At 54.3% G+C, this 55,928-nt stretch carries 57 protein-coding genes, 1 tRNA gene and 1 other RNA gene (2 of these 59 cut by a window edge); 9 read left to right on the top strand and 50 right to left on the bottom strand.

Features of this window, described 5'->3' with window-relative positions; translation table 11 throughout:
* The 13 genes from FGQ86_RS07135 to FGQ86_RS07075 all read right to left on the bottom strand — a co-directional run.
* Nucleotides 1–1,182, bottom strand: partial view of an aminotransferase class I/II-fold pyridoxal phosphate-dependent enzyme gene (locus tag FGQ86_RS07135; RefSeq protein ID WP_138303309.1) — the 5' portion only. Its footprint begins 27 nt before the window's first position; the window shows 1,182 of its 1,209 coding nt (coding positions 1–1,182); it begins with the start codon at nt 1,180–1,182; its stop codon lies beyond the left edge, outside the window.
* A 54-nt stretch (nt 1,183–1,236) separates the two neighbouring features.
* Nucleotides 1,237–2,250, bottom strand: coding sequence for an acyltransferase family protein (locus FGQ86_RS07130; protein WP_138303308.1), 1,014 nt, complete (start codon nt 2,248–2,250; stop codon nt 1,237–1,239).
* Nucleotides 2,251–2,272: 22 nt separating this feature from the next.
* On the bottom strand, nt 2,273–3,184 hold the full coding sequence (locus FGQ86_RS07125) for a 4-hydroxy-3-methylbut-2-enyl diphosphate reductase (protein ID WP_138303307.1): 912 nt from the start codon (nt 3,182–3,184) through the stop codon (nt 2,273–2,275).
* A gap of 205 nt (nt 3,185–3,389) precedes the next feature.
* Nucleotides 3,390–4,400, bottom strand: a complete 1,011-nt coding sequence (locus tag FGQ86_RS07120) for a GGGtGRT protein (protein WP_033125473.1) — start codon at nt 4,398–4,400, stop codon at nt 3,390–3,392.
* A gap of 49 nt (nt 4,401–4,449) precedes the next feature.
* Nucleotides 4,450–5,142 carry a nitrogen fixation protein NifU gene (locus tag FGQ86_RS07115; RefSeq protein WP_033125472.1) on the bottom strand — a complete coding sequence of 231 codons (693 nt, stop codon included), beginning with the start codon at nt 5,140–5,142 and terminating at the stop codon, nt 4,450–4,452.
* Between the two features lie 151 nt (nt 5,143–5,293).
* Nucleotides 5,294–7,477 carry a DNA topoisomerase III gene (locus FGQ86_RS07110; RefSeq protein ID WP_138303306.1) on the bottom strand — a complete coding sequence of 728 codons (2,184 nt, stop codon included), beginning with the start codon at nt 7,475–7,477 and terminating at the stop codon, nt 5,294–5,296.
* A 16-nt stretch (nt 7,478–7,493) separates the two neighbouring features.
* Nucleotides 7,494–8,951: a GNAT family N-acetyltransferase gene (locus FGQ86_RS07105; protein ID WP_138303305.1), complete on the bottom strand. Its 1,458-nt coding sequence runs from the start codon at nt 8,949–8,951 to the stop codon at nt 7,494–7,496.
* Between the two features lie 27 nt (nt 8,952–8,978).
* Nucleotides 8,979–10,244 carry a competence/damage-inducible protein A gene (locus tag FGQ86_RS07100; protein WP_033125469.1) on the bottom strand — a complete coding sequence of 422 codons (1,266 nt, stop codon included), beginning with the start codon at nt 10,242–10,244 and terminating at the stop codon, nt 8,979–8,981.
* A 1-nt stretch (nt 10,245) separates the two neighbouring features.
* Complete coding sequence (gene pgsA, locus FGQ86_RS07095; protein ID WP_033125468.1) at nt 10,246–10,788, bottom strand: CDP-diacylglycerol--glycerol-3-phosphate 3-phosphatidyltransferase; 543 nt, start codon at nt 10,786–10,788, stop codon at nt 10,246–10,248.
* Nucleotide 10,789: 1 nt separating this feature from the next.
* Nucleotides 10,790–12,112 carry a 30S ribosomal protein S12 methylthiotransferase RimO gene (gene rimO, locus FGQ86_RS07090; RefSeq protein ID WP_033125467.1) on the bottom strand — a complete coding sequence of 441 codons (1,323 nt, stop codon included), beginning with the start codon at nt 12,110–12,112 and terminating at the stop codon, nt 10,790–10,792.
* Between the two features lie 69 nt (nt 12,113–12,181).
* Nucleotides 12,182–12,424: a DNA-directed RNA polymerase subunit omega gene (gene rpoZ, locus FGQ86_RS07085; RefSeq protein ID WP_033125466.1), complete on the bottom strand. Its 243-nt coding sequence runs from the start codon at nt 12,422–12,424 to the stop codon at nt 12,182–12,184.
* 4 nt (nt 12,425–12,428) lie between these two features.
* On the bottom strand, nt 12,429–13,058 hold the full coding sequence (gene gmk / locus FGQ86_RS07080; RefSeq protein WP_033125585.1) for a guanylate kinase: 630 nt from the start codon (nt 13,056–13,058) through the stop codon (nt 12,429–12,431).
* Between the two features lie 43 nt (nt 13,059–13,101).
* Nucleotides 13,102–13,983, bottom strand: a complete 882-nt coding sequence (locus FGQ86_RS07075; RefSeq protein ID WP_033125465.1) for a YicC/YloC family endoribonuclease — start codon at nt 13,981–13,983, stop codon at nt 13,102–13,104.
* A 145-nt stretch (nt 13,984–14,128) separates the two neighbouring features.
* On the opposite strand from FGQ86_RS07075, the gene FGQ86_RS07070 reads away from it, so the two are divergent.
* Nucleotides 14,129–15,865: an NFACT RNA binding domain-containing protein gene (locus FGQ86_RS07070; protein WP_138303304.1), complete on the top strand. Its 1,737-nt coding sequence runs from the start codon at nt 14,129–14,131 to the stop codon at nt 15,863–15,865.
* Nucleotides 15,866–15,934: 69 nt separating this feature from the next.
* Here the strand turns inward: FGQ86_RS07070 and FGQ86_RS07065 are convergent, their stop codons facing one another.
* Nucleotides 15,935–17,224 (bottom strand): ATP-binding protein, encoded by a 1,290-nt coding sequence (locus tag FGQ86_RS07065; RefSeq protein ID WP_138303303.1) that lies wholly within the window; start codon nt 17,222–17,224, stop codon nt 15,935–15,937.
* A gap of 18 nt (nt 17,225–17,242) precedes the next feature.
* Nucleotides 17,243–18,373, bottom strand: coding sequence for a prephenate dehydratase (pheA, locus tag FGQ86_RS07060; protein WP_033125462.1), 1,131 nt, complete (start codon nt 18,371–18,373; stop codon nt 17,243–17,245).
* A 141-nt stretch (nt 18,374–18,514) separates the two neighbouring features.
* Here pheA and FGQ86_RS07055 point away from each other — a divergent pair, with 141 nt between their 5' ends.
* Genes FGQ86_RS07055 through FGQ86_RS07045 form a run of 3 tightly spaced genes read left to right on the top strand, consistent with a single transcriptional unit; the run spans nt 18,515 to nt 20,476 of the window.
* Nucleotides 18,515–19,051: a nitroreductase family protein gene (locus FGQ86_RS07055; RefSeq protein WP_033125461.1), complete on the top strand. Its 537-nt coding sequence runs from the start codon at nt 18,515–18,517 to the stop codon at nt 19,049–19,051.
* 49 nt (nt 19,052–19,100) lie between these two features.
* Nucleotides 19,101–20,018 (top strand): aspartate carbamoyltransferase, encoded by a 918-nt coding sequence (gene pyrB, locus FGQ86_RS07050; protein ID WP_033125460.1) that lies wholly within the window; start codon nt 19,101–19,103, stop codon nt 20,016–20,018.
* Nucleotides 20,019–20,029: 11 nt separating this feature from the next.
* Entirely contained in the window at nt 20,030–20,476 is a 447-nt protein-coding gene (locus FGQ86_RS07045) for an aspartate carbamoyltransferase regulatory subunit (protein WP_138303302.1), read from the top strand.
* Between the two features lie 91 nt (nt 20,477–20,567).
* On the opposite strand, the gene FGQ86_RS07040 is transcribed toward FGQ86_RS07045, so the two are convergent.
* Entirely contained in the window at nt 20,568–21,167 is a 600-nt protein-coding gene (locus tag FGQ86_RS07040; RefSeq protein WP_033125458.1) for a TetR/AcrR family transcriptional regulator, read from the bottom strand.
* 114 nt (nt 21,168–21,281) lie between these two features.
* Entirely contained in the window at nt 21,282–22,082 is an 801-nt protein-coding gene (proC, locus tag FGQ86_RS07035) for a pyrroline-5-carboxylate reductase (protein WP_347562488.1), read from the bottom strand.
* A gap of 161 nt (nt 22,083–22,243) precedes the next feature.
* Here proC and FGQ86_RS07030 point away from each other — a divergent pair, with 161 nt between their 5' ends.
* Nucleotides 22,244–22,912 (top strand): GntR family transcriptional regulator, encoded by a 669-nt coding sequence (locus tag FGQ86_RS07030; RefSeq protein WP_033125456.1) that lies wholly within the window; start codon nt 22,244–22,246, stop codon nt 22,910–22,912.
* A 6-nt stretch (nt 22,913–22,918) separates the two neighbouring features.
* Here FGQ86_RS07030 and FGQ86_RS07025 read toward each other — a convergent pair whose 3' ends face one another.
* The 14 genes from FGQ86_RS07025 to FGQ86_RS06960 form a co-directional block, all read right to left on the bottom strand.
* A complete protein-coding gene (locus FGQ86_RS07025; RefSeq protein ID WP_033125455.1) occupies nt 22,919–23,149 on the bottom strand; it encodes a M24 family metallopeptidase in 231 nt (76 codons plus the stop codon).
* On the bottom strand, nt 23,115–23,417 hold the full coding sequence (locus FGQ86_RS07020; RefSeq protein ID WP_347562487.1) for an immunoglobulin-like domain-containing protein: 303 nt from the start codon (nt 23,415–23,417) through the stop codon (nt 23,115–23,117). Before FGQ86_RS07020 ends, FGQ86_RS07025 begins: the two co-directional genes overlap by 35 nt.
* Before the next feature lie 233 nt (nt 23,418–23,650).
* On the bottom strand, nt 23,651–26,029 hold the full coding sequence (gene hypD, locus FGQ86_RS07015) for a trans-4-hydroxy-L-proline dehydratase (RefSeq protein WP_033125453.1): 2,379 nt from the start codon (nt 26,027–26,029) through the stop codon (nt 23,651–23,653).
* 4 nt (nt 26,030–26,033) lie between these two features.
* Nucleotides 26,034–26,942: a trans-4-hydroxy-L-proline dehydratase activase gene (locus FGQ86_RS07010; protein ID WP_033125452.1), complete on the bottom strand. Its 909-nt coding sequence runs from the start codon at nt 26,940–26,942 to the stop codon at nt 26,034–26,036.
* 295 nt (nt 26,943–27,237) lie between these two features.
* Nucleotides 27,238–27,587, bottom strand: an RNA gene (gene rnpB / locus FGQ86_RS07005) — RNase P RNA component class A.
* Between the two features lie 27 nt (nt 27,588–27,614).
* Nucleotides 27,615–28,100, bottom strand: a complete 486-nt coding sequence (gene rnhA, locus FGQ86_RS07000; RefSeq protein WP_033125451.1) for a ribonuclease HI — start codon at nt 28,098–28,100, stop codon at nt 27,615–27,617.
* A gap of 19 nt (nt 28,101–28,119) precedes the next feature.
* On the bottom strand, nt 28,120–28,839 hold the full coding sequence (locus tag FGQ86_RS06995) for an MBL fold metallo-hydrolase (protein ID WP_138303301.1): 720 nt from the start codon (nt 28,837–28,839) through the stop codon (nt 28,120–28,122).
* A gap of 7 nt (nt 28,840–28,846) precedes the next feature.
* A complete protein-coding gene (locus tag FGQ86_RS06990) occupies nt 28,847–29,323 on the bottom strand; it encodes a MogA/MoaB family molybdenum cofactor biosynthesis protein (protein WP_138303300.1) in 477 nt (158 codons plus the stop codon).
* Nucleotides 29,324–29,396: 73 nt separating this feature from the next.
* Nucleotides 29,397–29,723: a bifunctional adenosylcobinamide kinase/adenosylcobinamide-phosphate guanylyltransferase gene (locus FGQ86_RS06985; protein WP_052083991.1), complete on the bottom strand. Its 327-nt coding sequence runs from the start codon at nt 29,721–29,723 to the stop codon at nt 29,397–29,399.
* A gap of 3 nt (nt 29,724–29,726) precedes the next feature.
* Nucleotides 29,727–30,131, bottom strand: a complete 405-nt coding sequence (locus FGQ86_RS06980) for a bifunctional adenosylcobinamide kinase/adenosylcobinamide-phosphate guanylyltransferase (RefSeq protein ID WP_033125448.1) — start codon at nt 30,129–30,131, stop codon at nt 29,727–29,729.
* A gap of 29 nt (nt 30,132–30,160) precedes the next feature.
* Nucleotides 30,161–30,826, bottom strand: a complete 666-nt coding sequence (locus tag FGQ86_RS06975; RefSeq protein ID WP_033125447.1) for a UDP-N-acetylglucosamine pyrophosphorylase — start codon at nt 30,824–30,826, stop codon at nt 30,161–30,163.
* Entirely contained in the window at nt 30,823–32,943 is a 2,121-nt protein-coding gene (locus FGQ86_RS06970) for a DNA topoisomerase (RefSeq protein ID WP_138303299.1), read from the bottom strand. The genes FGQ86_RS06975 and FGQ86_RS06970 overlap by 4 nt, the downstream gene beginning before the upstream one ends.
* A gap of 10 nt (nt 32,944–32,953) precedes the next feature.
* Nucleotides 32,954–35,074, bottom strand: a complete 2,121-nt coding sequence (gene ppk1 / locus FGQ86_RS06965; protein WP_033125446.1) for a polyphosphate kinase 1 — start codon at nt 35,072–35,074, stop codon at nt 32,954–32,956.
* Nucleotides 35,075–35,189: 115 nt separating this feature from the next.
* Nucleotides 35,190–35,921: a Crp/Fnr family transcriptional regulator gene (locus tag FGQ86_RS06960; RefSeq protein ID WP_138303298.1), complete on the bottom strand. Its 732-nt coding sequence runs from the start codon at nt 35,919–35,921 to the stop codon at nt 35,190–35,192.
* Between the two features lie 104 nt (nt 35,922–36,025).
* Here FGQ86_RS06960 and FGQ86_RS06955 point away from each other — a divergent pair, with 104 nt between their 5' ends.
* Entirely contained in the window at nt 36,026–36,778 is a 753-nt protein-coding gene (locus FGQ86_RS06955) for a 4Fe-4S binding protein (RefSeq protein ID WP_138303297.1), read from the top strand.
* Nucleotides 36,779–36,909: 131 nt separating this feature from the next.
* On the opposite strand, the gene asd is transcribed toward FGQ86_RS06955, so the two are convergent.
* From asd to FGQ86_RS06935, 4 genes are all read right to left on the bottom strand, one after another.
* Nucleotides 36,910–37,995 (bottom strand): aspartate-semialdehyde dehydrogenase, encoded by a 1,086-nt coding sequence (gene asd / locus FGQ86_RS06950; RefSeq protein ID WP_138303296.1) that lies wholly within the window; start codon nt 37,993–37,995, stop codon nt 36,910–36,912.
* Nucleotides 37,996–38,023: 28 nt separating this feature from the next.
* Nucleotides 38,024–39,406, bottom strand: coding sequence for an argininosuccinate lyase (argH, locus tag FGQ86_RS06945; RefSeq protein WP_138303295.1), 1,383 nt, complete (start codon nt 39,404–39,406; stop codon nt 38,024–38,026).
* 94 nt (nt 39,407–39,500) lie between these two features.
* Nucleotides 39,501–40,136 carry an epoxyqueuosine reductase QueH gene (locus FGQ86_RS06940; protein WP_033125442.1) on the bottom strand — a complete coding sequence of 212 codons (636 nt, stop codon included), beginning with the start codon at nt 40,134–40,136 and terminating at the stop codon, nt 39,501–39,503.
* Between the two features lie 4 nt (nt 40,137–40,140).
* Nucleotides 40,141–41,109 carry an L-lactate dehydrogenase gene (locus FGQ86_RS06935; protein WP_033125441.1) on the bottom strand — a complete coding sequence of 323 codons (969 nt, stop codon included), beginning with the start codon at nt 41,107–41,109 and terminating at the stop codon, nt 40,141–40,143.
* A gap of 147 nt (nt 41,110–41,256) precedes the next feature.
* Between FGQ86_RS06935 and FGQ86_RS06930 the strand changes: the two genes are divergently transcribed.
* Complete coding sequence (locus FGQ86_RS06930; protein ID WP_033125440.1) at nt 41,257–42,024, top strand: ABC transporter ATP-binding protein; 768 nt, start codon at nt 41,257–41,259, stop codon at nt 42,022–42,024.
* On the top strand, nt 42,017–42,838 hold the full coding sequence (locus tag FGQ86_RS06925) for an ABC transporter permease (RefSeq protein WP_138303294.1): 822 nt from the start codon (nt 42,017–42,019) through the stop codon (nt 42,836–42,838). The genes FGQ86_RS06930 and FGQ86_RS06925 overlap by 8 nt, the downstream gene beginning before the upstream one ends.
* A gap of 66 nt (nt 42,839–42,904) precedes the next feature.
* On the opposite strand, the gene FGQ86_RS06920 is transcribed toward FGQ86_RS06925, so the two are convergent.
* Together FGQ86_RS06920 and FGQ86_RS06915 are read right to left on the bottom strand one after the other, a co-directional pair.
* Nucleotides 42,905–43,162 carry a hypothetical protein gene (locus FGQ86_RS06920; protein WP_033125438.1) on the bottom strand — a complete coding sequence of 86 codons (258 nt, stop codon included), beginning with the start codon at nt 43,160–43,162 and terminating at the stop codon, nt 42,905–42,907.
* A gap of 28 nt (nt 43,163–43,190) precedes the next feature.
* Entirely contained in the window at nt 43,191–43,991 is an 801-nt protein-coding gene (locus FGQ86_RS06915; RefSeq protein WP_138303293.1) for an MBL fold metallo-hydrolase, read from the bottom strand.
* Nucleotides 43,992–44,143: 152 nt separating this feature from the next.
* Here FGQ86_RS06915 and FGQ86_RS06910 point away from each other — a divergent pair, with 152 nt between their 5' ends.
* Nucleotides 44,144–44,638 carry an HD domain-containing protein gene (locus FGQ86_RS06910; protein ID WP_033125436.1) on the top strand — a complete coding sequence of 165 codons (495 nt, stop codon included), beginning with the start codon at nt 44,144–44,146 and terminating at the stop codon, nt 44,636–44,638.
* 56 nt (nt 44,639–44,694) lie between these two features.
* On the opposite strand, the gene FGQ86_RS06905 is transcribed toward FGQ86_RS06910, so the two are convergent.
* The 13 genes from FGQ86_RS06905 to FGQ86_RS06845 form a co-directional block, all read right to left on the bottom strand.
* Nucleotides 44,695–44,767: transfer RNA gene (locus FGQ86_RS06905), tRNA-Thr, on the bottom strand.
* 107 nt (nt 44,768–44,874) lie between these two features.
* On the bottom strand, nt 44,875–46,125 hold the full coding sequence (locus FGQ86_RS06900) for a metallophosphoesterase (protein ID WP_138303292.1): 1,251 nt from the start codon (nt 46,123–46,125) through the stop codon (nt 44,875–44,877).
* Nucleotides 46,086–47,927, bottom strand: a complete 1,842-nt coding sequence (locus FGQ86_RS06895; RefSeq protein WP_138303291.1) for a DUF975 family protein — start codon at nt 47,925–47,927, stop codon at nt 46,086–46,088. The genes FGQ86_RS06900 and FGQ86_RS06895 overlap by 40 nt, the downstream gene beginning before the upstream one ends.
* A gap of 58 nt (nt 47,928–47,985) precedes the next feature.
* Complete coding sequence (locus tag FGQ86_RS06890) at nt 47,986–48,858, bottom strand: mechanosensitive ion channel domain-containing protein (protein WP_052083989.1); 873 nt, start codon at nt 48,856–48,858, stop codon at nt 47,986–47,988.
* 45 nt (nt 48,859–48,903) lie between these two features.
* Entirely contained in the window at nt 48,904–49,752 is an 849-nt protein-coding gene (gene pgeF / locus FGQ86_RS06885; RefSeq protein WP_138303290.1) for a peptidoglycan editing factor PgeF, read from the bottom strand.
* Between the two features lie 4 nt (nt 49,753–49,756).
* Nucleotides 49,757–50,143 carry a YraN family protein gene (locus FGQ86_RS06880; protein ID WP_033125431.1) on the bottom strand — a complete coding sequence of 129 codons (387 nt, stop codon included), beginning with the start codon at nt 50,141–50,143 and terminating at the stop codon, nt 49,757–49,759.
* A 58-nt stretch (nt 50,144–50,201) separates the two neighbouring features.
* Complete coding sequence (locus tag FGQ86_RS06875; protein WP_138303289.1) at nt 50,202–50,864, bottom strand: ribonuclease HII; 663 nt, start codon at nt 50,862–50,864, stop codon at nt 50,202–50,204.
* Entirely contained in the window at nt 50,857–51,420 is a 564-nt protein-coding gene (gene lepB, locus FGQ86_RS06870; protein ID WP_033125429.1) for a signal peptidase I, read from the bottom strand. Before lepB (FGQ86_RS06870) ends, FGQ86_RS06875 begins: the two co-directional genes overlap by 8 nt.
* A 44-nt stretch (nt 51,421–51,464) precedes the next feature.
* Nucleotides 51,465–52,313, bottom strand: coding sequence for a ribosome biogenesis GTPase YlqF (ylqF, locus tag FGQ86_RS06865; RefSeq protein WP_033125428.1), 849 nt, complete (start codon nt 52,311–52,313; stop codon nt 51,465–51,467).
* Between the two features lie 62 nt (nt 52,314–52,375).
* Nucleotides 52,376–52,960, bottom strand: a complete 585-nt coding sequence (lepB, locus tag FGQ86_RS06860) for a signal peptidase I (RefSeq protein ID WP_033125427.1) — start codon at nt 52,958–52,960, stop codon at nt 52,376–52,378.
* Nucleotides 52,961–53,041: 81 nt separating this feature from the next.
* Nucleotides 53,042–53,389 carry a 50S ribosomal protein L19 gene (gene rplS, locus FGQ86_RS06855; protein WP_033125426.1) on the bottom strand — a complete coding sequence of 116 codons (348 nt, stop codon included), beginning with the start codon at nt 53,387–53,389 and terminating at the stop codon, nt 53,042–53,044.
* A gap of 165 nt (nt 53,390–53,554) precedes the next feature.
* Nucleotides 53,555–54,958, bottom strand: coding sequence for a TIGR00366 family protein (locus FGQ86_RS06850; protein WP_033125425.1), 1,404 nt, complete (start codon nt 54,956–54,958; stop codon nt 53,555–53,557).
* A gap of 77 nt (nt 54,959–55,035) precedes the next feature.
* Nucleotides 55,036–55,928: the 3' portion of a M20 family metallopeptidase gene (locus FGQ86_RS06845; RefSeq protein WP_033125424.1), read on the bottom strand. The gene runs 340 nt beyond the window's last position; 893 of the gene's 1,233 nt are visible here — the last part of the coding sequence; the start codon falls outside the window, past its right edge; its stop codon occupies nt 55,036–55,038.

Below are 55,928 nucleotides of genomic sequence, written 5' to 3'. Positions count from 1 at the left end.
GCGTTCAAAGGCCTCCTGCACTCTGGAAAAAGGCAGCGCCAGATTGATACGGACATGGCAAGGGCCGTGGAACATGCGGCCGTCCTGAAGCCCTACGCCCACATCCCAGGCCGCCCGCTCCACATCCTCGATCGTTTTCCCGTGCTCCCGGCACCACTTTGTACAGTCCACAAAAAGCATGTAGGTGCCTTCCGGGCGGCTGACCTCCAGGCCCTCCAGCCGGTCCTTGATAAACCGGCAGGCATAGTCCACATTTCCGGTAATGACCTGGCGCAGCTCATCCACCCACTCGCGGCCTTCCTGCCCGTAGGCGCCGATGAGGGCGTGCATGGACAGTACGTTCATACTGTTGTAGTGACTGAGGGAAGACTCCTTTGCAATCCGGTCTCTGATATAGGGATTATAAATAATGTGATAGCTCCCGATCAGGCCGGCCAGATTAAAGGTCTTGGACGGCGCGTAAAAGGCGGCGGTGCGCATCTTCGCATCCTCCGACACGCTCTGTGTGGGAATGTGCCTGTGTCCCTCCAGGATAATGTCTGACCAGATCTCATCCGAGACGACCATGACGTCGTATTTCCTGTAGAGCTCCATGGCCTTCTCGATCTCCCAGCGCTCCCACACGCGGCCGCATGGATTGTGGGGAGAACAGAAAATGGCCGCGTGGATTTTATGTTCCGCAAGCTTTCTCTCCATGTCCTCAAAATCCATCCGCCAGACATTCTTCTCGTCCTTAACCAGCGGGGAAAGGACTATGTTGTAGCCATTGTCTGTCAGGCAGCCGGTAAAGCCAATGTAGGTGGGAGAATGGAGGAGTACATTGTCTCCCCTGGAGCAGAACGCGTTTATGGCGCTGACCACGCCGCCAAGCACGCCGTTTTCATAGCCGATACAGGCAGGCGCAAGATCCGTGACGCCGTTTCTGTCTCTGTGCCACCGGATCACTGAGTCATAGTAGGCGTCACTGGGGGCAAAATACCCGAAGGCCGGATGCTTCGCCCGCTCTGTAATCGCCTCCACAACAGTGGGGACAGTCGCGAAATTCATATCCGCCACCCACATGGGGATAAAGTCGAATCCCTCCTTCGGCGGCGTGGGGGCCATGGGATTGGCACCCAGGGCATCGACGGCCAGGGCGTCCTTCCCGTACCGGTCCATGATGGAAGTAAAATCGTATTTCATAAATCTTCTCCTTTGCTGCGTCAGTTTTTCTGTGTATCTATTCTGCCTGCGGTATCAGGTGATCTTCCGTCCAAGCTTCGTCCTCCGCAGCAGCCAGACGCACAGGAAGGATACGGCTGTGATACTCGCCACAAGCGCCGGCACCGCGATCCAGGCGGACAGATCGTAGGGCTCCATATGCTTTTTGTAATTGTCCAGGAACAGGATATGGATGAGATAGATCCCAAAGGAACACCCGCAGAAGAGATCTATGACCCTTTTTGCCCTCTCACCGGGCCGCAGGCTTCCACCTCTCAGCCTGAGCATAACGAGGAAAAACATGGCAGAGGCCAGCACGATAAAGGGCATGCCATAGGTAAGGGCTCCCTCGTAGTGATCCCCCTGTACCACCGTCGCGGCCAGCGTGATGCCAAATGAGGCGGCAAGACTCGCAGCGCATACCGCTGCTGCCGCCCTCTGGCTGAGGCGAATGCGGTCCCTGTACTTATAGAGATAGTAGCCCGCGTACAGGTAATAGACATAGACCCGGTCCCCGATCAGAGGCGGGTCGTAGTAAAATTCGCCGTGCATCAGCCAAAGCAGATAATTGGCAATGACCGTCCCTGTAGTCACTACAAAAAAGGCTTTCTCCAGCTTTACGCTGAAGCTCCTGCACATCACCTGCAGGAACGGGAGGACCAGGTAAATGGGTATCATGGCATACAGATACCACAGATGCGCCTCCACAGGCTCATAGAGGATCGTCCGCAGGTCAAAATCAGACTTCATGTAAAAGGTATTCCACAGATAGTAGACCAGACTCCACACCACCAGCACGGTAAAAAACCGGATCAGTCTCTTCACATGCTTCTCAAGAGGCTCATCCCTCCCCATGAGCAGCGCCCCGGTGATCATGAAAAAGCAGGGCACGCTCACTCTGGCCGCCGTGTCCACCACAAGCGAAAAGAGGTATTCACTGTCCGGGATCTCCCCGTAGCCGCGGCAGAAATAATTGCTCACATGTATGGCGATCACCAGGACAAAGGACACCATGCGTATCAGTTCCAGGTTATAATTCTTTTCTCTCATCAGGTTCCCTTTCTATGACCGGTCAGTCAAGAATTTTCGTCAGGTCAGTGGCTGGCTTCCGGTAAGTGGCGGGATCAGTTTCCTCAAACTGTTCCAGAAATCCAATGACCTGGTTTGTCAGATAGGTGGGGGTGGACGCCCCAGAGGAGACAGCGGCCTTTCTCTTCCCTCTCAAAAGCTCCACATCCAGATCCTCCAGGCTCTCTATCATGTAGACCTCCCGTTTCTCCCGGGCGATGGCGGCCAGCTTCTGGGTGTTATTGGAGTGGGGATCCCCCACGATAAACACGATATCCACATCCTCGTCCATATTTTTGATGGCCTCCTGCCGGATCTTGGTGGCTGTACATGTCTCCTTCTCGACGAGTACGTAAGGCAGCAGCTTTTCCGCATATTCGCATAGCTCCTGCACATCGTACAGGGACATGGTAGTCTGGTTTGTGATGACGTAGGACCTGCCCGGATCTATGCCATCAAGGTCAGATTTGCTGGTAATAAGGTGGACCCTTTTTGCGTCGATAGAGACAGCCCCCTCCGCCTCCGGGTGCCCTGCCTTTCCAAAATATAATACCTCAAAGCCCTCTTGCAGCCTCGTCTTGATCACATTGTGGGTCTTGATCACATCCAGGCAGGAGGCGTCGATGACGTGGAGTCCCTTGCCGCGAGCTTTTTCAAACACCTGATCGCTGGCCCCGTGGGCCGTGATGATCACAGTCCCCTCATCAATCTCATCCAGAAGCTCCAGACGTGTCTTCCCCGGATGATCAATGGTCTCAATGCCCATCTCCTTCAGAGCATCCACAATGTACTGGTTATGGACGATCATGCCCAGGATGACGATGGGCTTCTTTTCGTCCTTTGCCTTTTTTGCCATCTCTATTGCACGCACAACGCCCTTGCAGTATCCCCTGGGGGTTATCGCTTTGACCTGCATCTTTCTTCTCTCCTGTTCACTCTCATAAATTCTTCTGATATTTTGCCGTATTTTATGCCGACGCTTACAGTGTATCATACTCCGGCGCAAGTTCATACAGTTTTCTTATAACCAGATAAATATGCAGACATAAAAAGCTCCCCACATGGCAGCTCCGGATTTTCCGGTGTCCGCCATATGGGGAGCAATTCATTTCAAAGGCTGATTAGAATTTGCCAGCCTTCTTTGCCTCTTCGATGGAAACGGCAACTGCGACAGTCATACCAACCATCGGGTTGTTTCCTGCGCCGATGAGACCCATCATCTCTACGTGAGCCGGTACGGATGAGGATCCTGCGAACTGAGCGTCAGAGTGCATACGTCCCATTGTGTCTGTCATACCGTAGGAAGCCGGTCCTGCAGCCATGTTGTCCGGGTGGAGTGTACGTCCTGTACCGCCGCCGGATGCAACGGAGAAGTATTTCTTTCCTGCCTCAACACACTCTTTCTTGTAGGTTCCTGCAACCGGATGCTGGAAACGTGTCGGGTTTGTGGAGTTACCTGTGATGGAAACGTCTACGCCCTCTTTCCACATGATGGCAACACCCTCGCGCACATCGTTTGCGCCGTAGCAGTTAACCTTGGAGCGAAGTCCGTCAGAGTAGGCAATCCTCTGCACTTCCTTCAGCTCGCCTGTGAAGTAGTCGTACTCTGTCTGTACGTATGTGAAACCGTTAATTCTGGAAATGATCTTTGCAGCGTCCTTTCCAAGTCCGTTCAGGATAACGCGGAGCGGTTTCTTGCGGACTTTGTTCGCTTTCTCAGCGATACCGATGGCTCCCTCTGCTGCTGCGAAGGACTCGTGTCCTGCCAGGAAGCAGAAGCAGTCTGTTGTCTCCTCAAGGAGCATCTTGCCAAGGTTGCCGTGTCCAAGACCTACTTTACGCTGGTCAGCAACAGATCCCGGAATACAGAAAGCCTGCAGGCCCTCTCCGATTGCCGCGGCAGCGTCTGCAGCTGTCTCGCACCCCTTCTTGATAGCGATGGCTGCACCTGTGATGTAAGCCCAGCATGCATTTTCAAAGCAGATCGGCTGAATGCCTTTGATCTGGTTGTATACGTCCAGTCCGGCATCTTTTGTGATCTTCTCAGCTTCTTCCAGTGAAGCAATGCCGTAGCTGTTTAACACTTCATTGATTTTATCAATTCTTCTTTCATATGATTCAAATAAAGCCATTTATGTATCCTCCTGAATTATTACCTTTATTCTTTGCGATAACCTGCGATTACTCTTTGCGGGGATCGATGATCTTCACAGCGTCATCTACCCGGCCGTACTGACCTTTGGCTTTCTCCCAGGCGTCGTTCGGTGTATCGCCGTTTTTGATAAAGTCTGTCAGCTTTCCAAGGTTTACGAACTGGTATCCGATGATCTCATCGTTCTCGTCAAGAGCGATACCTGTTACATATCCCTCAGCCATCTCAAGGTAACGGGGACCTTTGGCTAATGTACCATACATGGTTCCAACCTGTGAACGGAGTCCTTTTCCGAGGTCTTCCAGACCAGCGCCGATGGCAAGTCCGTTCTCGGAGAACGCGCTCTGTGTTCTTCCGTAAACGATCTGAAGGAAGAGCTCTCTCATGGCTGTGTTGATAGCGTCACAGACAAGGTCTGTATTCAGAGCCTCGAGGATTGTCTTTCCCGGCAGGATCTCGGAAGCCATAGCTGCGGAGTGCGTCATTCCGGAGCATCCCAGTGTCTCTACGAGAGCCTCCTGGATGATACCGTCCTTTACGTTCAGAGTCAGCTTACATGCTCCCTGCTGAGGTGCGCACCAGCCTACGCCGTGTGTAAAACCGGAGATGTCCTTGATCTCTTTAGCCTGTACCCATTTTGCTTCTTCCGGGATCGGAGCCGGTCCGTGATTTGCACCCTGAGCTACCGGACACATCATTTCTACTTCATGTGAATAAATCATTTTAAAACTCCTTTCGATATGCGTACATGCCCTTGGCTGCATGTACGGAATTTTTGCAGGGTCGTTAGATATTTAACCCATACCTAAAATTATTCTCTCATAATTTTCGACATTCGTCAATCTGGTTTCAGTATTTTTTCTGCCGGTCCATCTACTGATCCAGCTTGATGCCCGCGAGGGCGTCCGCAAAGGCCGTGTTGACAGGCTCGTCCTTCTGCCTGTCCAGATATTTCCGGACATCCCGCTTGCTGACGCCTGCCCCCTCCTTCTTCCTTCGCTCCTTGAAGGCGGACAGCTTTTCCTTGTAGCCGCAGGAGCAGACAAACACCTGCCCCTCCCCCTGGCCCTTCAGCATCATCTTCTTGTGGCAAACCGGGCACCGGGCGTTGGAGGCGCGGGCGATGGTCTCCCGGTGGCCGCACTCTCTGTCCTGGCACACCAGCAGCTCCGCGTTCTTCCCCTTCACCCGCAGCATCCGCTTGCCGCAGACCGGGCACTTCGTGTTGGTCAGGTTGTCGTGGCGGAAGGTGCCGGTGCCGGTCCGGATCTCCTCCGTGACAGCCTGGGCGTAATCCCGGATATCCCGCATGAAGGCGCTTCTCTTCAGCTTTCCATCAGCGATGCGTGAAAGCTTCATCTCCCAGTCAGCAGTCAGCTCCGGTTTTTTCAGGTCTGCGGGAACCAGCTCCAAGAGCTGCTTTGCCTTGGAGGTGAGATAGATCTCATTTCCTCTCTTCTCAAGGAGGAAGCTTCCAAAGAGCTTGTCCATGATATCCGCCCGGGTAGCCACAGTCCCAAGCCCGCCGGTCTCTCCCAGTGTCTTTGCCGCCTGCTTGTCGTGGCTCTCCATGTAGGCTGCCGGGTTCTCCATGGCCGCCAGGAGGGTTCCCTCGTTAAATCGGGCAGGGGGCTTTGTCTTTCCCTCTGTGACGGCAAGATGAACTCCTTCGATCCTATCCCCCTTCTCCAGTCTGGGGAGGGACTGGCTCTTTACGTCCTCGTCCTCCTCCCTCTCCTCTTCCTCGTCCGCGCCGTAGACCTCTCTCCAGCCTTCCTTCAGCATACGCCTTCCCTTTGCGTAGAAGCTCTCCTCTCCCAGGGCTGCTGTCAGCTGGATCTCCTCGTACTCCGCCGGCGGATAGAGGACAGACAGGAAGCGTCTCACCACCAGGTCGTAGATCTTTCTCTCCTCGTTTGTCATGTGGGTCAGCTCCACATACTGCTCTGTGGGGATGATGGCGTGGTGATCCGACACCTTTTTGTCATTGACAAAGGCGGCCTTCGGGCTCACTGCCGTGCGCATCACCTTTGCCGCCAGCTTCCGGTAGGGGCCCACAGCGCAGGCCTCCAGCCGATCCTTTATAGTGGGGACGATATCGCTGCTGATATACCGTGAGTCGGTCCTTGGGTAGGTCAGCACCTTGTGGTTCTCGTAGAGCCGCTGCATGATATTCAGTGTCTCCTTGGGCGAAAAGCCGAACCGTTTGTAGGCGTCCTTCTGGAGCTCTGTCAGGTCGTAGAGAAGGGGCGCGCAGGTCTTTTTCCGGGCGGCCTTCACCTCCCGCACTTCCGCCTCCCGGCCCTCCAGGGCTCTCCTGAGTCCCTGGATCCTTTCTCTGTCAAAGGTTCTTGTACTCCCCGATTTCCCATCCTTCCATATAAGGGTAATGCCCTTTGCGGACGCCCGCAGCCCATAGTAGGTCCGGGGGACAAAGCCGCGTATCTGTTCCTCCCTCTTGGCCACAATGGCCAGTGTGGGGGTCTGTACCCTGCCGCAGGAGAGCTGGGCGTTGTACCTGCAGGTCAGTGCTCTCGTGGCGTTGATGCCCACAAGCCAGTCCGCCTCCGCCCGGCAGAGGGCCGCGTCGTAGAGGGGATCGTAGTCGTGCCCGTTCCTCAAGCGGGCAAAGCCCTCCCGGATAGCTTTGTCCGTGACGGAAGAGATCCAGAGCCTCTTGATGGGCTTTTTGTTTCCCGCCTTGACAAGGATCAGCCGGGCCACCAGCTCCCCCTCCCGTCCGGCGTCTGTGGCTATGATGATCTCACCTACGTCCTTCCTGTGTATCTGGGCCTTCACAGCCTGATACTGCTTCTGGCTCTGGCGGATCACCTCCAGCTTGAACTCCTTTGGCATCAGGGGAAGATCCTCCAGCTTCCACGCCTTGTATTTGGGGTCATAGTCCTCCGGATCCGCCAGGGTCACAAGGTGCCCCAGCCCCCAGGTGACGATATACTGTCCGCCCTCGATGGCACCGGAAATATTTTTCCCGCACTTCAGGACTCTGGCTATGTCCCGGGCCACCGACGGCTTTTCTGCGATAACCAATGCTTTCATCTGTCAGTCCTCTCCTTTACTGAACAAGCGCCCAGAAGCCGCTGTCAGAGGCAAAGGGCCCTATCTCGTCAAAGTCAAAGGGTGCTGTCACCCAGGCATACCCTCTGTCGTCCTGGCTGTCCGCCGGATAGCGGAAGGAAAGGCCGATCTCCAGCCCGTCCTCATCCACGAAGAATTCCGGTGTGTAGACGCCGTCCTTTGTGTCTCCGCCGAGGACAGCCTTCATGTCCTCCGCGCTCAGCTCCGAGAGGAAGGTGTCGTCGTCCGCCTCGTCCCGCATAACCTGCGCCCACTGGCCGACAAAGCTGTCGTCCAGATTGACAATATCCTTCACCTCATAGAGGGTTCCATCCTGGAGGTTCACGTTCACGCACCGGAGGGCCACGTGATAGTCGTTCTCACTGCCCTCGTAGCTGTAATCCTGGAATACCACGCTTAAGAGCGACCGGCTCTGGTAGGTGACCTTGTACTCCACAAAGCTTGCCAGCACCGGATACTCCTCCCCCAGCACCTTCTCTTTCATCTCGTCAGAGGGAGACAGGTACAGCTTATCCACAGAGTCCAGGGCGCAGTCCTGGAGAGCGGTGTTCACCTTCTCCTGTACCTCCGCGTCCAGGCCGTCCACCTGGGGATAGTAGACCTCAAACTGAATGGTAGTGCTGCCCGTATTGTCCGCTGTGTAAATGTAGTTGTCCTCCGTCACATCGTAGCCGCAGTCCTCATCCACATACTCCGGGATGGCGTCAATGCCGGACTCCTCCTGACCGTCCTCAGCCTGTCCGTAGCCGCCCTGTCCGTAGCCGCCGTAGAATTCATCATACCAGTCCTCAATGGAGGAGCCGTCATCTCCCCACTGGCTACCGTCCTGCATATACTCGTCCACGCCGTTCTCGGCCACGTAGCGCAGCTCCCTCGAGATGGCAGCTCCCGCCACCACAGCGAGAACAAGGCAGGCTGCCCCCACGCCTGCGGCAATGTAGACTCCCTTTCCCCTCTTTTTCTTCAGGGGAACAGAGGCTGCCCACATCTCCATGGGGATATAGCGCATCCCGCCTGCGTTCTGCTCCGGCGCTGTGTCATGCATACCCATGTGGCGGTAGGCGTCCACCGCTCCCGGGGAAGCATTGACCGTAAACTTCGACACCCGGTAAGTCTGAACCGCAAAGGAGCACATCTCCAGCAGGATAGCCTTCCCGATCCCGCTGTGCTGGTACTCCCGCCTCACAAAGAGGAGGGCGATATGTCCGGTGGGCAGAATCCCTCCCACGCCCAGCAGCTGGCTTCCCTCAAAGGCGCCAAAGAGGGCAAGCCCCTCTGTCTGCATCTTCCTCTCTATATTCGGATATCTGATAAAGTCCTGAAAAGAAGCCACTCCCTCCGGTGTGTACAGAGGCGCCACATCCTGGGCAAACACGTCCCACACAAGGTGGAGGGCATCCAGCGTCTCCTGTCTCTCCAGTCTGCGTATATTCATAGGATCTTCCTCCTTTTTCTATGGTATCTATGCCTTGTCCTCTGTCCTGAGCAGTTCCTCCCGGAGCAGGGTCAGCGCTCTGACAACAGCATAGTCTCTGTTCTTGCTGCGGTTCCCGGTAAAGCGGAATTCCTCCACCCGGGTCTTTCCCCTGACACAGCACCCGACATACACAAGGCCCACCGGTTTCCCCGGCGTTCCCCCGTCCGGTCCGGCAATGCCGGTGACAGAGAGAGCCGCGTCCGCGCCTGCCTGGCGGGCCGCTCCCCGGGCCATCTGCTCCGCTGTCTCAGGGCTTACCGCCCCCACGCTCTCCAGAGTGCTGTGTTCCACGCCAAGGAGCTTTTCCTTGGCCTCATTGGAGTAGGTGATATATCCCTCTTTGTACACATTGGAGGCCCCTGGCACGTTCATGATCCTGCCTGCCAGCAGGCCCCCGGTACAGGACTCGGCTGTTGTGACTGTCATCTGTCTCTCCCGGAGCATGCCTACAACTGCCTCCTCCAAAGTAACCTCCTCGTCCATGGTGTAGATGTAGTCTCCGAACCGCTTCTCAAGCTCCGCCAGCATGGGCTCCATCAGCCTCCTGGCGGACTCCTCGTCCGCCGCCTTGGCAGTCACCCGGAAATGCACCTCCCCGGTCTTGGCGTAGGGTGCAAGGGTGGGGTTGCTCTGCTCATCCATCAGATCCGCCACCATGGTCTCCGCCTGGCTCTCTCCGATGGAGCAGATCTTCACCATCTTCGAATAAATGCCCTCCGGCTGCAGCCTGTTCAGATAGGGGGCGATATCCCTCTCAAACATGGGTTTGATCTCACCCGGAGGTCCCGGCAGAAGGATGGCCGTCTTTCCCTTTTCCTTATCCTCCAGGATGATGCCCGGGGCTGTGCCGTTGTGGTTGTCCACCACGATGGCTCCCTCCGGGACGAGGGCCTGCTTCCAGTTGTTGGCCGTAATCTCCCGGCCCTGGGCCCTCCGCTTGTCAAAGTAGGCCTGGATGCGCTCTTTGGAGTGGGCGTCCTCATAGAGTTCCCTTCCAAATACCTTTGCTGTCACTTCCTTAGTCAGGTCATCCTTGGTGGGGCCAAGGCCGCCGCTTAAGATGACGATGTCGGACCTTGAGAGGGCCAGCCGGATGGCGTCCTCCAGCCGCTCCTCATTATCCCCCACCACGCTCTGGTGGTAGCAGGAAAGCCCCAGCAGGGCAATTTTCTCCGCCAGGTAGGCGGCGTTTGTGTTCACGATGTTTCCGAGAAGTATTTCCGTACCGACAGAAATCAGCTCCACTGTCATCCTACATTCCTCCCTTTGTCAGCACTTCTACATTTTTCGCAATATAATCGATCAGTGATACCACTGTCAGTATCAGGGCGATCCAGATAAGCACAGTACCCACTGTATCAAATACGCCGCCCAGGTCAGCGATCAGCACGATCACCATGAACATCTGGGACACGGTCTTGAATTTTCCCCAGTAGCTGGCCGCGATAACGATGCCGCTGTCGGCCGCCACCAGCCGGAACCCGCTGATGATGAACTCCCGCGCGATGATGACGATGACCACCCAGGCCGGCAGCTTGCCCGCCGGAATGAGACAGATCATGGCAGAGCACACAAGCAGCTTATCCGCCAAAGGGTCCATAAATTTACCGAAGTTAGTCACCAGGTTCCGGGCTCTGGCAATCTTGCCGTCCAGCATGTCTGTCAGGCTTGCCAGGCAGAAAAGGACGAGGGCGATCCATTTGCCGGCGTCCCCCGCGAAATCCGTGAGCATGAAAAACACAAAAAATGGTACCATGATTACCCGCAGTACGGTCAGTTTATTTGGCAAATTCATCTTACATCAACTCTCCTATCAAATCGTATTCTGCTGCCCCTGTGACTTTCACTCTGGCAAAATCGCCGGACATCAGTTCCTCATCTGTATTTACGAAAATGAGACCGTCCACATTCGGGGCGTCCTTGTAGGTCCTGCCCACGTAGGCGTTCTCGTCGGCCACCTTTCCCTCGATCATGACCAGCACCTCCCGGCCGATCATATCCTCAGCCAGGTCAAAGGCGATCTCCTGCTGGAGCTCCATCAGCTCCGCCTGCCGGTCCTCCTTTACTTCCTCCGGGATCTGATCCTCCATCTCGGCCGCCGGTGTTCCCTCCTCCGGGGAGTAGGTGAAGACGCCCAGCCTGTCGAATTCCATCTGGTCCACAAAGTCCATCAGCTCCTCGTGCTGCTCCTTTGTCTCCCCGGGAAATCCGGTGATAAGAGTGGTGCGGATGGCAATATCCGGTATCTCCCGTCTCAGCTTCCCGATGATCTCCTCTAAGTCCTCTCTCGATGTGCGCCGTCCCATTCTGCCAAGGATCTCCGTGCTGGCGTGCTGGATAGGCAGATCCAGGTAGTGACAGATCTTGGGCTCCTCCTTCATGACCTGGATAAGGTTATCATCAATCTCCTCCGGGTAGCAGTAGAGGATGCGGATCCACCGTATGCCGCTAATCTTACACAGCTCCCTGAGCAGCCGGTGAAGGGATTTCTCCCCGTACAGGTCCACCCCGTAGATGGTGGTCTCCTGGGCCACCAGGATCAACTCCTTCACGCCGTCCTCCGCCAGGGCCTGCGCCTCCTTCACAAGGCGCTCCATAGGCACGCTGCGGTAATTGCCCCGTATCTTCGGGATAATGCAGTAGGTGCAGTGCTTGTCGCATCCTTCCGCGATCTTCAGGTAGGCGAAATGTCCGCCTGTGGTCACAAGACGTTTCGTCTCAGGCAGGGGCAGGGCGTCGATATCCCCTATCCTGACGCCGCTTTTTCCCTCCAGGGCCTCCTGGATGGCGTCCACTATTTTGTCGTAGGATGTGGTGCCCAGCACCTCGTCCACCTCGGGTATCTCCTCCAGGATCTCATTTTGGTATCTCTGGGCCAGACAGCCGGTGACGATGAGGGCCTTTAAGGTCCCGGTCTTCTTGTACTCCGCCATCTCCAGGATGGTCTGGATGCTCTCCTCCTTGGCGTCATGGATAAAGCAGCAGGTGTTGATAACGATGACGTCTGCCTGTGTCTCATCGTCCGTCATCTGATAGCCCCTGTCCGCCAGCAGGCCGATCATGACCTCCGAGTCCACCAGGTTCTTGTCGCACCCCAGCGATATAAAAAGCACATTCATAGCTTTATCTCCTTTCAGTCAGAAAGGCAGATACCTTGTAAAAGCATCTGCCTTATCATTTTCGTCCGCTTATTCTTCAGAGTCCTCTGCGATGATCGTGATCTTGCCGCTGTTCAGTTCATCGATGGCAATGGAGAGCGGCTTCTCGCCGTCCTTTGTCTTTACCAGAGGCACATCGCCGTCAATGAGCTGTCTGGCTCTCTTGGCTGTCGCCATGACGATGGAATACCGGCTGTTGACGACCTTTGTCTCGCCCTCCTCCACGTCTTTGTTTACTACTTTCATCAGATCCGTGTATGATGGATGCAGCATATTCCTATTCTCCTTTCAAATCCTCTTTCATATGTTCAATAAATGCCTGACTGCGCGTACTTCTTGCGTGCTCCGCTGAAATGACGCCGTGGACCTTATCCACACACTCCTCCAGCCGGTCCCTCTCGTTGAGAATGATGTAGTCGTAGGCTTCCATGAAGCCGGACTCCCTGGCCGCTGTCCTCATTCTCTCCTCAACCACCTCAGGAGCTTCCGTCCCTCTGTCCGTGAGCCTTCTCTTCAGCTCACCCGCGCTGGGCGGTGTGATGAAAATAAGGAGGGCATCCGGGAACCTTTCCTTGATCTTCAGGGCCCCCTGAACCTCGATCTCCAGGATCACATCCTTTCCCTGGGAGAGCTGCTCCTGCACGTACGCCTTAGGCGTGCCATAGTAATTATTCACGTACATAGCATACTCTATCAGTTCGTCTTTCGCAATCATTTTTTCAAATTCTTCCCTTGTTTTGAAAAAATATTCCCTGCCGTTCTCCTCCCCCTCTCTGGGAGCTCTCGTGGTGGCTGAGATGGAAAGGGCGTAATTGTCGTACTTTGTCAGAAGCCTTTTCAGCACAGTTCCCTTTCCCGCCCCGGAGAAACCGGATATGACGGTCAGAATTCCTTTTTGCTCGTTCATGCTCATGTCCCCGCTCTTCTATCTTTTTTCTATATTTATATTTCTACTCTATGTTCTGTATCTGCTCTCTTACCTTCTCGATCTCTGTCTTCAGGTCAATGCCCCTGTTGGAGACCTCCAGGTCGTTCGCCTTGGAGAGGATGGTGTTCGCCTCCCTGTTCATCTCCTGGGCGATAAAGTCCAGCTTTCTTCCTATACCGGCCTCATCGGACAGAAGCACGTCCTTCATGTGGCTGATGTGGCTTTTCAGCCTCACCACTTCCTCGTCCGTGCAGATCTTGTCCGCAAAGATGACTACCTCCGCGGCGATGCGGCTGTCGTCAATCTGGGTATCGGCAAGGAGCTCCCTCACCTTCTCCTCCAGCTTTTCCCTGTACTCGGCAATGATCTTAGGAGATCTCACCTCGATAAATTCCACCAGCTCCGCCATGCCGTCCAGCTTGTCAATGATATCTCTGCGGAGATTTTCGCCCTCCAGGGTCCGGGTCTCCACAAACTGGGAGATAGCGCCCTCCATAGCCTTCTTCAGGCAGTTCCATATCTCCTCCTCGTCCAGCGCCTGCTCCTCCATGGTAAGGACCTCCGGATACCGGGAGAGAGTGGATACACGGACATCATTTTCCAGACCAAACTGCTCCTCCATCTCCCTGAGGCTCTCCATGTACTCTTTTGCCAGTGAGGCGTTGTATTTCAGCACCGCCTGCCCCTCGGACAGATCCTCATAGGTAATGAAAATATCCACCTTGCCCCTGGATACGGACTGCTTCAAAAGACTGCGGATGGATGTCTCAAAAAAATTCAGCTTCTTCGGCATGCGGATGTTGACATCCAGATAGCGGTGGTTCACACCCTTCATCTCCACTGTGAATTTCCGCTCTCCGTCTGAGAGCTCACATCTGCCGAAGCCTGTCATACTCTTTATCATTTTGGCAACCTCGTTTTCGCTTTTTCATACTGCATTATTATAAGTCATTTCCCCTCCCCCGTCAACTTTCCAAAACTCCCTTTCTGTGGTATACTGTGAACACTTGGCACTGTGAACACTTGAGACAGAAAGGACTGTAATCTATATGGCTTTTGACGGAATTACCATAGCAGCTGTGACGAAAGAATTGAAGGAGACCCTGGAGGGCGGGCGCATCAGCAAGATCGCCCAGCCCGAGGCGGACGAGCTGCTCCTGACGGTCAAGACTGCGGCCGGTCAGAGGCGGCTGTGCATCTGTGCCAGCGCCTCCCTTCCTCTTATATATCTCACTGATGAAAACAAGACGAGCCCCATGCAGGCCCCGGGCTTTTGCATGCTGCTGCGCAAGCACATCGGCAGCGGGCGCATCATATCCATCAGCCAGCCGAAGATGGAGCGCATCATCCGCTTCGAGATCGAGCACTTGGACGAGATGGGGGACCTGTGCAGCAAGACTCTCATTGTGGAACTGATGGGGAAGCACAGCAACATCATCTTCTGCGATGACAGCGACCGCATCATCGACAGCATTAAGCATATATCCGCCCAGACAAGCTCTGTCCGGGAGGTGCTGCCGGGCCGGGACTACTTCATCCCAGACACCATGCACAAGCTGGATCCCCTGACCGTGGCCCAGGAGGACTTCATCACCGCTCTCAGGACAAAGGGCGGCCCCCTCTCCAAGGCCCTGTACACCAGCTTCACCGGCATCAGCCCGGTGGTGGCTGAGGAGATCTGTTATCTGGCAGCCCTGGAGTCCCGAATGACGGCCGAGGATCTCTCCGGGGACATGCTGGTCCATCTGTACCGGCAATTCAGCTACTACATGGAGCAGGTGAGCCTGGGCGACTTCTCCCCAGCCATCTACTATGAGGGCAGGGAGCCAAAGGAGTTTTCCGCGCTGCCCTTAAGCCATTTCTCCAACTACAGGAGAGAGGAATTCCCCTCTATCTCCCAGGTGATCCGCACCTACTACTCCTCCCGGGAGGCCCTGACCCGCATCCGGCAGAAGTCCGCGGACCTGCGGCACGTAGTCCAGACTGCTCTGGAGAGGAACCGGAAGAAATACGACCTGCAGTCCAGACAGTTAAGGGACACAGAAGGCCGGGACAAATTCAAGGTCTACGGGGAGCTGATCAACACCTACGGCTACGGACTGGAGCCGGGCGCGAAGCAGCTTGCCGCCCTCAACTACTACACCAACGAGGAGGTCACCATCCCTCTGGATGAGCACATGACTCCCGCCGAGAACGCCCAGCGCTATTTTGCAAAATACAACAAGCAGAAGCGCACCTTTGAGGCATTAAGCCAGCTCATCGAGGAGACCCGGGAGGACATCGAGTACCTGGAGTCCATCAGCAATGCCCTGGACATCGCCCGGGCCGAGGAGGACCTGGTCCAGATCAAGGAGGAGCTGACCCAGACAGGCTACATCCGCCGCCGGAGTACCAAACAGAAGGTGCGCATCACAAGCCGCCCCTTCCACTACATCTCCAGCGATGGCTACCATATCTATGTAGGGAAGAACAATCTCCAGAACGAGGAGCTGACCTTCCACTTCGCCTCGGGAAATGACTGGTGGTTCCACGCCAAGAAGGTGCCCGGCTCCCACGTCATCGTGAAATCCGGCGGGGAGGAGCTGCCGGACCGCACCTTTGAGGAGGCCGGTCGGCTGGCCGCCTACTACTCAAAGAGCCGGGGAGGCGACAAGGTGGAGGTGGATTATATAGAGAAGAAGCACGTGAAAAAGCCCGGCGGCGGAAAGCCCGGCTTTGTCATCTACCACACCAACTACTCTCTTGTCATCGACTCGGATATCAGCGGAATTGAAGAAGTAAAATAGCGACAGAATAAAAAGAGGAAGAACCGATAAGGCTCCTCCTCTTTTCTGCTTTCTGTCTATTCCGTTTGTCTACTCCATCCCAAGCAGGTAGTCGATAAACTGCTGAGCTGTCCGGCCGGACATGCCGCCGTGGTTCAGCTCCCAGCGGTTGGCTTCCAGAAGAAGCTGCTCCTCGTCCATCTCGATGCCGTTTCTCTTTGCCAGCTGACGGACGATCTCCTGGAACTCCTTCTTGGCCGGCTTTCCAAAGTAGATGGTGACGCCAAATCTTGCCACCAGAGATAGCTTCTCCTGCACCGTGTCGTTTGTGTGCAGCTCCTCGTCCCTCTCTTCCTTATCCCGGAAGGTCTCCCGGATGAGATGCCGGCGGTTGGAGGTAGCGTAGATGAGTACGTTGTCCGGCTTTTTCTCCAGCCCGCCCTCGATGACTGCCTTCAGATATTTATACTCGATCTCGAACTCCTCAAAGGAGAGGTCGTCCATGTAAATGATAAACTTGTAGTTCCGGTTCTTGATCTGGGCGATGACGTCATTGAGGTCCTGGAACTGGTGCTTGTACACCTCGATCATCCGCAGTCCCTGGTCGTAGTATTTGTTGAGGATAGCCTTGATGGAGGAGGATTTCCCGGTTCCCGCATCCCCGAAGAGGAGGCAGTTGTTGGCCCGGCGGCCCTTCACAAAGGCCTCCGTATTGTCGATCAGCTTTTTCTTGGCGCTCTCATAGCCCACCAGCTCGTCCAGCTGCACGTGGGCGATCTTTGTAATGGGTACAATGTGCACGCCCTCCTCGTCGTGAGCTACCCGGAAGGCCTTGTGAAGCCCCAGCTTGCCCACGCCGAACTCCTTGTAGAACTGGGTCACAGAGGCCTTGAACTCCTCCGCCCCCTGCGTCTGTCCCAGACTCCTTGCCAGGGCGCAGATCCGGTCACGGATGCGGCCGTTGAACACGCTGCCGTGGGTGCCTGACCCGGTGTAAGTGAGGATCATGGAGACGCAGTCCACGCCGAGGCCTGCCTCCATGGCTGAGAAGTCGTAGTCAAACAGCTCCTTGAAGATTTCAAAATCGTGGAGCGCCACCTTGTTGATGCTTCCGCCTGTCTCCCCCACGATCTCGCAGGAGGTGCTGTAGGCGTTCTCGTCGTTTGCCAGAAGGAAGGTCAGGTAGTCGTGCCAGAGATTTCCCTCAAAGCCGTGATCCACGCACAGCTCCAGTATGCTTCCCGTACACTCAAAGAGAAGGCTTTTGAGGTCCTCCTGGTTGTAGTACTCATTGTCGTAGTTTTCCATCAGGAACGTCATGTCGTTCAGGATCTGCTCCTGCTCCAGATTTTTATAGATGATCAGCTCGTGTATTCTCATATCGTTTCTCCCTCCGCATCAATAATTTCCGAGTATCTTCAGGCTCTTGGACTCCTCCCGCAGGCCCCGGATGGCGTTCTTCACCGCGCCCTCTCCCATGTTTCCCTCAAAGTCCACAAAGAACCGGTACTCCCATGTCCGTCCCTCCACCGGGCGGGACTCGATCTTGGACATGTTCAGGTTGTTGTAGGTAAAATGTGCCAGCAGATGGTAGAGGGAACCGCTGGAGTGATCCACCTCAAAGCAGATGCTGATCTTTTTGGCATCCTTTAAGAAAATCTTCTGGTTGGTCACAATGATGAACCGGGTGGAGTTGTTGTCATTGTAGTTGATCTTCCGGTCCAGTATCTTCAGCCCGTAAATCTGAGCCGCATGCTCACTGCAGATGGCCGCCTGGGTGATATCTCCGTCCTCCAGCACTTTTTTCGCCGCCACTGCCGTGTTGGGGGCGCTGATCCTCTGCCACCCAGGCTGGTCGTCCAGGTATTTGGAGCTCTGCATCAGCGCCTGAGGGTGCGAGTAGACCGTCTTGATCGTGTCGAGAGTCGCCCCCTCCACGCTGGCCAGGGCGTGGTCGATGGGAAGGATGATCTCCCCTACGATGTAGTTTTCAAATTCCACCAGCAGGTCGTAGACCTCGCTCACCACTCCGGCGGAAGAATTCTCAATGGGAAGAACCGCAAAGTCCGCCGAGCCCTCCTCGATGGCCTCCATGGCATCCCGGAAGGTCTGCACGTGGAAGCTGTTCACATCCTTTCCAAAGTAGGCGAACATGGCGGCCTGGGAGTAGGCTCCGTCCGTCCCCTGGAAGACGATCCTGGAGTGTTCATAGTCCAGCTTGTCCACGCCGATAAAGGGCAGTCTCCCCAGGGCTCCCTTCTTTGTCAGCATCTGGTACTGCATCTTGCGGCTCTGGGACATGAGCTGCTCAAAGAGCTCTGTCAGTCCCAGCCGCAGGAATTCATCGTCCACATTCCGGGTGATCCTGGCAAGCTGATCCTTCTCCCTCTTCTTGTCAAACACTTTTTTTCCCGCATCTATCTTGATATCGCCGATCTTCTCGCACACCTGCACCCGGCTTTTATACAGCTCCGCGATCTGGCTGTCGATCTGCGCCAGATGCTCTCTTAATTCCTCTAATTCTGCCATTTTTCTGTCTCCTTTTGTACACATACTAAAAGGTATTATAATACAACTCCCCGCCAAAATCCATGTCAGACATTGAAAATCTTTGGTATTTATTATATGATGTAGGTACGGTTGATTGATCTAAAAAGGAGGACGAACAGTATGAACACCATGGATTGTATTTTCAGCAGAAGAAGTATCCGCAAATTCAAGCCGGATCCTGTAGGACATGAGCTTCTGGAGTCAGTGATCCAGGCGGCATCCTATTCTCCTTCCTGGAAAAACAGTCAGATTACACGCTATATCGCTATCGAATACACTTCTATTCTCACGAAAATTGCCGATGATTTCACCCCGTCATTCAACAGTCATATTATCCGCCAGGCACCGCTTCTCCTTGCCGTCACCTTCGTGAAGGGACGCAGCGGCTTTGAACGTGACGGCTCCTTCTCCACAAAGAAGGAAGACCGCTGGCAGATGTTCGATGTGGGAGCTGCCTGCCAGACTCTCTGTCTGGCCGCCCATGAGAAGGGCCTTGGCACAGTGATCATGGGCATTTTTGACGAGGACGGCATAGGAGAGCTTCTCGGCATCCCCGCTGACCGTGAGCTTGGGGCACTGATCGCGGTAGGGTATCCGGACGTCGAGCCCGAGGCGCCGAAGCGAAAGAGCGTGGACGAGCTGCTGACTTACCGTTAATTTTCACAGTGCCTGCAAGAGAAGGCACACGAACACGAAGGAGGTTTTTATGAGACATTTAATGAGTCCACTTGATTTTTCAGTGGAAGAGCTGGATAAATTGCTGGACCTGGCAGAGGATATTGAGGCAAACCCGAAAAAGTACGCCCACGCCTGCGAGGGGAAAAAGCTGGCCACACTGTTCTACGAGCCAAGCACGAGAACGCGTTTAAGCCACGAGGCTGCCATGCTGAACTTAGGAGGCAGCATCATGGGATTTTCCTCCGCTGACTCCAGCTCCGCCGCAAAGGGCGAAAGCGTGTCAGACACTATCCGCACCATCTCCTGCTACGCGGACATCTGCGCTATGCGCCATCCCAAGGAGGGCGCTCCCATGGTAGCCTGCCAGCACTCCTCCATCCCGGTCATCAACGCCGGAGACGGAGGACATCAGCACCCCACCCAGACCCTGACAGACCTGATGACCATCCGGTCTTTAAAGGGACACTTAGGCAATATGACTATCGGCCTGTGCGGAGACCTGAAATTCGGCCGCACGGTCCACTCGCTGATCCACGCGCTGGTGCGCTATCCGGGCATGAAGTTTGTGCTGATCTCACCGGAGGAGCTGAGACTTCCCGGCTACATCCGCCACGATGTGCTGGAGAAAAATCAGGTTCCCTACGAGGAGGTCGTCCGCCTGGAGGAGGCTCTTCCAAATCTGGATCTTCTCTACATGACCCGCGTGCAGAAGGAGCGCTTCTTCAACGAGGAGGACTATGTGCGCATGAAGGATTTCTACATCCTGGACGCAAAGAAAATGAAGCTGGCAAAGGATGACATGTACGTGCTCCATCCGCTGCCCCGTGTCAACGAGATCTCCACGGAGGTGGACGACGACCCGAGAGCCGCCTATTTCAAGCAGATGCAGTACGGCGTGTACGTGCGCATGGCTCTCATTTTGACACTGCTGGAAATTGAAGTGTAGGAGGAGGAAGCATGGTTAAGAATACATTGAATGTTGGACGCATTTCCGAGGGCTTTGTTCTGGACCACATACAGGCCGGCCGCAGCATGGATATCTACAAATATCTCCACCTGGACCAGCTGGACTGCTGCGTGGCCATCATCAAGAACGCCAAGAGCAGCAAGATGGGGAAAAAGGACATCATGAAGATCGAGTGCCCCATCGACTTTATGGATCTGGATATTCTCGGCTTTATTGACCACAACATCACTATCAACATCATCAAGGATGAGCAGATCATCGAGAAGAAAGCTCTCCATCTGCCCAAGAAGATCAAAAATGTCATCAAGTGCAAGAACCCCAGGTGCATCACCTCCATCGAGCAGGAGCTGGATCACGTATTCGTCCTGACCGACCCGGAGAATGAGATCTACCGGTGCATGTACTGTGAAGAAAAATATGAGAGAAGGCCCAAATAGGAAAGCCTTCAGACAGCCCTGGACAAAACAGGGACAGATATGGCACAAGCCGCATCTGTCCCTGTTTTTCTCTTCCTATTTTCCTGCGTCTTCAGGAATTGCTTTTCCCTCTGAAGTGCTCCATCATGACGGGAAAATACTCCTTGCTGTACTCTCCCAGCGAGTAGTCCCCCTTCCCAAGGCACCACTCGGTCACAAGCGCTCTCTCGCACATGGCGTAGTATTTCACGACTGTGCGGATAGGCACATCCGCGCGGATTTCTCCCTTCTTCTGTCCCTCCTCCACGATCCCGGAGATCAGCTTGTAGTATTTCCGGTTCTCATTTAAAAGCTGGCTTTCCCCCTGTGCCACCAGCTGGGTGGAATAGAGAGAGGCCAGAAGCTCCATGCTGATGTTTTCCTCCATCATGGCATGGACCTCCCTGTTCAGATACAGGAGCTTCTCAAAGCAGTCTGTCCCGGGCTCCAGCTTCCTTTCCAGATCCCCGTAGTAGTCGTCCAGCATTTCCGCCAGCGTGTTCAGCAGCTCGTCCTTTGCGCTGAAATAGTAGTAAAAGGAGCCCTTGGATGTCCCGGATTTCTCAATAATGTCATCTACAGTCGTCCGGCCAAAGCCCTTGTCGCGGAACAGCTCCCAGGCAGCCGAGATGATCCTGCTCTTCACACTTCTCTTTTCTTCTGTCTTCTCCATAGCTTTGTCACCTATTTCATTCATTATTATATACTTTTCTATTTTAGCACAAAAAAAGGCGGAGGAAAACGAAAACCTCCGCCCTGCTGCCGTGAGCTTCCACAGACACTGCTCTTACAGACTTTTAGATATCTCCTCACATTTTTTCATAGCCTCGATGATGGCGCTCCTAAAGCCCTTCTCCTCCAACACGCGGACCGCCTCGATGGTCGTCCCGGCCGGTGAGCACACCATATCCTTCAGCTCACCCGGATGCTTGCCAGTCTCGAGCACCATCTTCGCGCTTCCCAGCACAGCCTGCGCCGCGAATTTGTAAGCCTGGCTTCTGGGAATTCCGCCGGATACGGCCGCGTCCGCCATGGCCTCGATCATCACGAACACATAGGCCGGTGAACTTCCGCTGACCGCCACGACGGCGTCCATCATTTGCTCTGGGATCAGCTCCGCCTTGCCAAATCCGTTCAGGATGGAGAGTGCCTTCTCCATATCCTCATCTGTCACATAGGCGTTTTTGCAGGCTCCTGTCATGCCCTCTCCCACCATGGCCGGCGTGTTCGGCATGGTGCGCACGATCTTCACCGGCTTCTGGAACTGATCCGCCAGCCAGGACAGCGTCTTTCCGGGCGCAATGGTGATGATCAGGTGGCTGTCCGTCACATCGTCTCTGATCCCCGCGATCACGTCCGCATAAAACTGGGGCTTTACAGAGAGAATAACGACCTCGGCGTTTTTCACGACCTCATTGTTGTCCGCAGTCACCCGGATACCGTATTTCTCTTTTACTCTCTCACGCCCTGGCGCAAATGGATCCGCGCCGATGATCTCCTCCGGGGAAGCGATGTGATTTTCAATAATCCCTCCCATCATAGCGGTAGCCATATTTCCTGTCCCGATAAATCCAAGTTTCATCCTTATATCCTCCTCTTGTTTGTATACATTATTTAAATTTGTATACAATTTTGTTTATAATATACCATCCCCTATTCCCTCTGTCAAGGAAAAGAGCTATTGCCTGTCGCTTTTTTTCACGTTATAATTTGTATACAAATGATCTTAATACAAGGAGTTGGATTTTCATGCCGCAGAAAGAAAAGAGTGTCTCTCTTGCCGACCAGGCCTATGAGACGATCAAGACGAATATACTGAATATGACCTACCCGCCGGGCATGACTCTGACGGAGAGCCGGCTGGCCCGGGATCTGGGCATGAGCCGCAGTCCCGTCCGCACAGCCATCCGGATGCTGCAGACAGAGGGGCTCATCGTCACAGACTACTATAAATCCATGACAGTAAAAGAAATCACAGAAAAAGACATCCGGGAGATCTACCAGCTCCGGGAGCTTCTGGAGGGAGCCGCCTTCCGGCTCATCTTTACCTCCGGCAGAAATGAGGAGTACTCCTTCCGCATCGAGGAAAAGGTGGTGCGCATGTGTGCCGCCGCCTCCGACATCTACGCCTGGGAGGTGGCCGACACAGCCATGCATATGGAAATCGTCAGCGTGCTGGAAAACAGCCGGGTTGACAGGATATACGAGAACAATCTGTCAGAGCTGATCCGCATGGGCCAGTTCTCTGTCAGGAACGGCATGGACATTGACCGCACCAATGAAAACCTGAAAAAGATGGTGGAGCTTATGCGCGCCGGCGATTATGAAAATGCCTACGCCATCCTCAGGGACGACCACTTTACTACCGGCATGGACTGCGCGCTGATGAAGCAGGATACCGCAGAGCCCGGAGAATAGATTTCCCTAGTTCATGACCGCTTCTATGTCCTCTGTCGTCCTTGGAATGTCACGGGACAGATTTTCACATCCATCCTCTGTCACCAGGCAGTTGTCCTCCAGTCGGAAGCCGATGCCCCACTCCTCGTGATAGATGCCCACGTCAATGCAGAATACCATTCCGGGCGCAACCTCATCCGGCTGCTTCACTACATCGTGGACATCAAACCCGATATGGTGGGCTCCTCCGTGCCACATGTAGGTTCCTATCCTTGTACTCTTTCTTCTCCCGGATCTCTCCGAAGGCAAACGTCCCGGTCAGCGTTACCTCTCTGTTGCCCATCCCGGGCAGAGGTCTGGTCACCTTCCCTGAACTGGTGAGAAATCTCTCCTCCCCGGAGCTCCATCGGATATCCGATCCCTGCGCTCCCTTATCCGGCAGCGTCAGGTCAGACTCCACAGTCTTTAAGTTTCCCAGGTATAAGGTCTCCATATCCTTTTCCACAATCTGTCTGTCCCGGCTCATCTCTCTCAACTGCATCCTTCTCCTGTAGCCGGCCATTTCAGGCCGTTATCCTTAGCGCAAGGCCACCGCTATTGTGGCGCAATTTCCAGCGTGTTCAAGCGATTATCTCAAAAATACACGCCGACTTTTTTATAAAACAAAAAAGGCAAGTTGGTCTGATTTATTTCAGACTTCCTTGCCTTAGTTTGATAATATAGCAGAATATCAAATTTTGGTCAATGTCAATTCGACTCTTAATTAAAGGACTGCTCCGTGCGGTTGATGATCTCGTCCTGCAGAGGCTTATCCAGATTGCGGAAGAAATCGCTGTATCCCGCCACCCGGACGATCAGGTCTTTATAGTCCTCCGGATGCTTCTGGGCATTGATGAGGGTCTGGCGGTCCACCACGTTAAACTGGATGTGATGTCCGTCCATGGCGAAGTAGGACCGGATCAGGCTGGCCATATTGTTCAGGCCCTCCTCGCCGGCCACCACGTCAGGCGTAAACTTCTGGTTCAGAAGCGTGCCCGCGGTCGCCAGATGATCCATCTTGGAGCAGGATTTGATCACAGCTGTGGGGCCGTTGGTGTCTGCGGATTTCTCCGGAGAAATGCCCTCTGATACAGGCTTGTGGGCCTTTCTGCCATTGGGTGTTGCCAGGATCACATCCCCAAAGTACACATGGCAGGTTGTGGGCAGCATATCTACGCCGTACTTTCCGCCCTTCATGTTCGGGCGGCCTGTGATGGTGCTCCTGTAGAGCTCAAACACATCCTGCATGATGCTGTCCGCGTAGTCGTCATCATTGCCGTATTTCGGAGTCCTGTCATGAACCATGCGGTAAATGGCGTCATAGCCCTCATAGTCGTGCTCCATGGCCTCAATGAGCTCCTCCATGGTAAAGTTTTTCTTGTCGTAGACATTGTATTTTACAGCTGCGATACAGTCGGTGACTGTGCCGATTCCCACGCCCTGGATGTAGTTTGTGTTGTATCTGGCGCCGCCTGCATTGTAGTCCTTCGCGTTGGAGATGCAGTCGTTTGTCACAACAGACAGACAGGGGGCCGGCATCTCCTTGGCGTACAGCTCCTCAATCACATTGTTGCCTCGTATCTTTACGTCCACGATATACTCCAGCTGCTTCTTGAAGGCATCCCAGAGCTCGTCGTAGGTCTTGAAATCCCTGGCATAGCCCAGCTTCAGACCGATCTGCTTTCCGCTGTACTGGTCAAAGCCGTTGAACAGCGTGAGCTGGAACACCTTGGGAATATTCAGGTATCCGGTCAGGATGTAGGCTTCGCTTCCCCAGGCACCTGTCTCCACGCACCCCGAGGAGCCGCCCCTTCTGGCGTCCTCCAGCTTCTTGCCGGCATTGACAAGCTCCATAATCTGGGCCTCCGTGTTGTAGAAGGCGGGCTGTCCCCAGCCCTTCCTTGAAATCTCGCAGGCTCTCTTCAGGAATTTGGCGGGCGTCTTCTTGCTGATAGTCACATTGGAGTTGGGCTGCACCAGCTTCATCTCGTCCATGCAGTCCAGGATCAGATAGCTGACATTATTGACTCCATTGCGGCCGTCAGGCGTCACGCCGCCAGTGTTGATATTGGCAAAATCCGTGTAGGTAGCGCTCTCCTTCAGCGTGATACCCACCTTTACAGGCGCCGGCTGGTTGTAGAATTTCACCCACAGGCACTCCAGAAGCTCGAGGGCCTTCTCATCGTCCAGGATGCCTGCCTCCACGTCCCTCTCATAGTACGGGTACAGGTGCTGATCCAGTCTTCCAGGGCTGAAAGCGTCCCATGGATTCAGCTCTGTTGTGACCGCGAGGTGCGTGAACCAGTAGAGCTGGATTGCCTGCCAGTAGGTCTGGGGCCTGTGGGCAGGAACTACCTCCAGGTTGGCAGCGATCTGGAGCAGCTCAGCCTTCCTGGTCTCATCCTCCTCCTTCTGCGCCATCTCAAGAGCCAGGCTGTGGTAGCGCTCACCCAGGATGATGACAGCGTCGCAGGCAATGTCCATGGCCTTGAGCTCCTCACATTTGTCGACAGCGTCCGGATCGTTCATGTAGTCCAGGGCATCCATGGTCTTTTTAATCTTCTCTTTGTACTCCATATAGCCGGTGGTGAACACCTGCTCTCCGCCGCAGGTATGTCCCGGGCCTCTCTGCTCCATAAATTCCGTGAACATGCCAGCCTCGTAGCAGTCATGCCACTCCGGGGTCATCCTGGAGAGGAGCTTTTCTCTCATGCTGCGCCCTGTCCAGTAGGGGATGATCTCCTCTCGCTGGAGCTTGCGGTCCTCCTCTGTCGTCTTGAAGGACACGAGCTCCCTCTCGCTCATGACGATCATATCCTCCTCGCTGTGGCAGCACAGCTCCGGAAATGTGGGGGATGCCTGGGGATCCTTTCCCTTTTCCCCGACGATCAGCTCCCCGTCTCCAAGGTACAGCGTCTTTTTGGAGAAATACTCCTTCAGCGTCATGGCTCGCATAACCGGAATGGAATATTTCCCGTCATTTTCCTTGTAGAAATCTGTCTCGATCTTCGCCCTCTCAAGATCGATGTGAACCGGTGTGTTCACGCTGATCTCCCTGAGCTTCTGGATCCTTTCGTTCATGCCACGCAATTTTGCCATCCTTTTACCCTCCTATTTTGGTGTTTTTAAAACCTGCGTCTGCAAAGAGCGCTGCCAGCGCTTCCATCTCTTCTCTGTCTGGCGCGTGCAGATCTGTGCCTTTATATTCCATATCCAGCTTTCTGTACTTTCCGCTTCCCGTATCGTGGTAGGGCAGCAGATTGATCTGTGCCGGATGGATATCGTGTTCCTGGAGAAACGCAATGGTCTCCTTCATATTCCGCTCGTTCCCATTGACCTCCTTCACCGTGGGAATTCGTATGTAAATCCTCGCCCCGTCCCGCGCAAGGCGGACCAGGTTGTCAAGAATCAGCCTGTTGTCAGTTCCGATATATTTTTTATGGAGCTCCGGATCCATCACCTTCACATCGTAGAGGAAGGTGTCCACATAGGGGAGGATTTCCTGAAATCTCTCGTAGGGCACATAGCCGCAGGTATCTATGGTGAGGGACACATCCTGCTTCTTCAGCTCTTTTGCCGCCGCAAGGATAAAGTCCATATCCATGGCCATGACCTCTCCGCCGGAAAAGGTCACCCCGCCGCCGGACTCCTCGTAAAACATCTGATCCTTCATCAGCTCTCCTACCAGATCTTTGACTGAATACTCCTGCCCCACGATCTCCCGGATCCCTGCCGGGCAGAAATTCACACATTTCCCGCAGAGTGTACAGGCTTCCGCTTCCAGGACAGGCTGCCCTTCCTCCATATGTACCGCACCTGCCGGACAGACGGCCTGACAGGTGCCGCACCCTGTGCATTTTTCCCTGTCTACCTGCATTTCCTTTTCAAATCTCTGGGTCTCCGGGTTATGGCACCACTCGCATTTCAGCGGACACCCCTTGAAAAAAACTGTCGTCCGTATCCCGTCGCCGTCGTGGATGGAAAACTTCTGTATGTTTGTTATATTTTTCATCGCACTCTCCTGTACATGTTTCTGCTGTATAAACCATCGTTTGAACTTTAGTCTAATCGTTGTTATAACTATATCTCATCGTTATAATTTTGTCAATCGTCATCTTTACTATAATCCGCCCCCGATTTTTGTGAAATTTGTATCATAATATATTGTGTGTTATCAACAAAAAAAGACTGCAAACGCAGTCTTTTTTCTCATAGTCGTACACATTTATACACCAGTTATATGAATTCCAGACGTAATACTTTTTAAAAGTGTTACGTCTGGAATTAACAATTGTCGTAATTGTGTAAAACCAGGCATAACGATAAGCCGGGTTATGTCGTTGGGTGATCATCTATCTAGGCCTGCCGTCGCCGGCAGGCTCAAGCGACCAACCTGAGACGCGGCGGGCCGCCGCATTGTCTCGTTCCGGTCTTGCTTCGGATGGGGTTTACATGTGCCCCTCCTGTTACCAGGAGGGCGGTAGTCTCTTACACTGCCCTTCCACCCTTACCGGGAAGATCCCGGCGGTACATTTCTGTTGCACTGGCCTTGGAGTTGCCTCCACCGGACGTTATCCGGCATCCTGCCCTGTGAAGCCCGGACTTTCCTCACCTGCTGCCTTTCGGCATATGCAGCCGCGATCACCTGTTATACCTGGTCTCACGAATTTCGATTTTATCACAATTATGAATTTCTGGCAAGCCCCGTATCCTCGATCAGGTCCTTCCCGTCCGCCGCTGTAGTGGCCAGGGTATCGCACCTCTCGTTCTGGGGATGGCCGTCGTGGCCCTTCACCCAGATGAACCGGACCTGGTGAGGCTCTTTTGCCTTCAAAAGCCGCTGCCAGAGGTCCACATTCTTCACCGGCTCATTCTTGCCCCTCTTCCAGCCCTTTTTCAGCCAGCCGCCGATCCAGTTCTGATTAAAGGCATCCACCACATACTTGGAGTCTGAGTAGAGCTCCACACTGCAGGGCCTGTTCAGCGCCTCCAGCGCGGCGATCACCGCCATCAGCTCCATCCGGTTGTTGGTGGTCTTCTTGTATCCCTGGGACAGCTCCCTCGTGTGGAGCTGCCCCTTTGTGTCCACATATTCAAGGACGGCCCCATAGCCTCCCGGTCCGTCCGGATTGCCCCTTGCCGCCCCGTCTGTGTATATCCTTACCTGCATAAATTTTTAAGCTCCCGTGTCAGATTTTGTCAAATGTAAAGACCTGGCCCTCCCCTGTGATGTGGGCCACTCTGTCTCTGTAGCCGACTGACGTTTTCTCCTCCATCAGCCGTTCGTACAGACCGTACTGTCCCTGCATGTGCATAGGGAACACGATATCTGTATCCGTATGGCGCATAAACCAGTCCAGTCCCCAGTAATACTCCTTCCCAAGCCTTGGGTCCAGGGGGACAAAGGCGGCGTCAATGTGCAGCCCCTCCAGCTTTCCGATCTCCTTCTGATAGGCCTTCTTCATAAGCTGGTTGTACCTGTCGGTCTCCTCCTCCCAGTGCCACCAGTTCAGATCCCCCGCGTGATAGATAGTCCGTCCCTCAGTCTCCACCACAAAGGCCACGCCCTCATCTGTAGACCGCAGGGTCTCCACAAGAAATGTGCCCTCTCCGTCTCCAATCCGCAGCCTCTCTCCTGATCCCACGAAATGTATCTTCTCCTTTGGAGCGGAGGACGGCACTGCCTCCTTCACATCACCGGACAGGATGTAGGTGATGCGGGGAAACTCTTCCGCCCACTGGAAAATGGATCTCTGAAAGTGATCGTAATGCCTGTGGCTCACGAAGACGTACACATCCCTGTCACTTTCAAAAGAGGGAAGCTCTCCCTTGTAGTAATCAAAAATCAGAACCTTGTCCGCCAGCTCCACCGCGAACCCGCTGTGCTGGATGTATGTGATCTTCATCATATACGCTCTACTCCCTGGGCGCCTTCTGGATCACTTCCACCGCATGGGTGATCTCCGGCAGAAGATATTCCAGGCACTGCTTGACTGCTCCCGCCTTTCCAGGAAGATTGACAATAAGAACGTCCCCTCTGATGCCGGCGGCGCTCCTGTTGAGCATGGATCTTTTTGTCAGCTTCATGGTGTACGCCCGCATGGCCTCGGGTATGCCAAGGACCGGTCTCTCCACCACGTCCATGGTGGCCTCCGGCGTGCAGTCTCCGGCATTGCAGCCTGCCCCGCCTGTCGTAAGGATCAGGTCTGTCAGATGTCCGTCAGCCATTCTCTGCATGACAGTGGAGAGGACCATCCTGTCACAGGGCAGAGCCTTCTGGAACACGATGGTGTGTCCAGCCTGCTCAATCAGCTTTCTGATCACTTTTCCTGCAGTGTCTTCCTCTTTTTCTCTGTAAACTGCCGTATTTGCTGTTATAATCGCAACTCTCATCTTGTACCTCCATAAAACCATTCTTTCGTACACAGGCTTCCCTTGATACGGCGAAAGCCCTGCCTGTATCTTCCTATTTGATGCGCTCGCCGATGCCGGCTGTCACCCGGTATACTCTGTCAGCCATGTCCGCCAGATAGCAGCCGACCCGGCCAACCTGCTCTCGCAGGATCCGATCCTCCGCCTTCTCCGGCACCATGCCGCAGCCCATTTCACTCATAATAATAACAACTTCCGGGTTCATTTGCAACATGGCCTCCGTCTGTTCCACAGGATCCTTTCCCTCCTTCACGTATTTCTCCACAGAAAACTGATAGGCAGGCATAAGGATCCGCTCCGGAAACTGTTCCTTCGCAAAGGCCACCTTCCCCTGACAGCTTCCTCCTGTAATAAAGATCACGTCTTACCACCACCCCTTCTTTTCATCATTCTGCTTTCTCCAGATAGGGATGCCGTAGACAACCTCCACAAAGAGATCCGCCTCCTTTGCCAGCGTCAGGTTGATCTGGCCGAGACATTCCATAAATTTCCTCTGCTCATCTGTCCCCGGCACGTCGGAAAACACCTGATTTGTCACAACGATCAGATTGTCCGTCTGCTCTCCCAGCGCGTGTATCTCAGAGAGGATCTCCTCCACGATCTGCTGCTGGGGAAGAACCTCCCCCTGGTATGTCCTGATCTTTTCCGTCAGAGTCTCCGCCACGCAGTCCAGCACGATGGTGGACTGCCCCTTATCCATTTTCCCCGCAAATTCCTGCGCGATCCAGGACTTTCCGCTTGCGCTTCCGCCTGTGATCAGCAAAAACATACTACTCCACCTCTTTTATTCACTCTGATTTACCGCTTCTTAACAACCTCTCCCTGCTTTTTGTAAATGCTCCCCGCCGGGACAAAGCCTCTCACAGAGGACAGGGGATAGATGTTGCTGTGGCTTCCCACCACGCTGCCCGGGTTGAGGACAGTGCCGCAGCCGACCTCCACCTCATCGCCCAGCATGGCGCCAAATTTCTTGAGGCCAGTCTCGATGTTCCCCTCCGGGGTCTTCACCACCACCAGCTTCTTGTCGGATTTTACATTGGAGGTGATGGAGCCAGCTCCCATGTGGGCCTTGTATCCGAGGATGGAGTCTCCCACATAATTGTAGTGGGGCACCTGCACCTTATTGAAAAGGATCACATTCTTGAGCTCTGTGGAATTCCCCACAACAGCCCCCTCGCCCACGATGGCATTGCCGCGGATAAAGGCGCAGTGGCGCACCTCGGCGTTCTTGCCGATGATGGCCGGCCCGTGGATGTAGGCAGACTCAAACACCACCGCAGACTTTGCGATCCACACGTCCTCGCCCACCTTGTCATACTCGTCCTCAGGCAGACTCCTTCCAAGCTCCAGGATAAAGTCCTTGATCCTTGGCAGCACCTCCCAGGGGTAGGTAGCTCCCTCGAAAATATCCTTTGCGATTGTCTCATCCAGTGTGTAAAGCTCTTTGATGGTCAGTTCTTTCATTTCTTCTTCGCTCCATTTCCGCCTTCCGGCTTTTTATTTTTTGTTTTATAATATGCGGCTGCCTTGTCGTAGCAGCTCCTCAGCTGATATTGGTTGCCCAGCCCCAGGACTCCGTCTGTCCTTGTGCGGATAAAATGCTCCAGCTTCTCCATGTACTCATCTGACGTGATCTCGCCCTCCGCCACATAGTTCAGCCCCTTTTCCCAGCTGGCCGTCAGCTCAGGGTTGAGAAGGGAGCGGATGGAGTGGTCCACCACATCGTAGATCATCTCCCCCTGGAGGGTAGGCGTCACGATCTGGGTCTTCTTGTTCAGGGCCAGGTACTTATTGTTAAACAGCTTTTTCAGTATCTCGCCCCTGGTGGCGCTGGTGCCGATGCCGCAGCTCTTGATCTGCTCCCGCAGCTCCTCGTCCTCGATGAGCTGTCCGGCGTTTTCCATGGCCAGGATAAGGGATCCGGAATTGTACCTCTTGGGCGGGGAGGTCTTCCCCTCCTTGATATCCAGTGATGAGACCTGGAGTGTCATGCCCTTTTTCAGGTTCTTCACCACCTCAAAGAGAGCGGCCGGATCCTCCTTCCCGGAGTCAGCGCCGGCTGGCGCCTCACCGTCTGTCTCCTCCTGCTTTCCCTTTGTCTGTCCCGCTTTCTGCCCTGGAATTCCCGTCACCTTCAGGTAGCCCTCCTCGGCCAGCACACGGAAGCTGGAAAAAAACTGCTCCTCCTTCATGCCTGTGACAATGGACACCTTCTGGTACACAGCCGCGGGATAGAAAATGCTTAAAAATCTGCGCACAATTATATCATACACCGATTTCGCTGTATGCGCCACACCATTCAGCGCCGAGAGCCCCTGCCCGGTGGGAATGATGGCGTAGTGATCCGTGATCTGCTTGTCATTGACATACCTTGTCTTTGCCAGCCCCTTGTGGGATCCCATGGCCGCAATCTCATTTAAAAAGGGCACCGCCGGACCGTATTTCATCAGCCCGTTGAGATTTTTGCTGATCTCCTTTGCCACGGCTGTAGAGAGCACCCTGGCGTCTGTCCTGGGGTAGGTGACCAGCTTCTTCTCGTACAGCTCCTGGACGATACGAAGCGTCTCGTCCGGGCTGATCTTGAACCTTTTGGAGCACTCGTTCTGCAGCTCCGCCAGATTGTAGAGGAGGGGCGGGTTCTTTTTCTCCTTTTTCTTCTCAATGGACAGGATTTTGCAGCTCTGTCCGCCACCCTCGCTGCCAAGATAGTCGATCAGCTCCTGTGCCTTCTCCTTCTCTTTAAAGCCGTTCTCCTTGTAGAGACAGGGGGAGGCGAAATACCGGGATCCCTCCGCTGCGCGCCACTCTCCCTCAAAAGAGGCCGCCCCGCTCTTCTCCTTGTCCGTCGGAGCGTCCTTCTCCCCAAAGCTGTCTGCCTGGATCGTGCTGACCACCCGGTAGAAGGGGGTCTCCACAAACTCCCGGATCTCCCGCTCCCGGCGCACCACCATGCCCTGGACGCAGGTCATGACCCGCCCGACGGATATGACAGTATATTTTGTCTTTAGATAATTGGAAATACTGTTTCCATACTTTAGTGTAAGGAGCCGGGAAAAATTGATCCCCATCAGGTAGTCCTCCTTGGCCCGCAGGTAGGCGGAGGAGGAAAGGTTGTCGTAAGCGGACAGATCCTTCGCCTCCCGGATCCCCCGCAGGATCTCCTCCTCGGTCTGGGAGTCGATCCACACTCTGCGGCGCTTTTTCCCCTTCACGCCGGCCATCTGCTCCACAAGTCGGTAGATGTACTCTCCCTCACGTCCGGAGTCGGTGCACACGTAAATGGTATCCACGTCCTCCCGGTTCAGAAGGGAGGAAACGATGCGGTACTGCTTTGCCACCCCGGGAATGACCTCGTACTTGAACTCCTCCGGTAAAAACGGCAGAGTCGCCAGACTCCACCGCTTATATTTTTCATCATAGGCCTCCGGATAGCTCATAGTCACCAGATGCCCCACACACCAGGTCACTACCGCGTCATCTGACTCCAGATAACCGTCATGCCTTCCGGTGCGGAGGTGAAGCGCCCTGGCAAACTCCTGGGCAACACTCGGTTTTTCCGCAATATATAATGATTTTCCCATAAATGCTGTCTTATCTCCTGTCCTGTTTCTTAAAAAGTCCGGCAAACCTCTCCCGCAGCCCTCTCCTTTTCCGGGGAGTGCCGGCGCTCCTGGCAGCGTGCACAGCCTCCTTCATAAAGCGCTCCTGAGAGTTCACCGCATGCTCTGTGATGGCTTTTTTCTTGTAGGTTCCGTCGCTCTGCAGCACCCGGGCCTTCACATTGTCCTCCAGCATCACATCCACATAGTAGCTGATCTGGCGCCGCACCGTATCGTCCAGCACGGGGCAGGCCACCTCCACCCTCTTCTCCGTGTTGCGGGTCATCATGTCGGCGGAGCCTATGTATATCTTCTGATCCGCCCCTGTTCCAAAGCAGAAGATCCTGGGATGCTCCAGATATCTTCCCACAATGCTTGTCACCGTCAGATTGTCTGTGTAGCCTGGAACTCCCGCAAGGATGCAGCAGATTCCCCGGACGATAAGATCGATCCTCACTCCGGCCTGGGACGCCTCGGCTACCTTGGCGATAAAATCTACATCTGTCAGGGAGTTCATCTTCATGATGATGCGCCCCCTGGCGCCTTTCCTGATCTCCCCGTCCATGAGCTGCAGAACCTTTGGCTTGAGAGAGGTGGGGGACACGATCAGATGCCGGTACATGCCATCCAGATTGCCAATGGACATATTCTGGAAGAAGAGGGCCGCGTCCTCTCCGATCTCACGGTTGGCTGTCATCAGTGACAGGTCCGTGTACATGGCGGCCGTCTTTTCATTGTAATTTCCCGTTCCGATCTGGGTGATATACTGGATCTCATTTCTGTGCCGGTAGGTGATCAGGCAGATCTTGGAGTGTACCTTGTAGCCTTCAAAGCCGTAGAGAACACGGCACCCCGCCTCCTCCAGACGCTCGGACCAGTCGATGTTGTTCTGCTCGTCAAACCGGGCCCGCAGCTCAATGAGCACAGTTACCTCCTTGCCGTTCTCAGCGGCGGCACACAGGTACTCCACCAGTCTCGCCTTCTTCGCGAGCCGGTAAATGGTGATCTTGACAGTCATGACAGAGGGGTCGTAGGCCGCCTCCTTGATGAGCTGCAGGAAGGGCTCCATACTCTCATAGGGGTAAAAAAGCAGGATATCATGCTTTCGGATCTGCCGCATCATGCTCCCCTCCTCCACCTGCCGCCCCGGCTGCGGGGAGAAGGGAGGATAGATCAGGGATCGCTTCATGGAGTCCGGCAGATTGCCGCTGATGGCAAACATGTAGTCCAGCTTCATGGGCATCTTTGTGCGAAAAATCTGTTTTTTAGTGATATTGAATTTCTCGCAGAAATATTTTTCCATATCAGGCTGCAGCTTTTCCGCAATCTCCAGACGGACTACAGCCATACGGCGGCGCTTGTGGAGAGTCTGCCTCATCAGATAGCGAAGGTCGTCCGTGACCTCCAGGGACTCGTCATCCGGCGCGATATCCGCGTTTCTTGTGACGCAGATATAGTTTCTCTCGGACACTTCATAGCGGCCAAACACCAGCTCCAGGTGCTCCATGATGACCTTCTCCATCCGGATATAGCGGATGTCATGTCCCGGCAGATAGAGGATGTCAGACACAAAGTTTGGCACCGGCACAATCCCCATCATGCCGCGGCCGTCCTTCTTCAGCATGGCCGTCACGTAGAGCTCCTTGTTGAGAAGATGGGGGAAAGGATGGCCCGCATCCACGATCTGGGGCGAGAGGATGGGGAGCACCTGCTCCTTAAAATATTTTTTTACATATTTCTTCTCACTCTGCTCCAGCTCCTTGTAGTCCAGCCCGCACACACCGTAAGGATGGAGCTGCTTTTTGATCTCCGCATAGGTCTTATCCCGCTCCTTGTAGAGAGGGGCCACCGCCTCGTAGATCTTATCCAGCTGCTGTGCCGGCGTCATGCCGGATCTGGCATCCACTGTCCTCGGATCCGTGGCAGCCATATCGAACAGGCTTCCCACCCGGATCATGAAAAACTCGTCCAGATTGCTGGTAAAGATGGCCACGAACTTCATTCTCTCCAGCAGCGGGACAGACGGATCCTGTGCCTCCTCCAGCACCCGCTGATTGAACTTCAGCCAGGACAGCTCCCTGTTCTGGGTATATTTTAAAATATCCTTCTTCATCTTTTCCCCGCTTCTCCTTTCCGGTCACCGGATCTCTTTTTATAAAGATTATACATGTAAAACGGAAATATATCCAGTATTCTTTTTCGCTGCCCGGCCCACCCGGTTCGTCCTGTCAGTCCCCGGTCCTGTCCGCCTCACACCCCGCAGCCAGGAGCCGGAAATGATTTTTTCTGTAATCCAGTATCCCCTCCCGCTTCATTTTCCCCAGCTCCCTGGACAGCGCGCTTCTGTCAACAGAGAGAAAATCGGCCAGCTCCTGCCTGTTAAATGGAATGTCGAACTGGCTGCCCCCTGCCCGACGGGCCTGGGCTGAGAGATAGGCCTCCACCTTCTCCCGGATCCCTCTCCCGGACAGATACTCTGTCTTGTGGGACATAAACCAGGTCTTCTCCGCCAGAATATGGACCAGATTGACTGCCAGCCTTGCGTAGATCCCTCTCATCGCCTCATCCCCCCTGGCTTTCCCGTTCAGTCTTCTTCCTTCCGGTCTTCCTTCCAGCACCGGCTCCAGATCCAGGAGAAGCACCTTTGTCTTTGTCTGGGCCGTCACATTGATATTGAGGGTCCGGTCCTTCCGGCAGGCGTAGACCTCCCCGAATACCTCCCCGGCTTCCACCACGGCCAGGATGCTCCTGTTGCCCCAAAAATCCTCTCTCTCCAGGGAAAGACTGCCCTCCAGCACAATCCCCATGCGCTTCAGTCGATCCCCCTGGCGGTAAAGAACCTGCCCTTTTTCAAAGCGCTCCTCCACCGCGGCCAGAGACTGGAGTAGCACTCCCATCTCCTTTGGACAGATACCGGCAAAAAAAGGCAGATTTTCCAGCATACCTATATATTTTTCCATTTCTCCTCATTTCTGTTGCATTTGCAACTGACTATTTTATTCCATTATACTATACTGCTTGTGTAAAGCAAGAGTACAGACCACACATGCAAGGAGGATTATACATGATACGAAGAATCATACACATTGATGAAGAAAAATGCAACGGCTGCGGACTCTGTGCCAGGGCCTGCCACGAGGGGGCCATTGAGATGGTAGACGGAAAAGCGCGGCTCATGAGGGACGACTACTGCGACGGCCTCGGAGACTGCCTGCCGGCCTGCCCCACAGGTGCCATCTCCTTCACTGAGCGTGAGGCGGCGGCCTATGATGAGGCTGCTGTGAAAAAGCATCTCGCAAAGCGGGGTGAAAATCCGGATCCAGCGCACAGCGGGCCTCACGGCAGTCCCGGGGCTGGCTGTCCGGGCAGCATGTCCCGCAGGCTGCACCCCAAAGAGAGCGCTCCCATCCCCTCTGGCACAGCGAATGCTCAGCCAGGTGCCGCGTCTCAGCCCTCTCAGCTTCGCCAGTGGCCGGTGCAGATCAAGCTGGCTCCTGTCAGCGCCCCCTATTTCAACGGCGCACGGCTTCTCATCGCCGCCGACTGCACTGCCTACGCCTACGCCGGCTTCCATCAGGATTTTATCCGTGGCAGGATCACCCTGATCGGCTGTCCCAAGCTGGACGGAGTGGACTACACGGAGAAGCTGACCGAGATCATCTCCAAAAACGATATCCGGGATCTGACCATTGTCCGCATGGAGGTGCCCTGCTGCGGAGGCATTGAGCACGCGGCGACAGAAGCGCTGAAGGCCAGCGGGAAATTCATTCCCTGGCAGGTGGTCACCATCTCCACGGACGGAAGGATACTGGAATAGAGAACATCCAGGAAGCAGACAAATTCATTGACCACATCCCCCAGACAAAATGCCCTCCCCGCGGTATGGCTCATACCTGCCGCAGGAGGGCATTTTTTGTTTTTTCTATTCTCTTCTACTTTTATCCTCTTTTATTTTGCCTGGATATATCCCTTAGCCGTCAGGGCCTCGGCGCAGAGCACAGCTCCTCCTGCCGCTCCCCGGACTGTGTTGTGAGACAGGCCGATGAATTTGTAATCGTAGATGCTGTCCTCTCTCAGACGGCCAATGGAGACACCCATACCATTCTCGTAGTTTACATCCAGAGTTACCTGGGGACGGTTGTCCTCCTCCAGATACTGGATAAACTGCTTCGGCGCGCTGGGAAGCTCCGCCTCCTGTGGGAATCCCTTAAATGTCACCAGCTTCTCGATCAGCTCCTCCTTGGAGGGCTTTTTCTCAAAATTGATGAACACAGCCGCTGTGTGGCCGTTGAGAACCGGCACGCGCACACACTGGCAGGTGATCTTCGGGGAATCTGCCATAACGATCTGGCCGTTCTCCACCTTGCCGAGAACACGCAGGGGCTCCTTCTCGCTCTTCTCCTCCTCGCCGCCGATGTAGGGGATGATATTGCCCTCCATCTCCGGCCAGTCCTTAAAGGTCTTTCCAGCTCCGGAGATAGCCTGGTATGTAGTCACCACCAGCTCCTTGGGTCCGAATTCCTTCCAGGCAGCCAGGCAGGGGGCATAGCTCTGGATGGAGCAGTTCGGCTTCACAGCGATGAAGCCTCTCTGCGTTCCAAGACGCTTTTTCTGATCTTTGATGACCTCAAAATGCTCCGCATTGATCTCCGGCACGACCATGGGCACGTCCGGCGTCCAGCGGTGGGCGCTGTTGTTGGAGACAACCGGGGTCTCTGTCTTTGCGTAGGCCTCCTCGATGGCCTTGATCTCCTCCTTTGTCATGTCCACTGCGCTGAACACGAAATCCACTGTGGAGGCCACCTTCTCCACCTCGTTTACGTTGAGGACTACCAGCTTTTTCACTGCCTCCGGCATGGGAGTATCCATCTTCCAGCGGCCTCCCACCGCCTCCTCGTAGGTCTTGCCCGCTGACCTGGGGCTTGCCGCCACTGTCACTACCTCAAACCAGGGATGGTTCTCCAGAAGAGCGATAAAACGCTGTCCCACCATGCCTGTCGCACCTAAAATACCAACTCTCAGTTTTTTCTCCATTTTTCTGTTCTCCTTTTTCCTTTTATGATTATGAGTACTCCCGCATATATTTCTTATATATGCCGATCACTTCTTCCATAGCCTTCTTACCTGGGGCTCCAGTAGTCACCCGCTTGTTGACACAGGTGTCAATGCTGATGGCGTCGTAGATGTCCTCCTGGAACACAGGTGAGATCTCCCTGTACTCCTCCAGCGTCATGTCGTCCAGGGCAATGCCCTTGTCGATACAGTAGAGCACCAGCTGTCCCACAATACCGTGGGCATCCCGGAAGGGCACTCCCTTGCCCACCAGATAGTCTGCCGCGTCTGTGGCATTAGTAAATCCGTGCCGTGCGCTGGCCTCCATACGGTCCTTGTTGAACCGGATGGTCCGAAGCATGCCTGTGAAAAGAGAGATACACCCCTTTGCTGTGTCGATGGCGTCGAAGGCCGGCTCCTTGTCCTCCTGCATATCTTTGTTGTACGCCAGCGGAATTCCCTTCATGGACGTAAGAAGGGACATGAGAGCGCCGTATACCCGCCCTGTCTTGCCCCGGACAAGCTCCGCAATGTCCGGATTTTTCTTCTGGGGCATAATACTGCTGCCCGTACTGTAGGCGTCGTCCAGCTCCACAAACTGATATTCATTGGAGTTCCAGATGATGATCTCCTCAGAGAAACGGCTCAGGTGCATCATCACCGTAGCCAGGGCTGCCAGCAGCTCAATAAGGTAATCCCGGTCTGACACGCCGTCCATGCTGTTCAGCGTGGGGCCGTCAAATCCAAGGAGCTTTGCCGTGTAATCCCGGTCCAGGGGATAGGTTGTCCCGGCCAGGGCGCCTGATCCCAGAGGGCAGGTGTTCATCCTGCGGTAAATGTCATGCATTCTCTCATGGTCCCTTTTGAACATCTCAAAGTAAGCCCCCATGTGATGGGCCAGAGTGATGGGCTGTGCCTTCTGCAGATGGGTAAATCCGGGCATGATAGTCTCCGTGTGCTCCTCCATGATATTCAAGATGGCAAACAGCAGCTCCTTTAAAAGATTGTCGATGAGGTGCACCTCATCTCTCGTGTAGAGCTTCATGTCCAGCGCCACCTGGTCATTCCTGCTCCTGCCAGTGTGCAGCTTCTTTCCCGGCTCTCCGATCCTCTCTGTGAGCACCGCCTCCACAAAGCTGTGAATGTCCTCATATTTATCCGAGATTTCCAGTCTTCCCTTCTCTATGTCATCCAGGATACCCTCCAGACCTTCCACGATCTTCTCCTTGTCCGCGTCTGTCAGTATTCCCTGCTTTGCAAGCATCATTACATGAGCAATGCTTCCTCTTATATCCTGGGCATACAGCCTTTTGTCAAAGGAAATAGAGGCATTGAAATTATATACGAGCTGATCCGTCTCCTTAGTGAAGCGTCCGCCCCATAACTGTGCCATTTTTGATCCCCTTTCTTTCGTATAAATTTGTATAAATATTTATAAAATGTTATATATACGCTATAGTTTAGCATACTTCTACCGAAAAACACAACTAAATCTGTTGGTTTCTGCGTTTTTGGGCCTCTCTTAGGGAAAATTCGCACCCGCAGTAATCCTGTCTGTACAGTCCGTATTCCTTCGAGAGCTCTGTAGAGCGCTTGTATCCGTTCTTTTTCTTGAAGTCCGAGAGGAGATATTTCACTCCGTACTCCTCCCCCAGACGCTCTCCGATCTCATTCAGCTTTGCCGCGTTTTTCATGGGGCTGATACTGAGGGTGGTGGTGAAATAGTCAAAGCCTCCCTCCCTGGCCATCCGGGCCGACTCCCGAAGCCGCAGCTCATAGCACCGCATGCACCGTTCGCCACCCTCTTTTACATGCTCCAGTCCTCTGGCCATCTCGTAAAACTTTTCTTTATCGTAGCATCCCGCCAGGAAGGCCACCGGATGCTCTGTCTCCATCTCGCTGATCAGCGTCTGCTGTTCCAGTATCCGCTTCGTATACTCACTCTCAGGGAAAATATTGGGATTGTAGTAGAACACAGTGATCTCAAAATATCTGCTCAGATACTCCAGCACATAGCTGCTGCAGGGAGCGCAGCAGCTGTGGAGAAGAAGGGCAGGCACCCGCTTCTCCTCCTGGAGCCTTCCAAGGAGCTGGTCCAGCTCTCTCTGATAATTGACAGCCATCCCGCTACCTCACTTCCGCAGCTCTGTCCAGGAAGGAGCGGATCACACCACAGGACTGGTGAAATCTTTCCGCCTCATCCGCTGTAAGCTCCACTTTCACTATCTCCTCCACGCCGTTCTTTCCGATCACGCAGGGGACGCCTGCCGCCACATTTTCCTCGCCGTACTCCCCTTCCAGGGCCACGGAAACCGGCCAGATCAGCTTCTGGTCATGGAAAATGGCTTTCACCAACTTGGAGGCCACGGCCGCTATGCCAAACTCTGTGCAGCCCTTACCTTCCACCTCAGCAAAGCCCTCCCATTTGATATCCTTTTCCATCTGCTCCAGATCGATCTTCCCGATGGTGTCCGGCCTCTCCTCTCTCAGCTCGAAAAAGGATTTCCCGTTCAGCGTCACCCTTGAGTACACAGGCACATGGGAGTCCCCGTGCTCGCCCATGCAGAAGCCCTGGATGGACTGGGTGCTGTAGCCTGTGGCCTGGGAAATATATTTATAGAGTCGGAATGTATCCAGACTGGTCCCTGTGGAGAAGGCCCTGGTCCTGTCAAATCCAACAGCCCTTCTTATATATTCGCAGATCACATCCGCCGGGTTGGAGATGCTGATAAAAAATCCGTGAAAGCCGCTCTTCTTAATACCTGGGATGATATCCTGTATCATGCGGACAGAGTCGTCCAGCATGTCCAGTCTTGTCTCTCCCGGACGGCGGCTGCGCCCGGCGGCCATAATCATGACATCCGCGTCTGCCGCGTCCGCATAGTCTCCCGCATAGACCTTTACCGCATTTCCAAGCCCAGCGGCCGCGTCGCTGATATCCTTGGCCTGGCCCTCTGCCTTGGCCCTGTCTATATCAATAAGAACAATCTCATCCGCCTCCCCTGTATATACCAGGCTGAGCGCGCAGTGGGAGCCCACATGTCCCGCTCCGATGATTACGATCTTTTTCCCTTTTTGCACATTATCTGTATGCATGCTGTCTGCCTCCTCATCTTACGAATTCATCTATTGCCGGTAACTAGTATATGGCATTTTCACACCATATGCAAGCACCCTTTAAGATACGGGGCATAAACTAATATATACTCACTGTGCTTCAGGAATTTATATCGGGAGGTTCTCATGGAAGAAATTTTAGAGCTGAAACATATTTACTATTCCTATCATACTATGGATGGAGAGACCTCTGCACTCTCAGATATCTCATTTGGAATGAAGGAGGGAGAATTTGTTGCCATCGTAGGTCCCTCCGGCTGCGGCAAATCCACCCTGCTGTCACTCATCTGCGGGCTGCTCACACCGGAGAAGGGACGGATTCGGGTGCGCGGAAAGGAACTCAGGGAGAGCACCACCAATATCGGCTACATGCTGCAGCACGACCAGCTCTTTGAGTGGCGGACAATCTACAATAATGTCATCCTGGGCCTGGAGGTACAGCACATGCTGACCACCAAGTCCCGGCAGAAGGCCCACGAGCTCCTGGACACCTACGGCCTGTCCCAGTTCGAGAACGCCAGGCCCTCCCAGCTCTCCGGCGGCATGCGCCAACGGGCGGCTCTTGTCCGGACCTTGGTGCTGGAGCCGGATATTCTGCTCCTCGACGAGCCCTTCTCTGCTCTCGACTACCAGACAAGGCTCCGGGTCAGCGATGACATAGGACAGATCATCCGCAAAGAGAAAAAGACAGCCATCCTGGTGACTCACGACCTGTCTGAGGCCGTGTCGCTGGCTGACCGGGTCATCATCCTGAGCCCGAGACCCGCCACCATCCGGCAGACGCTGCCTCTTATCTTTGACCTTGAAAACGATACACCCCTGAACCGCCGGGCCGCCCCGGAGTTCAAGACCTATTTCAATCTAATCTGGAAGGAACTGAACAGCAATGAATGAACTATCTGCAGCTCAGCTGCGCTATCTGAACCGTCAAAAAAAGCACCGCCTGACCGTAATCCTGTCCAGGCTCGCGATCCTCATCGGCTTCTTCTGCCTGTGGGAGCTCTGCGCAGACAAAGGGGTCATTGACTCCTTCATCTTCAGCAGCCCTTCAAAGATCGCCGTCTGCTTTCTGGAAATGGCACGGGACGGCAGTATCTTCCTCCACATCGGGGTGACTCTGTACGAGACTATCGTCAGCTTTCTTCTGGTCATTGCCATCAGTGTTCTGATGGCAGTTGCCCTGTGGCTATGCCCGAAGCTCTCGGAGATACTGGACCCCTACATGGTGGTGCTGAACAGCCTGCCAAAATCCGCCCTGGCCCCTCTCCTCATTGTCTGGCTGGGAGCCACCACTACTACCATCATTGTGGCCGGCATGTCCGTGGCCATCTTCGGCAGCATCCTGAACCTGTACACAGCCTTCCGCACCGTGGAGCCGGAGAAGATTAAACTGATCTATACCCTCCGCGGTACCCGGCTCCAGGCCCTCACAAAGGCGGTCATCCCCAGTTCCATCCCCGCTCTCATCAGCACAATGAAGGTGAACATCGGGCTCTGCCTGGTAGGGGTCATCATCGGGGAATTCCTGGCTGCAAGGCAGGGACTCGGGTATCTCATCATCTACGCCAGCCAGACGTTCAAGCTCGACTGGCTCCTGATGTCCATCGTGCTCCTGTGCCTCATGGCCATGCTCCTCTACGCTGTCATCAATCTTCTCGAGCGGCTCTACCGCAGGCGGATGTTTGACAGCAGTTCCCGGCGGGAGTAGACAGCAAAAAAGCAGCCGCGTCCGAAAACGCAGGCTGCCTTACATATCCATTATTTCCTCTGATCTCTATTCTGCTGTGGGCAGCTTGTTCAGCTGCTCTACGATGGCGTCCAGCCCCTCATCGCTGAAGGGATACCTGTAGGTGGTCTTCTCCTCCTTCGTGGCGTCATAGCAGAAGGGCCCCTTCCAGACTGTCAGGAGGAATTCATCCTTTTCATCTCCGAACACCTTCTCGATCCGGTAGTTCAGCTTTCCCTTGCTGCCGTTGAATTTGGACTTTTTATAAAAGGCAAGAGGAAAGATCATCTGTCTTGTAACCGGCATAGCCGTCCCTCCCTTTCCTTATATCTTCCTAGATCTCAAAGGTCTCCATATCGTCCGGCACGTACAGGTTGCCGTGGTAAAATTCTTTTCCCTCGTTTGTGTAGAGCTCTTTTCTCCTGGCAATATTCTTGTCCTCTGTGTGGTAGAGGATCAGGTTCGGAATCTGAAGCTCCTCAGCTGTCTGACAGGCCTCCTTCACTGTGCTGTGGTGCTTTTCATAGGGGCCGAACTCGTCCGCCTCGCTGTACAGGCAGAAGGCCTCGTGCATGAGCCAGTCGCTGCCCTTCACAAACTCGTAGTCCTTCTCATTGTAGGGCTCGTCTCCCGCACAGGTAAACTTCACGCCGCCCGGCAGCATGATCGTAAACCCATACTGCTTCGCCTTTGTGGAGTAGATGTCGAAAAATGTCACCGGACAGCCTATGATCTCCCTCGTCTCACCATGCTCCACCGGAATGAGCTGGATGCGCTCCCCGATGTGCTTTGTCACCTTTTTCTGGATGGTGAGGTCTGTGATGGTCTTGATCACCGGGATCAGATCAGCATGACAGTAAATCCGCAGATCTCCCTCGTATTTTCCCTTGTTCATATTCTGTCCGATCATACGCACAAGCCAGATCAGCCCAAGAAGATGGTCAATATGCTCGTGTGTGATAAAGATGTCGTGAATGTCCTTCAGTGGGATCCCCGCATCCTTCAGTCTCTTTAAAATCTGGTTTCCGCCGCCTGCGTCCACCAGGAAATGTCTGTCTCCGTCTGAAAATGCAAAGCATGTGTTGTAGACTTCCGTAACTGCCGCATTTCCGGTTCCAAGTATCGTAAGTTTCATATTCCTTTTCTCCTTCCTGAAATCCTGCCCTACTATTCTAACATATTCTTCCTTATTTTTTCATTAATTTCATTGACTTTTTTCATTTTGAAAGCTATATAGAAAGTAAGAGCAGAAAAATGCCCATATAAAAAGAAAGTGAGTGAGTGCCGATGGACATTAAGGTTACGGAGGATATTTCCTCAGAGTATGTGGAGATCGTCAGAGATATTCTGGAGGACGAGGAGTTTCGAAAGCTGTCGGGATATATCCAGCACCTGAAGACGACACGGCTGATCCACAGCCTGAACGTATCTTACATTTCCTGGAAAATGGCCAGGAGGCTTGGATGTGACGAGCGGGTGGCCGCAAGGGCCGGTCTCCTCCATGATTTCTTTCTCTATAAATTCAGCGATCCCAAACCGGTCAAGGAATTCCAGGCATTTTACCACCCGAAGGTGGCCGCAAGAAACAGCCAGGAACGGTTTGAGATCTCTGAGAAGGAACGTCTGGCGATCCTGTCACACATGTTCCCGCTGGGCCCCCTTCCCACGAGCAGGGAGGCGTGGATCATTAGCTGCGCAGACAAATTCTGCGCCACTGCCGAGCTGTGCTGTCTTCCTGTAGGGTTTGCCAGGGAGGGCCGCATTGTAGTGGGTCCGGCATAAAAAGCAAAATATAAAACGAAAAGGAGGAGCCCAAAAGGTTCCTCCTTCTCTATAAAAGCCGGAAATCAGACTCGAACTGACGACCCCTTCATTACGAGTGAAGTGCTCTACCGACTGAGCTATTCCGGCTTAGCAGCTTTTTGCGAAAGCCACAACTAATATTATATCGTATTTCCGCCGAAATGCAAGAAGTTTTTTCACTATTTTCCGCACAAATTCTCTTTTCCGCGGTTCCTCTACTCCCCCTCAAAACGGATATCCACCACGCAGATCTCCGCCTTTGTCCCCACCCGCATATTGGGGCCAAAGAGCCCCGCGCCGGAGGTGACGATGCTGTGCATCTGATCCTTCTTCAGATAGCCGCAGGGATTTTCCCACAGAAACTTCATGACAATGTTGCCGGGAAACATCTGTCCATCGTGGGTGTGCCCGCCCAGATCCACATCAACACCTGCGTCCGCCAGCTCCTGGAGCTCCTTTGGCTCGTGATCCAGCACAAGGACGGGCTTAGTCAGATCCATGTCAGCCGTGATCTCCTCCGGCGTCTTCCGGACTGTGATCCCTCTCCCCGGCTTCCCAGCGTCCGCCCTGCCAAAGAGATAGAAGCTGTCGTCGATGAGCACGCCCTCATCCTGGAGAAGAGTGATACCCGCCTTCTCAAGAAAATCATCCATCCTGGGATCGCTCTCTTTTTTCCCGCCCTTGCCGCCAAAGGTAAAGCCGGCCAGTATCTTCTCCTGTATATCGTGGTTCCCGTAGCAGGCGTAGACGCCGTACCTGGAGGAGATGCCGCCGAGGATCTCCGCCAGCCTGTCCGGGTCATCCAGGGCCTCGTACTCATTGTCAAAGATATCCCCTGCAATGACCACCAGGTCGGGATTTTCCCGGTTGATCTTCTCCACCATGTCCTCCATCTGCCTGCAGCCGATATTGTAGCCCAGATGCAGGTCCGCTGTCAGCACCACCTTCAGCTCCTCCAGCTCTCCTGCCCTCTTGTCTACAGACACCTGGTAGTCCGTGGTGTGGATGATCCTGGCGTTCACTGCGCCCCACACAGACAGAGCCGCAATGAGGAGAAGGGCCGCGCCTCCCGCGGCCACCCGCCTTCCCCGGTCCGGGGCCAGGGCCGAGGCATGCGCTTTTCCTTCCATATTCTCTTCCGCCGGCTGCTTTCCTCTCCTCCGGCGGCGCCCCGCAAGCCAGGCAAAGAGACGGATCAGCTCCACTGCAGCCAGCACAAGGACTGTGTACAAAAGCACGCCCAGCCAGTAGTTGCCCACGGACTTAAAGAACCGCTGGGCACCTCCTGCCGGCAGGAGAAATCCCACCAGCAGGGAGGTGGCAAAGAACAGATACACAATACCTGCGCCAATGCGCGCCGGCAGCCTTTTAAAGCCGCCGCAGCACGCTGTGAGCCACTGTATCAGCCTCCAGAAAATATAAGCATTTACAAGTATGTATAGGGGGGATAAATATACTGCGAGCACGCTGCTTTCTCCTCATAATCTGTAATTCCTTTTCCGCTGTTTGGATACTGAGCCGAGTAGATATTGTCTATCGCAAACCCTGTCAGAAGCATCAGGCACAGGGGGATCAGGATCCAGGAGCGTATGCGCTGGATCTGGTTGTCAAGCAGAGGCGCCAGCATGTATACGATAGCTATGCCTCCTATGCCGAACACGAGCAGTCCCTCCGCGCAGATCCTCCCGTTCAGGTTCAGAAAATATCCACTGTAATCCCACCATCTCTCCCCGTCGTGAAGAATCTCGAGGACGAGGGAGGTCGTATACTCCACACAGCCACAGAGGACGACAATGCCGACGAACTCCAGCACCGGGCGTTTTCTCAGCCTGTTGAGCAGCATTAAAATCAGCACGCCGCCGGCTCCGTAGATGGGAAGCCAGGGCCCGTGTAGCACACCTCTGTTGACAAATTCGCCGTCCGTCACCAGATGGAGGCTGACCTCCCAGGTCCACCCGATCACGGAGAAGATAAAGAATAGAAGGATAATGGACCAGATGGAATAATGCCTGAGATAATGGATCGTCTCGATCCTCTTTCTCTTCTCCACCTCCGGGACTGCGGAAAGCCTGCTGGGATACGCCTTCCTGTCCACGGCATCCTTCAAAAGCTCCATCTTTACCAGACGGGCCTGCATCTGCTCGTACTCTTTTTCCTTCTTTGAGTTGGTGAGCAGCACGCCCAGGTAATCCGCGAAAAATTTCCTCACGCCGGACAGCTTCAGGACATCCTTTGGCCCCCGGATCAGTGCGGAGATGACATCCTCGTAGGCAAGATAGATCAGCTCGTCTTCCGGCATCTCATACAGATAGGTGTCATTCAGAAGCTCACTGCCCTTCATATGAGCCTTCTTTGCCTCTGCCCGAATGTCGGCGTAGTACTCACTGAAGGCAGCAGCCCTGTAGGGATTGGAATACAGCACCTCTGTAAGTCCCAGTGTAACAACGCCCAAAAGAAGCCAGGGGAAAAAGGACACTTCAAACACAAAGCACTCCCACTTGCGCCCCTTCATCAGCCTGCGGGACAGATTGATGGCCTCTCTGGGAGAGATATCCGGATTTTCCGCAGCGATGTAGGGGACGAGATAATAGGAAAAATATTTGATGACTCCTCCCACGATGGTCAGGCTCCAGAGCATCTGGTACAGAGAGACAAGGAACATGGTACAGCTCACCTTGGTCCATTTCTTCACCCGCAGAAGAAACAGCATCCGCTGAAAAGGAACCTTCTCGTAAATACGCCCCTCCAGAAATACTCTCCTTGAGATCACCTTGAATATATTTACAAAGAAAAACCACATGGAGAAAAGGACGGCCGTCCCCAGAAGGATAAGGATCAATATGGCAAGATTTTCTGAGCCTGTCAGGGAGTGGAGAGCTGCCAGCATACTGACCACGATAGAGCCCGACGTCACATTGTTCACAAGGCCGGCGAGTACACCTCTTGTTCTCCCCAAGGCCGGGTTTCCGCTTTTAGACTCTTCAATCTCCTCCGCCTTGATCTCCTCGGACAAGGTCCTGCCATCCTCCTCGTCCCCCTCCAGAAGATCGAACATCACGTCCGCAAAGCCCTCGTTAATCCCTGACGGGCTCTCCAGACGGGTCTCTGTCTCGTAATAGCCCGCAGACGGCGTTACGTCCAGCGCATCCAGGGAGGAGGCAAACTCCGATCCTGTATAGGCTGCGATCAGGCAAATCGCCACATACATGATATAATGTCTTTTCAGGGCTCTTCTGGCCCTTCGCTTCATCTCTTTTCTCGTTGGCATTTTCTTCCCCCTCTTCTTTTGCGGCCTCTTCGTCAGCGATTTTCAGCGGCCATCTCCTTTACTCTTTTCCGGCGCTGTGCACAGTGATCTGGGTGTAGGGGATATTGATTCCCTCCTCGTCAAAGGTCAGTTTAATGTCCTCCAGCAGCTTCCACCTTACAGGCCAGTAATCTTCCATTCTGGTCCAGGCCCGGATTCCAAGGACCACGCTGCTCGTGCCAAGGGAGTCCACAAAGACGGATGTCTCCATGTCCCTCAGTATACCGGGCGTACTTTTCAGCATGTCCTCCAGTATCCCCTTTGCTTTCCGCAGATCTGACTCATAGGAAATGTCGATCCGCAGGTCAAGCTGCCGCTCATCCTTGGCGGTCACGTTGGTGAGACTGTTGTTGGTCAGCATCCCGTTGGGGATCACAATGGTCTTGTTGTCCACCGTGGTCAGTTTTGTGTGGAACAGCTGGATCTCCTTGACAGTCCCCTCATTTTTATTGTTGTCCTCTATAATATAGTCACCCACAGCAAAGGGCTTCAGTGTCAGGATCAGAACCCCGCCCGCAAAGTTGGAGATCACATCCTGCAGCGCCAGGCTGACGGCTACACCGGCGGCTGCCAGGATCGCCGTGATGGAGGAAAGGTTGACTCCAAAGCTGGTCACCACAAGGATGACCAGCACTGTATACAGGCCGTACTTGATGATGGAGTCCGTAAACTGACTCACTCCCGTGTCCGCGTTGGAGCGGGCAAAGGCCTTTGCCGTCAGCCTGCGGACAGCCCCTATGATATATTTCCCGACAATGAGCAAAATGACCGCAAAGAGGATCTTGAACCCAAATCCGATCATATCCGGGATATGGTCCTCTATAAACTGAAGCAGCAAATTGACATTCTCCACTGTCTCCTGGGTTGTCTCAGCTATCTCGTCTGTATTCACAGATATTTTCCTCCTTATGATGTAAACAGGTCTACTTCTTCAGATCTATTCCTTCAGAGCCAGAAACGCGCTCAGGTTTCCTCTGTTCCAGCCGGTCACTCTGTGGGAAAACAGAAGACCGGGATTACAGCAGGTGCAGAGGTTGGTCACGGCAATGTGCTCCGGCAGAAGGCCTGCCCTCAGAAGATTGAGCTCATTGGCCCTCCAGAGGTCAAGCTGGTATTTGCCCTTCTTCCTCTGCTCCTCCTTCTGGTAAAACAGCTCTTCCCACTCCTCTGCTGGATAACTCTCCCTGAACTGGCTGACCACATCCTCGCTGACCTCGTAGCAGTCCTGACAGATGGAGGGGCCTACGGCGGCAAGGATATCCTCCGGCCGGCTCCCGAACACCTCCCCCATCATTCCCACGGTCACGCCGGCCATGTCGCCGACAGTCCCTCTCCAGCCGGAGTGGGAAAGCCCCACGGCTTTTCTGACCGGATCCACAAAATAGAGGGGGACACAGTCCGCATAGAAGGTGACCAGGCACAGCCCCGGTGTCCGGGTGATCATGCCGTCCGTCTCCGGCAGGCTTTTCCCCGCATCCTCCCCGGTAACAAGAGCCACATTGGTTGTGTGGGTCTGGCAGGTGTAGACCATCTTCTCCGGGTCCACACCGACGGCGGAGGCGATCCTCCTTCGGTTCTCCTCCACAGCCGCCGGGGCGTCTCCTCTGTGGGTGCTGATATTCATGGAAGCGCAGCCGCCCTGGCTGACTCCCCCCAGCCTGGTGGAAAATCCCTGGTTCACGATCCCCGTCTGCTCCAGAAGAGGAAAGGAGAGATAGGGGACACCGTCCTTTTCCCTCTCGTCAAATATGTGCCTCTCATCTTTGTATTTTAACCCAATTCCCATGTCTTCACTCCTCATAGTCAAAGGCGCCCTTGATCAGCGTAATCCTCTCCGACGCGCCGTCAATGCCCACCACATCAAAGCGGCAGGAGGCGCCTGTCAGGTGATGCTCCATCAGATAAAAGAGGGCGCACCTTGAGATGGTCCTCTGCTTTCCGGGCGTCACGGCCTCGACAGCCCAGCCCTTGCCTGCTGTCTTCCTGTATTTCACCTCGCAGAAGACAAGAAAAGAGCCGTCCCGGGCCACGATGTCGATCTCTCCCGCCCGGCATCTGTAATTGTACTGCAGGATCTCATAGCCCTGCCTTTCCAGATAGGCTCCCGCCTTCCTCTCATAGACCGCTCCGGTCTGCCTTCTGTTGTCCTGCTTCTGTCCTGATATCTGTCCTGTCATCCGCCTTCTGCCGGCATGCCTGCTCCCATATTGTCCTCACGTCAGCCTGTCGTCTCCGTCACTGCACAAAGTGCTGGATAAATGTCCTCCTGTGTATGGGTGTGGGGCCGAGAGCCTTCAGCGCCTCAATGTGGCTCTTCGTGCCATACCCCTTGTTGGAGGCAAAGTCGTACTCCGGAAAAACCTGGTCGTACTCCCGCATCAGCCTGTCCCTGGTGACCTTGGCGATGATGCTGGCCGCCGCGATGGAGACGCTCTTGGCATCTCCCTTGACGATAGGCACCTGCTGAATGTCTATTCCCGGTATGGTGACTGCGTCGTTCAACAGAATATCCGGCCGCATCTCCAGCTGTCCCACTGCCAGGCGCATGGCCTCGTAGGTCGCCTGGAGGATATTGATCTCATCGATCCGCTCCGGTCCCACAATCCCCACGCCCACGGCCAGGGCCCGCTCCGTGATCTCATCGTAGAGCAGCTCACGCTTTTTCTCCGACAGCTTCTTGGAGTCATTTACATACAAAATCTGCTCATCCTTCGGAAGGATGACAGCTCCCGCCACCACCGGGCCTGCCAGAGGGCCACGGCCGGCCTCGTCGATGCCGCAGATGGCGCCGCAGGCAGCATACTCCCTCTCGTACACGCTCATGGCCTCCAGCCGGGCCAGCTCCTTTTTCAGCCTCTCTTCCTGTCTTCTCTTCTTTTCTTCTTCCCGTTTATTCATGCCTGATAAATCCTATCTTGTCAAATGGATAGATGCGCACCCAGGCCCGGCCCAGAAGGTCGCTCCTTTTGAGCACCCCAACGCTGGGATCACGGCTGTCAGAGCTGTGGTTCCGGTTATCTCCCAGCACAAAGTACTCGTCATCTCCCAGGGTGATGGGCTGATCCGCAAGCTGTCCGCTCTCCATAGGCTCCGCCCCGTAGATATCGCTCTCCAGCAGCTCCCCGTTGATATAGACATAGCCGCCGATGACCTGGATCGTCTCGCCGGGCATGCCGATAATCCTCTTGATATAGTAGGTATCCTCCTCGTATTTATACGGGAATACAATGATATCGTATCTCTGAGGATCCCGGAACCGGTAGGAGATCTTATCCACGATCAGATTGTCGCCGTTGCTCAGGGTGGGCTCCATGGACTGTCCGCTGACCATGGTCCTCTGTCCCACATAGGTGATGATCAGATAGCTCAGCCCTATAATGATCAGTATATATACAAGCCATCCCAGGAGCTCCCGGAATATGCCGTGTTCTTTCTCTCGTCTGCGTCTTGCCATTTTCTATTCATCCTGCCTTCTTTTTACTATCAAATAAAATTCTATCATATCTGATCCGGATATTCCAGTGTCAGCCTGCCCAGCCTGCCGTCCCGAAAATCATCCAGGAGCAGGGCGGACGCCTTCTCCAGATCCAGCTCGTTCCCCCGCACAAGGCAATGGCGGCTCCTTGCTATCCCCTCCAGGACAGCATAGGCCTCCCCCTCCTCGCTGGTCTCATACTTCTCCGCCAGGACGCCGGGGTAATGCCGCTGCATGAACTTCACAAACTCCGCGGCAAGCTCTGTTCTCTGCAGGAGCTCATCCTTGATAGAACCGATAAAGGCCAGCTTCATTCCCACAGACTGATCCTCGAACTTCGGCCAGAGAATACCCGGGGTATCCAGAAGCTCCACATTCCTGTTGAGCCGTATCCACTGCTTTCCCTTTGTCACGCCGGGCTTGTTTCCCGTCTTGGCGCAGGCCTTCCCGGCCAGGGCGTTGATAAAGGTGGATTTGCCCACATTGGGAATGCCCACCACCATGGCGCGCACCGGCCTGTTCAGGATTCCTCTCTTCCGGTCTCTCTCGATCTTCTCCTTGCAGGCCTCCTGGATGACAGCGTGGATGCTCTTTACCCCGCCTCCCTTTTTGGAGTTGACCTTGACACAGGAAAAGCCCTTTGCCTGGAAATACTCCATCCAGGCGTCATTCCACTTTTCCTCCGCAAGATCCGCCTTGTTCAGAAGGATCAGTCTGGCTTTGTTCTTCCCCAGATCGTCGATATCCGGGTTCCGGCTGCTCACCGGGATCCGGGCGTCTGTCAGCTCGATCACCAGATCGATCAGCTTTATATTTTCCTGCATCATCCGCTTGGCCTTTGTCATATGGCCGGGATACCACTGAAAATGCATGTGTTTCCTCCTTATTAATTAAAAACAATGATTGAAAACGTGTGCTCTGAAAAACCGTGTCCTCAGGAGCGCACAAACCCAAAATTCTCCCAGGGCGAGATGACAAACCAGGCCTTTCCATATATATAGGAACGCTTCACATTGCCCACATCTGCCATGCGGCTGTCCTCGCTGTTCTCCCGGTCGTCTCCCAGTACAAAGAACTCATTTCCCTCCAGCTCGATCTCCTCCGCCGCAATGCCGGGATCCGTGATCTCGCTGACTCCGTAGTCCTCCTCAAGCTTCTCTCCGTCAATGTAGATCTCGCCCTCCAGGATCTGCACCTTCTCGCCGGGGAGCCCAATGATCCGCTTGATATAGTAGTGGGAATTCTCATTTCCCTTTGGCTTAAAGACAATAATGTCTCCCCTTTTGGGCGCTGTGGCATCATATACGATCCGGTTTACAAGCGCTATGTCCCCGTTGTTCAGGATCGGGTTCATGGAATCTCCCACCACGGCCACTCTCTGCCCGAAATACCACACGAAGACAAAGGCAAACAGGCACACAATGGCAATCTTGCCCGCCCACACAGCCACCGGCCTGAGCATCTCTATGCGAAATTTATTTCTTCTGCGCCGTCTTCTTCTGAATTTTAATCCTCTCATAATTCTTTTCCTGTCAGAATTCCCTGTATAGCATAAAAGGGACAAGATACTGTATGTATTTGTCCCTTCCTCTTTGTTTTCTTATTTTACTAATTCTTTTACCTTGGCTGCTTTTCCTACGCGGTCTCTTAAGTAGTTCAGTTTTGCGCGTCTCACTTTACCTCTGCGGACAACCTCAACCTTCTCTACGTTAGGAGAATGGAGCGGCCATGTCTTCTCAACACCTACTCCGTTGGAATTCTTTCTCACAGTAAATGTTGCTCTTGTGCTTCCACCCTGTTTTTTCAGGACTGTTCCCTCAAAAACCTGGATTCTTTCACGGTTTCCCTCTTTGATCTTTCCGTAAACCTTTACGGTGTCGCCTACTCTGAACTCAGGCGCGTTCTCTTTGAGCTGCTCAGCTTCAATGTTCTTAATGATATCGTTCATTGTGTGACCTCCTTGTTATTCGGACGTTCTTAATACATTTCTCTATTCCCGCCTCAGCGCGGAAGCGTATCAGAGGACCATCTCTATCTTCTCACAACGCATTTTATCATAGCATATGCACAGAAGAATTGCAAGGAAAATTTCCGCTGTTTCACACTCTTTTACTCAGAACGGGCCGTAGCCGATACCGTAGGCGATCATAATCAGGATAAAGGCGCTCACAATAAACGACAGATAAATCTTCCAGCAGAACCTGATCCAGGAGCCGTAGTCCACGCCGCACATGGACAGCTGGACAAGGGAGCTCCCCGGCCAGAAGCTGTTGGTGATGCCATCGCCGTACTGGTAGGTGAGCACAAGCACCTGCTGGTTGATGTGCAGGATCTTTCCAAGGGGCTGAAGGATCGGCATGATGATGACCGCCTTTCCGCTTCCCGATACGACCAGGAAGTTAAACAGGGTCACAAACACAAATACGATCAGCAGCGCCAGGATCGCGCTCTTGTTCTGCAGGAATTCCGCCATGGCGTGCACGATGGTGTCCATAATGCAGGCCTGGTTCATGAGCACGACTACAGACTGGGCCAGGCCCACGGCGAAGGCCGCCGCGAAGACTCTGGTAGCTCCTTTGCAGAAGAGCTGGCAGGCCTCGCTTGGGCTGAACCGGAAGATGGCAGTCAGCACAATGCCGAACATCACATACAGGGCCGCAATCTGGGCAAAGGACCATCCCAGCCTGATGCAGCCGTAGCCCTGAATGACAATGACAATAAGAAATGCCAGAAGTCCAAGCACTCTCCTGCCCGTCATCTCCTCTGTGTGGGCCACCTGCTCTTCCGCTTTCTGATTCATGTACTCTTCACTCACAATGCTTTTTGCCGGATCCTTCCGTATTTTCCGGCAGTAATTGTAGAGTCCCACAAGGCCGATCAGATAAAATACCGCCAGGCCCACCGCCCGGTAGCCGATTCCGGAAAACATGGGAAGTCCTACGATCTGCTGGGAGACACCGGTGGTAAACATGTTCATGAGCCCGGAGGTAAATCCCACTGTGCTCCCCACGATGGCCAGCCCGGTGCCTACGATCCTGTCATATCCCAGGGCAAACCCGATGCTCACTGCCAGCGGGTAAAAGGGGTAGGCGGCCTCCCCGTAGCCCAGGACGCCGAAAATGACAAAGATCGTGTAGAAAATCCATACAACAGAGAATTCCCTGCCCTTTGTCCGTTTCAGGATAGCGCCGATCCCGGCTCCGAAGGCTCCGCTGACCTCCAGAAGATAGATCACGCCGGAGCTGATGAACAGAGTACCCATGATAGTGGCTCCGTTGACAAAGCCGTTGTACACCGCCTCAAAATAGTTCATAAATGTGATGGGATTTTCATTTTCCACGTACTGGAATGTGTCCGGATCCACCACTGATATGCCCGTTGCCTCGTCTGTGATCCGCTCGTAGCTTCCGCTTGGGATGATGTAGGACAGCGCCACCACGAACAACATGATGAGCAGCAGGATGATAAATACATGGGGCATATGGAACCCTTTGCTCCTGGATGTTTTCTTGTCCATTTTCTTCACTCTCTTTCTCTTTATGATGATACTTCTCTATGATGATATTCGCTTTTTACGCCCTGGAGGCCGGCTTTCTACCCCTGCAGGTCCAGCCATGAGATGGCTGTGTAGGCGTGAAGGGCAGCTCCCAGAGGGAGCACATCCTCGTCCAGCACCATGTGGGGATTGTGTAGGGGCGCGTTTCCCGGCTGTCCGGCCCCGATAAAGGCGAACATGCCCGGCACCTCCTTTGTAATGTATCCAAAGTCCTCCGTCCCGGTCATGGGCGGGATCTGACTGACATTCTCTCTTCCAAGGATCTCCTCCGCGAAGGGGACAAGCTCCCTGCACAGCTTCTCGTCGCTGTAGGTGCAGGGCGTATGGAACACAGTCATGTCATAGTCCCCTCTCCAGGCCTTCACATAGTGATCAATGAGCTCCGGGATGCGCTTTGTCAGATGCTCTGCCGCCTGTACATCCAGGGTCCGCACGCCGATGTGAAGCTCTGCCTCGTCGGGGATGATGTTGACGGCTGTTCCTCCCTTCGCCACGCCGCAGGTCAGGGCCACTGTAGCCGCCGGATCTGCCTCCCTTGTGGCCAGTAGATTGACAGCCTGGTAGATCTGGTTCATGATCATCAGCGGGTCAATACACAGCTGTGGCTGGGAGCTGTGTCCGCCGCTGCCCTTGATCTTCACGATAAAGGTGTCCAGGGAAGCGGAGTTGACGCCCACCGCATACCCCAGCTCTCCGGTCTTAGTGACAGACTGGACGTGAATGCCAAAGGCGGCGTCGACCTTCGGATTTTCCAGAAGGCCGTTCTCCACCAGGACTCTTGCCCCGGCTCCTGTCTCCTCGCCGGGCTGGAATACCAGCTTGACCGTGCCTTTTAAAGAGTCCTCCCTCTCCTTCAGGATCTGGGCCGCCCCCAGGAGCATGGCAACGTGGCTGTCGTGGCCGCACATGTGCCCCCAGCCGTTCTCAGACT

The organism is Clostridium sp. BSD2780061688st1 H5 (assembly GCF_005845155.1).
Lineage (GTDB): Bacteria > Bacillota > Clostridia > Lachnospirales > Lachnospiraceae > Claveliimonas > Claveliimonas intestinigallinarum.
Note: the sequence above shows the minus strand (reverse complement) of the source record. Positions and strands in the feature narration are given on the sequence as shown.

Bases quoted from the DNA above. Each gene is read 5' to 3' on its own strand.
- FGQ86_RS06955 (WP_138303297.1), top strand. From the start codon at position 36,026: ATGATACGAAGAATCATACACATTGATGAAGAAAAATGCAACGGCTGC.
- FGQ86_RS06940 (WP_033125442.1), bottom strand. From the start codon at position 40,136: ATGGCTGTCAATTATCAGAGAGAGCTGGACCAGCTCCTTGGAAGGCTC.
- rimO (WP_033125467.1), bottom strand. From the start codon at position 12,112: ATGAATGTGCTTTTTATATCGCTGGGGTGCGACAAGAACCTGGTGGAC.
- FGQ86_RS06850 (WP_033125425.1), bottom strand. From the start codon at position 54,958: ATGGACAAGAAAACATCCAGGAGCAAAGGGTTCCATATGCCCCATGTA.
- pyrB (WP_033125460.1), top strand. From the start codon at position 19,101: ATGAGACATTTAATGAGTCCACTTGATTTTTCAGTGGAAGAGCTGGAT.
- FGQ86_RS07075 (WP_033125465.1), bottom strand. From the start codon at position 13,983: ATGATAAAGAGTATGACAGGCTTCGGCAGATGTGAGCTCTCAGACGGA.
- FGQ86_RS07120 (WP_033125473.1), bottom strand. From the start codon at position 4,400: ATGGCTTTATTTGAATCATATGAAAGAAGAATTGATAAAATCAATGAA.
- FGQ86_RS07055 (WP_033125461.1), top strand. From the start codon at position 18,515: ATGAACACCATGGATTGTATTTTCAGCAGAAGAAGTATCCGCAAATTC.
- FGQ86_RS06930 (WP_033125440.1), top strand. From the start codon at position 41,257: ATGGAAGAAATTTTAGAGCTGAAACATATTTACTATTCCTATCATACT.
- gmk (WP_033125585.1), bottom strand. From the start codon at position 13,058: ATGAACGAGCAAAAAGGAATTCTGACCGTCATATCCGGTTTCTCCGGG.
- FGQ86_RS06960 (WP_138303298.1), bottom strand. From the start codon at position 35,921: ATGGAAAAATATATAGGTATGCTGGAAAATCTGCCTTTTTTTGCCGGT.
- FGQ86_RS06990 (WP_138303300.1), bottom strand. From the start codon at position 29,323: ATGAGAGTTGCGATTATAACAGCAAATACGGCAGTTTACAGAGAAAAA.
- FGQ86_RS06935 (WP_033125441.1), bottom strand. From the start codon at position 41,109: ATGCATACAGATAATGTGCAAAAAGGGAAAAAGATCGTAATCATCGGA.
- FGQ86_RS07125 (WP_138303307.1), bottom strand. From the start codon at position 3,184: ATGCAGGTCAAAGCGATAACCCCCAGGGGATACTGCAAGGGCGTTGTG.
- rplS (WP_033125426.1), bottom strand. From the start codon at position 53,389: ATGAACGATATCATTAAGAACATTGAAGCTGAGCAGCTCAAAGAGAAC.
- FGQ86_RS06895 (WP_138303291.1), bottom strand. From the start codon at position 47,927: ATGCCAACGAGAAAAGAGATGAAGCGAAGGGCCAGAAGAGCCCTGAAA.
- FGQ86_RS06915 (WP_138303293.1), bottom strand. From the start codon at position 43,991: ATGAAACTTACGATACTTGGAACCGGAAATGCGGCAGTTACGGAAGTC.
- FGQ86_RS07115 (WP_033125472.1), bottom strand. From the start codon at position 5,142: ATGATTTATTCACATGAAGTAGAAATGATGTGTCCGGTAGCTCAGGGT.
- rpoZ (WP_033125466.1), bottom strand. From the start codon at position 12,424: ATGCTGCATCCATCATACACGGATCTGATGAAAGTAGTAAACAAAGAC.
- pgeF (WP_138303290.1), bottom strand. From the start codon at position 49,752: ATGGGAATTGGGTTAAAATACAAAGATGAGAGGCACATATTTGACGAG.
- FGQ86_RS06925 (WP_138303294.1), top strand. From the start codon at position 42,017: ATGAATGAACTATCTGCAGCTCAGCTGCGCTATCTGAACCGTCAAAAA.
- FGQ86_RS07040 (WP_033125458.1), bottom strand. From the start codon at position 21,167: ATGGAGAAGACAGAAGAAAAGAGAAGTGTGAAGAGCAGGATCATCTCG.
- FGQ86_RS06920 (WP_033125438.1), bottom strand. From the start codon at position 43,162: ATGCCGGTTACAAGACAGATGATCTTTCCTCTTGCCTTTTATAAAAAG.
- ylqF (WP_033125428.1), bottom strand. From the start codon at position 52,313: ATGCATTTTCAGTGGTATCCCGGCCATATGACAAAGGCCAAGCGGATG.
- FGQ86_RS06995 (WP_138303301.1), bottom strand. From the start codon at position 28,839: ATGATGAAGATCACATACATCCAGCACAGCGGGTTCGCGGTGGAGCTG.
- argH (WP_138303295.1), bottom strand. From the start codon at position 39,406: ATGGCACAGTTATGGGGCGGACGCTTCACTAAGGAGACGGATCAGCTC.
- FGQ86_RS06875 (WP_138303289.1), bottom strand. From the start codon at position 50,864: ATGAATAAACGGGAAGAAGAAAAGAAGAGAAGACAGGAAGAGAGGCTG.
- FGQ86_RS07045 (WP_138303302.1), top strand. From the start codon at position 20,030: ATGGTTAAGAATACATTGAATGTTGGACGCATTTCCGAGGGCTTTGTT.
- lepB (WP_033125427.1), bottom strand. From the start codon at position 52,960: ATGAGAGGATTAAAATTCAGAAGAAGACGGCGCAGAAGAAATAAATTT.
- lepB (WP_033125429.1), bottom strand. From the start codon at position 51,420: ATGGCAAGACGCAGACGAGAGAAAGAACACGGCATATTCCGGGAGCTC.
- FGQ86_RS07025 (WP_033125455.1), bottom strand. From the start codon at position 23,149: ATGTGGCACGGAGGAGCCCACCATATCGGGTTTGATGTCCACGATGTA.
- FGQ86_RS06880 (WP_033125431.1), bottom strand. From the start codon at position 50,143: ATGACAGGACAGATATCAGGACAGAAGCAGGACAACAGAAGGCAGACC.
- FGQ86_RS07100 (WP_033125469.1), bottom strand. From the start codon at position 10,244: ATGACAGTGGAGCTGATTTCTGTCGGTACGGAAATACTTCTCGGAAAC.
- FGQ86_RS06975 (WP_033125447.1), bottom strand. From the start codon at position 30,826: ATGAAAGAACTGACCATCAAAGAGCTTTACACACTGGATGAGACAATC.
- pheA (WP_033125462.1), bottom strand. From the start codon at position 18,373: ATGGCAGAATTAGAGGAATTAAGAGAGCATCTGGCGCAGATCGACAGC.
- FGQ86_RS07130 (WP_138303308.1), bottom strand. From the start codon at position 2,250: ATGAGAGAAAAGAATTATAACCTGGAACTGATACGCATGGTGTCCTTT.
- asd (WP_138303296.1), bottom strand. From the start codon at position 37,995: ATGGAGAAAAAACTGAGAGTTGGTATTTTAGGTGCGACAGGCATGGTG.
- FGQ86_RS07110 (WP_138303306.1), bottom strand. From the start codon at position 7,477: ATGAAAGCATTGGTTATCGCAGAAAAGCCGTCGGTGGCCCGGGACATA.
- FGQ86_RS06970 (WP_138303299.1), bottom strand. From the start codon at position 32,943: ATGGGAAAATCATTATATATTGCGGAAAAACCGAGTGTTGCCCAGGAG.
- ppk1 (WP_033125446.1), bottom strand. From the start codon at position 35,074: ATGAAGAAGGATATTTTAAAATATACCCAGAACAGGGAGCTGTCCTGG.
- FGQ86_RS07030 (WP_033125456.1), top strand. From the start codon at position 22,244: ATGCCGCAGAAAGAAAAGAGTGTCTCTCTTGCCGACCAGGCCTATGAG.
- FGQ86_RS07020 (WP_347562487.1), bottom strand. From the start codon at position 23,417: ATGAGCCGGGACAGACAGATTGTGGAAAAGGATATGGAGACCTTATAC.
- pgsA (WP_033125468.1), bottom strand. From the start codon at position 10,788: ATGAATTTGCCAAATAAACTGACCGTACTGCGGGTAATCATGGTACCA.
- FGQ86_RS06910 (WP_033125436.1), top strand. From the start codon at position 44,144: ATGGACATTAAGGTTACGGAGGATATTTCCTCAGAGTATGTGGAGATC.
- FGQ86_RS07105 (WP_138303305.1), bottom strand. From the start codon at position 8,951: ATGAATATACGCAGACTGGAGAGACAGGAGACGCTGGATGCCCTCCAC.
- hypD (WP_033125453.1), bottom strand. From the start codon at position 26,029: ATGGCAAAATTGCGTGGCATGAACGAAAGGATCCAGAAGCTCAGGGAG.
- FGQ86_RS06980 (WP_033125448.1), bottom strand. From the start codon at position 30,131: ATGTTTTTGCTGATCACAGGCGGAAGCGCAAGCGGAAAGTCCTGGATC.
- rnhA (WP_033125451.1), bottom strand. From the start codon at position 28,100: ATGCAGGTAAGGATATACACAGACGGGGCGGCAAGGGGCAATCCGGAC.
- FGQ86_RS07065 (WP_138303303.1), bottom strand. From the start codon at position 17,224: ATGAGAATACACGAGCTGATCATCTATAAAAATCTGGAGCAGGAGCAG.
- FGQ86_RS07010 (WP_033125452.1), bottom strand. From the start codon at position 26,942: ATGAAAAATATAACAAACATACAGAAGTTTTCCATCCACGACGGCGAC.
- FGQ86_RS07070 (WP_138303304.1), top strand. From the start codon at position 14,129: ATGGCTTTTGACGGAATTACCATAGCAGCTGTGACGAAAGAATTGAAG.